General features: G+C 53.0%; 37 protein-coding genes, 2 tRNA genes, 2 rRNA genes and 2 pseudogenes (2 of these 43 cut by a window edge). 22 read left to right on the top strand and 21 right to left on the bottom strand.

All coding sequences use genetic code 11. The features are described from left to right. From QMG16_RS15340 to QMG16_RS15320, 5 genes are all read left to right on the top strand, one after another. Positions 1-727 carry the 3' portion of a phenylacetate--CoA ligase family protein gene (locus tag QMG16_RS15340; protein ID WP_281795666.1) on the top strand. Its footprint begins 593 nt before the window's first position, so the window shows 727 of its 1320 coding nt (coding positions 594-1320); its start codon lies off the left edge, out of view; its stop codon occupies positions 725-727. Between the two features lie 144 nt (positions 728-871). Further along, entirely contained in the window at positions 872-2755 is a 1884-nt protein-coding gene (gene iorA, locus QMG16_RS15335; protein WP_281795665.1) for an indolepyruvate ferredoxin oxidoreductase subunit alpha, read from the top strand. Beyond that, on the top strand, positions 2755-3375 hold the full coding sequence (locus QMG16_RS15330; RefSeq protein ID WP_281795663.1) for an indolepyruvate oxidoreductase subunit beta: 621 nt from the start codon (positions 2755-2757) through the stop codon (positions 3373-3375). Before iorA ends, QMG16_RS15330 begins: the two co-directional genes overlap by 1 nt. Positions 3376-3463: 88 nt before the next feature. Next, positions 3464-3622 carry a hypothetical protein gene (locus QMG16_RS15325; RefSeq protein ID WP_281795661.1) on the top strand — a complete coding sequence of 53 codons (159 nt, stop codon included), beginning with the start codon at positions 3464-3466 and terminating at the stop codon, positions 3620-3622. 712 nt (positions 3623-4334) lie between these two features. Further along, on the top strand, positions 4335-4868 hold the full coding sequence (locus tag QMG16_RS15320; RefSeq protein ID WP_281795660.1) for a hypothetical protein: 534 nt from the start codon (positions 4335-4337) through the stop codon (positions 4866-4868). Between the two features lie 232 nt (positions 4869-5100). Here QMG16_RS15320 and scpC (QMG16_RS15315) read toward each other — a convergent pair whose 3' ends face one another. The 5 genes and pseudogenes from scpC (QMG16_RS15315) to QMG16_RS15295 all read right to left on the bottom strand — a co-directional run bounded on the left by scpC (QMG16_RS15315) (position 5101) and on the right by QMG16_RS15295 (position 13317). Beyond that, entirely contained in the window at positions 5101-6609 is a 1509-nt protein-coding gene (scpC, locus tag QMG16_RS15315) for a succinyl-CoA:acetate CoA-transferase ScpC (protein ID WP_281795658.1), read from the bottom strand. Between the two features lie 97 nt (positions 6610-6706). After that, entirely contained in the window at positions 6707-8221 is a 1515-nt protein-coding gene (gene scpC, locus QMG16_RS15310; RefSeq protein WP_281795656.1) for a succinyl-CoA:acetate CoA-transferase ScpC, read from the bottom strand. Positions 8222-8503: 282 nt separating this feature from the next. Next, positions 8504-10669, bottom strand: a complete 2166-nt coding sequence (gene ldhH, locus QMG16_RS15305; RefSeq protein WP_281795655.1) for an L-lactate dehydrogenase (quinone) large subunit LdhH — start codon at positions 10667-10669, stop codon at positions 8504-8506. A 65-nt stretch (positions 10670-10734) separates the two neighbouring features. After that, positions 10735-11301 carry a lactate utilization protein gene (locus tag QMG16_RS15300; protein ID WP_281795654.1) on the bottom strand — a complete coding sequence of 189 codons (567 nt, stop codon included), beginning with the start codon at positions 11299-11301 and terminating at the stop codon, positions 10735-10737. A gap of 322 nt (positions 11302-11623) precedes the next feature. After that, positions 11624-13317: pseudogene (locus QMG16_RS15295) on the bottom strand (L-lactate permease). A 309-nt stretch (positions 13318-13626) separates the two neighbouring features. Here QMG16_RS15295 and QMG16_RS15290 point away from each other — a divergent pair. Genes QMG16_RS15290 through QMG16_RS15280 form a run of 3 tightly spaced genes read left to right on the top strand, consistent with a single transcriptional unit; the run spans position 13627 to position 17029 of the window. Continuing rightward, the gene (locus QMG16_RS15290; RefSeq protein WP_281795652.1) at positions 13627-15009 is read left to right on the top strand and encodes an FAD-binding oxidoreductase; all 1383 of its coding nucleotides are present in this window, start codon (positions 13627-13629) and stop codon (positions 15007-15009) included. A 2-nt stretch (positions 15010-15011) separates the two neighbouring features. Then, positions 15012-16313 carry a (Fe-S)-binding protein gene (locus QMG16_RS15285; protein ID WP_281795650.1) on the top strand — a complete coding sequence of 434 codons (1302 nt, stop codon included), beginning with the start codon at positions 15012-15014 and terminating at the stop codon, positions 16311-16313. Then, complete coding sequence (locus QMG16_RS15280; protein WP_281795648.1) at positions 16310-17029, top strand: FadR/GntR family transcriptional regulator; 720 nt, start codon at positions 16310-16312, stop codon at positions 17027-17029. Before QMG16_RS15285 ends, QMG16_RS15280 begins: the two co-directional genes overlap by 4 nt. Here the strand turns inward: QMG16_RS15280 and QMG16_RS15275 are convergent. Then, positions 17007-17171: a hypothetical protein gene (locus tag QMG16_RS15275; RefSeq protein ID WP_281795646.1), complete on the bottom strand. Its 165-nt coding sequence runs from the start codon at positions 17169-17171 to the stop codon at positions 17007-17009. The genes QMG16_RS15280 and QMG16_RS15275 overlap by 23 nt on opposite strands. 268 nt (positions 17172-17439) lie before the next feature. Between QMG16_RS15275 and QMG16_RS15270 the strand changes: the two genes are divergently transcribed. Genes QMG16_RS15270 through hutH form a run of 4 tightly spaced genes read left to right on the top strand, consistent with a single transcriptional unit; the run spans position 17440 to position 23031 of the window. Beyond that, positions 17440-20379 carry an ATP-binding protein gene (locus QMG16_RS15270; RefSeq protein ID WP_281795644.1) on the top strand — a complete coding sequence of 980 codons (2940 nt, stop codon included), beginning with the start codon at positions 17440-17442 and terminating at the stop codon, positions 20377-20379. A 3-nt stretch (positions 20380-20382) separates the two neighbouring features. Further along, a complete protein-coding gene (locus QMG16_RS15265) occupies positions 20383-21072 on the top strand; it encodes a response regulator (RefSeq protein ID WP_281795642.1) in 690 nt (229 codons plus the stop codon). A gap of 19 nt (positions 21073-21091) precedes the next feature. Continuing rightward, complete coding sequence (locus QMG16_RS15260; protein ID WP_281795640.1) at positions 21092-21487, top strand: response regulator; 396 nt, start codon at positions 21092-21094, stop codon at positions 21485-21487. Positions 21488-21501: 14 nt separating this feature from the next. Further along, positions 21502-23031: a histidine ammonia-lyase gene (gene hutH, locus QMG16_RS15255; protein WP_281795638.1), complete on the top strand. Its 1530-nt coding sequence runs from the start codon at positions 21502-21504 to the stop codon at positions 23029-23031. Positions 23032-23106: 75 nt separating this feature from the next. On the opposite strand, the gene QMG16_RS15250 is transcribed toward hutH, so the two are convergent. From QMG16_RS15250 to larC, 6 genes are all read right to left on the bottom strand, one after another. Continuing rightward, a complete protein-coding gene (locus QMG16_RS15250; RefSeq protein WP_281795636.1) occupies positions 23107-24870 on the bottom strand; it encodes a DVU_1551 family NTP transferase in 1764 nt (587 codons plus the stop codon). Between the two features lie 586 nt (positions 24871-25456). Continuing rightward, positions 25457-28117 (bottom strand): alanine--tRNA ligase, encoded by a 2661-nt coding sequence (alaS, locus tag QMG16_RS15245; protein ID WP_281795634.1) that lies wholly within the window; start codon positions 28115-28117, stop codon positions 25457-25459. A gap of 245 nt (positions 28118-28362) precedes the next feature. After that, positions 28363-29403 carry a recombinase RecA gene (recA, locus tag QMG16_RS15240; protein WP_281795633.1) on the bottom strand — a complete coding sequence of 347 codons (1041 nt, stop codon included), beginning with the start codon at positions 29401-29403 and terminating at the stop codon, positions 28363-28365. Positions 29404-29613: 210 nt separating this feature from the next. Then, on the bottom strand, positions 29614-30177 hold the full coding sequence (gene thpR, locus QMG16_RS15235; protein ID WP_281795631.1) for an RNA 2',3'-cyclic phosphodiesterase: 564 nt from the start codon (positions 30175-30177) through the stop codon (positions 29614-29616). Further along, positions 30174-31433 carry a CinA family nicotinamide mononucleotide deamidase-related protein gene (locus QMG16_RS15230; protein ID WP_281795630.1) on the bottom strand — a complete coding sequence of 420 codons (1260 nt, stop codon included), beginning with the start codon at positions 31431-31433 and terminating at the stop codon, positions 30174-30176. Before QMG16_RS15230 ends, thpR begins: the two co-directional genes overlap by 4 nt. Before the next feature lie 108 nt (positions 31434-31541). Continuing rightward, positions 31542-32714, bottom strand: coding sequence for a nickel pincer cofactor biosynthesis protein LarC (gene larC, locus QMG16_RS15225; protein WP_281795629.1), 1173 nt, complete (start codon positions 32712-32714; stop codon positions 31542-31544). A gap of 665 nt (positions 32715-33379) precedes the next feature. On the opposite strand from larC, the gene QMG16_RS15220 reads away from it, so the two are divergent. The 4 genes from QMG16_RS15220 (at position 33380) to QMG16_RS15205 (ending at position 36086) form a co-directional block, all read left to right on the top strand. Beyond that, positions 33380-33465 (top strand) — tRNA-Ser (locus tag QMG16_RS15220). Positions 33466-33487: 22 nt separating this feature from the next. After that, positions 33488-33581, top strand: a tRNA-Ser gene (locus QMG16_RS15215). Positions 33582-34341: 760 nt separating this feature from the next. Beyond that, positions 34342-34728, top strand: a complete 387-nt coding sequence (locus tag QMG16_RS15210) for a hypothetical protein (protein ID WP_281795628.1) — start codon at positions 34342-34344, stop codon at positions 34726-34728. A gap of 101 nt (positions 34729-34829) precedes the next feature. Next, complete coding sequence (locus QMG16_RS15205) at positions 34830-36086, top strand: transposase (RefSeq protein WP_281793868.1); 1257 nt, start codon at positions 34830-34832, stop codon at positions 36084-36086. Between the two features lie 463 nt (positions 36087-36549). Here QMG16_RS15205 and QMG16_RS15200 read toward each other — a convergent pair whose 3' ends face one another. Next, complete coding sequence (locus QMG16_RS15200; RefSeq protein WP_281795627.1) at positions 36550-37101, bottom strand: group II intron maturase-specific domain-containing protein; 552 nt, start codon at positions 37099-37101, stop codon at positions 36550-36552. Between the two features lie 671 nt (positions 37102-37772). On the opposite strand from QMG16_RS15200, the gene QMG16_RS15195 reads away from it, so the two are divergent. The 3 genes from QMG16_RS15195 (at position 37773) to QMG16_RS15185 (ending at position 39110) form a co-directional block, all read left to right on the top strand. Next, the gene (locus QMG16_RS15195) at positions 37773-38051 is read left to right on the top strand and encodes a type II toxin-antitoxin system RelE/ParE family toxin (protein WP_281795624.1); all 279 of its coding nucleotides are present in this window, start codon (positions 37773-37775) and stop codon (positions 38049-38051) included. A gap of 8 nt (positions 38052-38059) precedes the next feature. Continuing rightward, complete coding sequence (locus QMG16_RS15190) at positions 38060-38347, top strand: HigA family addiction module antitoxin (protein ID WP_281795622.1); 288 nt, start codon at positions 38060-38062, stop codon at positions 38345-38347. A 250-nt stretch (positions 38348-38597) separates the two neighbouring features. After that, positions 38598-39110, top strand: a complete 513-nt coding sequence (locus QMG16_RS15185; RefSeq protein WP_281795620.1) for a GNAT family N-acetyltransferase — start codon at positions 38598-38600, stop codon at positions 39108-39110. A 293-nt stretch (positions 39111-39403) separates the two neighbouring features. Here QMG16_RS15185 and QMG16_RS15180 read toward each other — a convergent pair whose 3' ends face one another. Next, entirely contained in the window at positions 39404-42253 is a 2850-nt protein-coding gene (locus tag QMG16_RS15180; RefSeq protein WP_281795618.1) for a PAS domain S-box protein, read from the bottom strand. 647 nt (positions 42254-42900) lie between these two features. Between QMG16_RS15180 and QMG16_RS15175 the strand changes: the two genes are divergently transcribed. After that, positions 42901-44826, top strand: coding sequence for a methyl-accepting chemotaxis protein (locus QMG16_RS15175; RefSeq protein ID WP_281795616.1), 1926 nt, complete (start codon positions 42901-42903; stop codon positions 44824-44826). A 294-nt stretch (positions 44827-45120) separates the two neighbouring features. Here the strand turns inward: QMG16_RS15175 and QMG16_RS15170 are convergent, their stop codons facing one another. From QMG16_RS15170 to QMG16_RS15155, 4 genes are read right to left on the bottom strand one after another with little or no spacing between them, the layout of a single operon-like run. Next, complete coding sequence (locus QMG16_RS15170; RefSeq protein ID WP_281795615.1) at positions 45121-45825, bottom strand: hypothetical protein; 705 nt, start codon at positions 45823-45825, stop codon at positions 45121-45123. Between the two features lie 38 nt (positions 45826-45863). Next, positions 45864-46196, bottom strand: coding sequence for a hypothetical protein (locus QMG16_RS15165; RefSeq protein ID WP_281795612.1), 333 nt, complete (start codon positions 46194-46196; stop codon positions 45864-45866). Further along, positions 46180-47166 carry a metallophosphoesterase gene (locus tag QMG16_RS15160; protein WP_281795610.1) on the bottom strand — a complete coding sequence of 329 codons (987 nt, stop codon included), beginning with the start codon at positions 47164-47166 and terminating at the stop codon, positions 46180-46182. Before QMG16_RS15160 ends, QMG16_RS15165 begins: the two co-directional genes overlap by 17 nt. Then, on the bottom strand, positions 47159-48976 hold the full coding sequence (locus tag QMG16_RS15155) for an AAA family ATPase (protein ID WP_281795609.1): 1818 nt from the start codon (positions 48974-48976) through the stop codon (positions 47159-47161). The genes QMG16_RS15160 and QMG16_RS15155 overlap by 8 nt, the downstream gene beginning before the upstream one ends. A gap of 586 nt (positions 48977-49562) precedes the next feature. Between QMG16_RS15155 and QMG16_RS15150 the strand changes: the two genes are divergently transcribed. Then, on the top strand, positions 49563-52178 hold the full coding sequence (locus QMG16_RS15150; RefSeq protein WP_281795608.1) for a DUF6600 domain-containing protein: 2616 nt from the start codon (positions 49563-49565) through the stop codon (positions 52176-52178). A gap of 427 nt (positions 52179-52605) precedes the next feature. On the opposite strand, the gene QMG16_RS15145 is transcribed toward QMG16_RS15150, so the two are convergent. Next, a complete protein-coding gene (locus QMG16_RS15145; protein WP_281795607.1) occupies positions 52606-53538 on the bottom strand; it encodes an AraC family transcriptional regulator in 933 nt (310 codons plus the stop codon). A 215-nt stretch (positions 53539-53753) separates the two neighbouring features. Between QMG16_RS15145 and QMG16_RS19665 the strand changes: the two are divergent. Then, a pseudogene (locus tag QMG16_RS19665) lies at positions 53754-54509 on the top strand (iron-containing alcohol dehydrogenase); the annotation flags it as partial. A 342-nt stretch (positions 54510-54851) separates the two neighbouring features. On the opposite strand, the gene rrf reads toward QMG16_RS19665, so the two are convergent. Together rrf and QMG16_RS15125 are read right to left on the bottom strand one after the other, a co-directional pair. Further along, a 5S ribosomal RNA gene (rrf, locus tag QMG16_RS15130) occupies positions 54852-54968 on the bottom strand. A 77-nt stretch (positions 54969-55045) separates the two neighbouring features. Continuing rightward, positions 55046-57671 (bottom strand): 23S ribosomal RNA (locus QMG16_RS15125) (it continues 319 nt past the right edge of the window).

The raw sequence follows: 57671 nt of genomic DNA, 5'->3' as shown, positions 1-57671 counted from the left end.
GATCGATCCCAAGCGTCTTTCCCTCAAGTACTGCATCTGCGCAGGCGAACCCTGGACAGAAAACATGCGGCGGGAAATCGAAGAGCGGCTCTTTGTCAAAGTCACGGACAACTACGGCATCAGCGAGGTCATGGGGCCCGGAGTCGCAGGCGAATGCCTGGAACAGCGGGGAATGCACATCCAGGAGGACCATTTCTACGCCGAGACCATCGATCCCGAAACGGGCGAAGTCCTGGAACCGGGAAAAGAAGGCGAGCTGGTCATCACGACTCTCACCAAAGAGGCTTTTCCCGTCATTCGCTACCGCACGGGAGACCTCTGCCGCATCATTCCCGATACATGCGGGTGTGGGCGGACTTTCCGGCGTATCGGACGCATCCTGCAACGCTGCGACAACGTGGTGGTGATCAAAGGCATCAATATCATCCCCGAGCGCATCGGAGATGTCCTGGAACAGATCAAGGGAGAGCGCCCGGTCTATCAGCTCGTTGCCACCCGCCACGGGCACCGGGACCAGTTGGAAATCCGGGTGGAAATCACGGAACAGTTTTTCTTCGATAAAATGAGGGAACAGCGGGCCCTGGTGGAAATCATGGGACAGAAGGTGGCCAACTTCATCGGCATCCACCCCAGCATCAAACTCGTGGAAAAAGGCTCCCTCGAAAGAGAAAATGGAAGGGTCAAGCTCTTCGTGGATCTCAGAAATTCCGCGACCGGCGAAGTCTGAGTGCCGGGGCTCCGTAAAGACGCGGCCACTTCCATTGACGACACGGTTCGGTTATTTCATCCGATGCTGTCGCTATTTTTGGACACGACAATTTACCACCGATCATTCATTTTACGGATCACTTCATAATTCAGGAGGTTTGGAATGCATGAACTACTGACGCCCAAAAGCGGGGAGAAACACCTGCTTCTGGGCAACGAAGCCATCGTTCGCGGAGCCCTGGAAGGCAATGTGCGTTTTGTAGCGGCTTACCCCGGGACCCCGTCTTCCGAAATCATTGACCGGTTCTACCAGATAGGACCCGATGCCGGGGTCTATGTGGAATATTCCGTCAATGAAAAGATTTCCGTGGAAACGGCCGGCGCCGCCGCCGTCTCCGGAGTGCGGAGCCTGTGCTCCATGAAACATGTGGGGTTGAATGTGGCCGCGGACGCCTTCATGACTCTCGCCTATGTGGGAGTGAAGGCCGGAATGGTGATGGTCGTCGCCGATGACCCTTCCCTCCATTCCAGCCAGAACGAACAGGACAACCGCTATTACGCCAAAATGGGGAATGTCCCCATGCTGGAACCCACCACTCCCGAAGAAGCCAGGAAGATGACCCTGGAAGCCCTGAAAATTTCGGAAACATTCCAGATCCCCTGCATGCTGCGAACGACCACGCGAGTCAACCACTGCCGCGGCCCCGTCACCCTGGGGGACCTCCCCACCGATGCGCCCAGTGGGGAATTCAAAAAAGACCCCTTCAACCTGGTGGTCATCCCCATGGTGGGACGCAAACTGAGGCTGGCTCTTTTGGAGAAGGTCGCAAAGCTCCAGGAGGAAGCGGACCGAAGCCCGTTCAACTTCACCGAGGGCCAGGGGAAATGGGGCATCATCACCAGCGGCGTATCCTACCTCTATGTGAAAGACGCGGTGCGCGATCTCGGCATCGAAGACAAGGTAAAGATCCTCAAGCTGGGATTCACCTTCCCTCATCCCAAGGGACTCATCCGCAACTTCCTGGAAGGGCTGGACAAGTTGCTCGTCGTGGAAGAGCTGGAACCCTTCCTGGAAGAGGCCGTTCGGATGACGGCCCAGGAAGCCGGATTGCCGGTTGAGGTCGCGGGCAAGGGAGCACAGCTGATCCCTCGCGCCTTCGAACTGGATGCCGTCAAAGTGAAGCGCGCACTGCAGTCCTTTTTCGGCGTCAGCTATGAGCCGCCCCAGGTTTTTGCCGTGCCTCAGCTTCCCATGCGCCCGCCCAACCTTTGCCCCGGCTGCCCTCACCGGGCCACCTACTATTCCGTGAAGAAGGTCTTCGGGGAAGATGCCATTTATCCTTCGGACATCGGGTGCTACACCCTCGGCGTTTTGCCTCCCCTGAAGATGGCCGATTTTCTCATCTGTATGGGATCGGGCGTTTCCTCTTCCGGTGGCTTCAGCAAGGTGCTGGATCAACCCGTCGTTTCCTTCATCGGGGATTCCACCTTCTTTCACAGCGGTATCACGGGCCTGGTGAATGCCGTTTCCCATGACCACCGCTTCCTGCTGGTCATCATGGACAATGGCACCACCGCCATGACGGGCCACCAGCCGCATCCGGGAATCGAACTGACCCCCCAGGGTAAAATCACTCCCAAGGTCAGCCTGGAAAACCTGGTGCGGGGATGCGGAGTGGAACGTGTCTTCACGGTGAATCCGTTGCAGGTCCAGAAAACCCAGGATGTGCTTCAAAACCTGCGTGAAAGCATGAAAGAACCCGGAGTATCGGTTCTCATCTCCAAGAGCCCCTGCCCTCTCTATGAAAACCGCATGCTGCACAAGAAAACCAAAGTCGTCTTCCAGGTGGATGCATCCTCCTGCGATCTGTGCAAAAGGTGTCTCACGGAACTGGGATGCCCGGCTTTCGTCTGGGAACGTTCCGCGTCGGGGCAAGAATGTATCCGGATCAATGAGTCCCTCTGCAGCGGATGCAGCGTTTGTTCTCAAATCTGTAAATCCATCAAGCCCAAGCGGGTCGGTGAGGGCAAGGGAGGAAACGAGTGATGACACAGGCAAAAGAGGCATTCAAAGCCATGCGGATATTTTTTACAGGGGTAGGCGGCCAGGGAACGCTTCTGGCCACGCGCCTGGTGGGCGAAGCGGCCCTTGAAGAGGGGCTTTCAGTCGCCATGAGCGAAATCCACGGAATGGCTCAGCGCGGTGGAGTCGTGGAATCTTCCGTGGTGGTGGGAGATGTTTTCAGCCCGACGATCCCCGATGGGGAAGCCGATATTCTCATGGCGTTCGAACCCCTGGAAGCGGTGCGGGCTCTCCCCAAATGCAATCCCAAAACAATGGTGATATCCAGCACGATTCCCCTCGTTCCCTTCACCGTGGCCACGGGGCAGAGCACCTACCCGGATGTGGAAGAGCTCCGCAAGATGACGGAAGAAAAGGTCGGCCGCCTCCTCTGGGTGGATGCCATGGCCCTGGCCAAACAGGCGGGATCGGACAGGGCTTCCAACATCGTGATGGTGGGAATTCTGGCAGGAACCGGATGCCTCCCCATCTCCAAACAGAGCTGGCAGGGTGCGCTGAAAAAGATCCTTCCCGGGCGCATCCTGGAAGTGAACCGGAAGGCTTTTGAGCTGGGCTTCAAAGCCGGGGAGGAATCCGGCAAGTAGGCAGTGATTTCTATTTTCCCGCCAGTTAGATTTTCTCACAGGGAGATGAGAAGAATTAGGCCAATTCCATCGAAGAAGGAGGACTCACATGCAGCAAGCACAACGCGTATCTATTGGGATTTTTATCTTGATCGTACTCTTGTCTCTCTTCTTGAGTCCTCCGGCAGCATATACCGCAACGCTCCATGTGGGAAACGGGGAGAAGTATCAGACCATCCAGGCCGGCCGATGCAGCGGTAGCCGGTGATATTGTCATCGTAAAGGACGGCAGGTACTCGGGCGAGGGAAACAGCGACATTAATTTCAAAGGGAAAGCCATCACGGTGCGCTCGGAGAATGGTCCATACCGGTGCATCATTGACGGGGGTGGAGATAGCCGATTTGGATTTATTTTCGAGAATGGGGAGGGGAGTGGCTCGTCCCTCAGACTTTGCGACCCCCCCTTGGTCCCCCCTCAAGGGGGGACCAAGGGGGGGTGTCTGCTGCCGAGGAAGGTTTTCGGATAGGCTCTTAATGATCTCAGCAACCAGATCGAGAGCATTTGTGAAGTCTTAGCGCAGCATGTGAATAATTCATTACCTACCTACGCAAGAAGCCATGCCGAGTTCCGATTGCTGAAGTTGCTGGAGTAACCAAAGTATCGGAGTATTTTCCTCCGACCTTTTGAAAACCGGATTGCCGATTCTTAGTTTTTTGAAAAATATTGATCTCTTCAACCTTGATGGATTCGTAAAAAGCCATTATCCTGGTGAAAACCCAGGGAGCAACAGTTTTGTAAGCCGCTGAAAATATTTGATTCCTACTTTCTCCAAAATGGCGACGCAGCTCTTTTCGGGACTTTTTGCGAAACCATCCACCCTGAAAAAACAAAAAGAATCAAAAACTCGATGTCTCAAGGGACAGGGAAAATGTAGGGGATTCAGATTCGACTGGACCGTAAGCCGAAAGGAGGATCATCCATGAAAAGAAGAATTCTGTATTGTGGGATCTCCGTTGTAATCATCGCAGGGCTTTTGATTTTTGCCGGCCAGGCATTGGCGAGCAATTACGTCAGGGGCTCCAATTCCAATGCCAATGTGGTCCTGGACAGCGCCAACAACTGGACCATTATACGGAGCGCGACCGTAACCATCGCTGCCGATGATAATGAGAATCACGCTTGCGTGGTTACCGCAAGTGCGGATATGGATTTTGCTGGGCCATCTGATACTGAAAATCAATATCTGTTTGTCCTGACCCGCAACAAGATAAATCCTGCTACGGATACCGGGTCGGAGCGCCGTGTGTCGCTCATAGATAATCCCGAAGTGAATGACCCGGATTCCAAGCCCGTCAGCACGACACGGCATTTCACCAACCTCAGAAACACCAATGGCACGGGGGGAACGGGTTTGCATACTTTCTATTTGCTGGGAAGAAAGGTTTCAGAGTCCGATTCCAACGCCGCTGTTCTGGATGCTTCGCTTTCCGTCATCTGTGTCGACGTCAGATAATCACACAACCATATGCAATCAGCAGGTTGATCGAGCATGTATATGGAAACTGCCGATTGCATGTCCCCAAGCAAAACCCAACGAGAAGACGGGCTTCATGTTGGGTTTTGCTCAGCTGTTTCCGGTTTGCAACGGAGAAAGACCTCCAAATGAAATCTCTGTGTTCTCCGTGTCTCCGTGGTTCAGATGAAATCCGACAATGTCAAGTTGAGATCTTCCGTATTTGGAGAGGCTACGAGACTTGGGAAAGGTCCAGGTCCGGCAGCATGGCGCCATGCTTCAGAAGATTGCGATGGAGTTCGAAGGCCGTACGAAGATCGTGCCGGATGTGACCGACTCTTCCCCGTTCGATATACCGGTAGAGATAATCCCGATAGGCCGGGTGGGCACAGTTTTCAATGATGGCCTGTGCCCGCTGCATGGGGCCAAGCCCTCGGAGATCCGCCAATCCCTGGTCGGTGGCGATAATCTGGACGGAATGTTCGTTGTTGTCGATATGAGGGCACATGGGCACCACTGCGGAAATCTTCCCTCCCTTGGCAATGGAGGGGCACATGAAAATGGAGAGGTAGCTGTTTCTCGTAAACTCTCCGCTGCCACCGATTCCGTTCATGATGTCCATTCCAAAAACATGGGACGAATTGACATTTCCATAAATGTCCACTTCAAGAGCTGTATTCATGGAAATCACCCCCAGACGTCGAACGGCTCCCGGATTGTTTGAAAGTTCCATGGGCCTGAGAACGATGCGCGAGACGAAAAAGTCCATATTGTCGTAGATGCGCTTCAAAACTTCCGGTGTCACCGTGAGACTGGTGGTGCTCGCCCCAAGAAGCTTCCCCTGTTCCATGAGATCCACAAGAGAATCCTGAAACACCTCCGTGTACATCTTAAAGGGGGGAATTTCGGGACTCCGCCCAAGAGCGGCCATCACTCCATTGGCCACGTTTCCCACTCCGGCCTGCAACGGCAGGAATTCCTTTGGAATACGCCCCTTACTCATCTCCTCGAGCAGGAAACGCAGAACATGTTCGGCAATCTTTTCGCTGCGTGCGTCCGCAGCGGCAAAAGTGGGAACGTGATCCGGTTCATCGTTCTCTATGACGCCGATGACTTTCCTGGTGTCCACTACAGCGTAGGGATAACCGACCTTGGTCATGGGCTCCCGAAGGGGAATGGGATTGCGATGAGGCGGCGGAGGCAGAATCATGATGTCGGACATCTCACGCAACCGTTTGGAATGATACCGGTTGACCTCGATGATGACCCGGTCGGCACACTGGAGGTAGCTCGGAGATGCCCCAATGGATGAGGTCAGGTAGACTCTACCGTCCGGCGTGATTTCCGTGGCTTCCACAACGGCAAAATCCAATTTTCCTTGAAAACCGGCCAGGACGGTCTGCGGCAAGTGCGACAGATGCATATCCACGTACTCGACTTCCTGCCGGTTGATTTGCTTGCGCAGTGTGGGACCGCTCTGGTAGGGAGCGCGGTATGAAATGGCCTCGGCTTCGGCCAATGGCTCATCGATACTTTCACCGCTCGACGCTCCGGTCAATACGCGTATTTTAAAGGGTTCTCCACGATCATGCAGTTGGTGAGCCTTGGCTGCAATAGCTCTCGGCACGGCCTTGGCCGCACCGGCGTTGGTGAACCCGCTGAAGGCGACGGTCGCTCCATTGAAAATCTCCGCGACGGCTTCCTCCGGACTCAGCCTGGGAAATGCACTCACAATGGACATTATTCTATCTCCTTATTTCAACAGCACTCAATCCCTCGTCAAGGGAGAGGTCGGAAACGGCAATATCGTGAGAGATATCCTCGACGAAAACCGCTGCTCAATTCTCGCTGATGGTTGAAAGGTCCAGATCCGGCAGCATGGCGCCATGTTCCATCAGGTTGATGTGCAGTTCGTAGCACGTATCCAGGTTGTGGCGGATATGGCCGGACCTTGATTGCTCAATATATTTAAACAGGTACTCACGGTAGGCCGGATGTGCACAGTTTTCGATGATGCGTTTGGCCCGCTGCATGGGGCCCAAGCCGCGGAGGTCCGCCAATCCCTGGTCTGTCACGATAATCTGCACCGAATGCTCGTTGCTGTCGATGTGAGGACACATGGGCACCACATTGGAGATCCTGCCTCCCCTTGCAATGGAGGGAACCATCATGACCGAAAGAAAGCTGTTGCGGGTGAATTCGCCGCTGCCGCCGATTCCATTGACCATGTCCGTCCCGAAAACATGGGACGAATTGACATTCCCGTAGATATCCACTTCAATGGCGGAATTCATGGCAATCACGCCCAGGCGCCGCACGACTCCCGGGTCGTTTGAAATTTCCTGGGGACGCAACACAATGCGCGACACAAAGTAATCCATGTTCTCATAGACCCGGTTCAACATGGCCGGGGTAAGGCTCAAACTGCTGGCGCTCGCTCCGAGCAGCTTCCCCTGTTCCATGAGACGGACAAGCCAGTCATGGATGGCCAGTGTATACATCTTGAAGGGTGGAATGTCCGGATGACTCCCGAGGGCTTCCATCACTCCATTGGCCGTTTTTCCCACTCCCGCCTGCAGGGGGAGGAATTCTTTGGGAATGTGCCCGGTTTCCATCTCCTTCAGAAAAAACTGCACCACGTGCTCCGCGATCTTATAGTTCACCGCACTGGGAACGCTGACAGACGGGATGTGGTCCGGTTCATCGGTTTCCACGATTCCGATGATTTTCTTGGGATCGACAACGGCATAGGGAAATCCCATCCTGGTCAAGGGATCATGGATGGGAGTCGGTTGACGTCGCGGGGGAGGATCCATGATGACGATATCATGCATTTCCGGAAGCCGCCGGGAATGGTAACTGTTGAGCTCGATCAACACGTGCTCCGCGCACCGCAGGAAAGTGGGGGAAACCCCAATGGAAGAAGAAAGATAGACCCGGCCGTCCGGCGTCACATCCGTCGCCTCGATGACGGCGACATCCAGCTTGCCGAAAAACCCCGAGAGCACCGTCCGCCCGACCCCCGAGAGGTGCATGTCCAGGTATTCGACTTTCTGCTGGTTGATCTGCTTGCGAAGAGTGGGCGCGCTCTGATACGGCGCGCGCCATGAAATGGCCTCGGACTGGGCGAGCAGTTCATCCACGCTCCCTCCGCAGGCCCCTCCCGTGAGGACTCGAATTTTGAAAGGCACCTCCGATTGGTGAAGGGTTCGGGCGCGCACGGCGAGGGCGCGGGGAATCGCTTTGGCTGTTCCTGCGTTGGAAAATCCGCTGAAGGCGACCGTTGCACCATCCGGAATTCTTTCGGCGGCCTCCTGAGCGGTCAGTTTGGGATATCCGTTGATTTTGGGCATGTATCCATCTCCTCATGGACCGATATGTTAAGAGCGTTGCATTTTTTTAAAATTCTTTTTCAAAGGTAAAAAAAGATGAACCTTTTGACCGTTTCCACGAAAGCAGCTGGACAGCTTCGTGGAAGACGTATTCCCCGCGCTCCGGCGACAAGAACTTCGAATTCAAATTAGCAGAAATTTAGAAACTGAAAAAGTCGCCCCTTCGCTCCATTTGGGTCGAAATCCAGTGCCGGGTGGGTATTGAAGAGCATGCCCACCCGGCTGAACCCGTTTCCCGGCGTTCTACTTCTTCAGGTTTTCGACAACCACTTCGGCAATGTGTTTTACCTTGATTTTTCCGGAGCCTCTCTTGTCCATTCCACCTCGAAGCTGCAGAACACAGCCCGGACAGTCCGTCACCAGGACTTCGGCCCCTGTCGCTTCCACGTTATCCAGCTTGCGTTTGAGAAGCTCCGCCGAGAGCTCGGGAAAGTCTATGGAAAAGGATCCACCGAAGCCACAGCAGACATCTTCGTCCTTGGCCGGAACATATTCCAGGCCCGCTGTCTTCATGAGGTCACGGGGTTCTTTCGTCACGTGCAATCCCCTGCACAGGTGGCACGGGGAATGGTATGCCACTTTTTTATGGCTTTCCACAAATTTTTCCGGACTCACTTTGAGGATGTTTTGCATGAATGAACTGAAATCGATGACTTTATCCCTCAACTGCCGCACCTTCACCTGCAAACCGGCGTCATCGGCCAGCAGCTTGGCGTAGTTTTCCTTCAGGTGCGACCCGCAGGAAGCACACAGGGTAAGAATGTAGTCGTAATCCGCCGGATCTATCGCCTTCAAATTCTGAATGGCCACCTCTCTTGCCGTTTCATTCTCTCCCATCATCTTGGCCGGGAGCCCGCAGCAGGTCTGTTCCATGGGATATTCGAGCTGCACGTTGTATTCCCCAGAAAGCTTCAGGAGCGCTTCGGCCTGTTCCGGATAGACGAAATCCACCAGACATCCGCCAAAGAGCGCCACACGGTAGCGGGGATTTTGCAGGCGCGGGTTGATGCGATCCCACGCGTCTCTCAAGGGCCTTTTGGCAACGACAGGGAGGCTGCGGAACCCGTGCTCTTTGGAGAAGAAGAGGGGCAGATGCCGAATGAGATCTCCCCCTCCCGCCAGAGGTTTCTGAGCCAGGTAGGCCCGGCGCAAAAGAAAATGAAAGAGGCGCCGGTCCTTGAGAACCCTGTTCAGAAGCACATTCTTCACCGGCTTCTTGCCTTCCACCTCGAGCACCGTACGATAGACTTCCTTGATGAGATGGGGAAGATCGATTCCTGTGGGGCAGACCGATTTGCATGCCTGGCAGTTGAGACAGTTTTTGATGATGGCACGGGCATTTTCGCGCCCATGATAGAAGTAAGTCAATATGAGCCCGATGGCTCCGATGTAGACATGGCCGTAATTGTGTCCGCCCACCAGCTTGTAGATGGGGCAGACGTTGGCGCAGGCGCCGCACCGGATGCAGCGCAGGGCCTGGGAAAAGACAGGGTCTTTGGCCAAGGCCAGCCGCCCGTTGTCCAGGAAGACAATATGCATTTCCTTGCGGCCATCGGGACCGGGAACACACTCGTTGGCGCCCGTGATCCAGGTCACATAAGTGGAAATGGCCTGCCCGGTGGCATTGCGGGGAAGGGCCCTCAAGATGCGCAGGGCCGATTTGAGGTCGGGAATGAGTTTGTCAAAACCCACCAGGGCCACGTGCACACGCGGCAGGGTTGTCACGAGCCGCCCATTTCCTTCGTTGGTCACCAGGCCGATGGTACCCGTTTCAGCGATGGCGAAGTTGGCTCCCGTGATGCCCATGTCCGCTTCCAAATAAGCCTGGCGCAGTTCACGGCGGGCTACTTTCACCATGCCGTCGATGTCGTCGGGATCCTGGTGTTTGCCCGTCACTTTGGTGAAGAGTTCCGCCACCTGCTGCCGTGAAAGATGAATGGCGGGCATCACCATGTGCGAAGGCCCTTCGTGGCGTAGCTGAATGATCCATTCCCCCAGGTCGGTTTCCGTGACCTGGTACCCCTCTTTTTCCAGGTGAGTATTGAGGAAGGTCTCCTCCGCCGTCATGGACTTTCCCTTGACGATCTTTCGGACTCCGTTGGCTCTGGCGATGGAGGAAATGATTTCATTGGCTTCAGTAGCCGTGTGAGCCACATGGACTTTTACGCCCGCCGCTTCCGCCCTGGTTTTGAAGAGAACAAAAAGCTCTTCGAGATAGGGAATGGAGGCATCCTTCCCCTGGGCGATTTCCTGAATGAGATTTTCCAGGTCTATCCCTTCAAACGCCTTGGCCCGGGAAGCTTTGTAAGCTGTTGCAAAGTTGTCCAGAGTGGTTCCCAGAAATTCGTTTTTCAGGGCCTTCTTGAGATGGCCTCTGTATTCCTTCACATTATGGGGGGTGGTGATCATGTTCTATTCTCCTTGAAGGTGGAAAGCACCGATGGCCGGGGCATCGAGCATGAAAAACGCCGGAATCAGGCTTCACGCTCATTGAGGATGAGGATGTGCAGTTCCTGAGGCCCGTGGACTCCAATGGTGAGCACACGCTCGATATCCGCCGTGCGGCTGGCTCCGCTGATGAAGGCCACATAGCTGGGGGGCGATTGCATGTAGCCCTTCAGTTCATTTTCAAGGGTCATGGCATCCGGTTTGATGCGCGAAACGGGCAGGACGGCCACGTGTATTTCGCTCAGCATGGTGGCGATGCGAAGATCTTCGGAACTCGAATCCTGGACGATGGTCGCCGTCTCGGCAATGCCATAATCCGCGACAGTGAAACCCGTGTGCAGTTTACCGATCTCTGCCCTGAGGCCCTCCTTGACCAGAGCCACCCCGTTTTGTTCACACAAAGCCCTAAACGCCGCAAAGGCGGAAGGATCCTGCCTCCCTAACCCCGGGGCGGCCAGAACGGTTCCGCCCTGTTTGCGTGTGATGTCGATTGCATATTGGAAGGCTTCCTCAATGGAGCCGATCTCGCAGACAATGCTCTGGACCGCTTGCGCCTTCTCCTTCATCATTTCTTTCAAATCTTGCTTTAGCATGGACTCTTTTCCTTCCCTTCAAAACCTTCCAAGCAGGGTGATGACTTCCGCCGCGGCATAATGACTGGACATTGTCATATCTCATCTGAACCACGGAGACACGGAGGGCACAGAGAAAGGACTTTCGAATGAAACCTTTGTGTTCTCCGTGTCTCTCTGGTCAATGTGACAACGCCACACTAAGAGGATGTCTGAAAATTCCCCCCTTGAGGGGGGTAGGGGGGCAAGATTTCGTGAACCAGAAAAACACCTCCCTTGGCCCCCCTCAAGGGGGGAATCGAAGCAGGTTCGGCTCCCAAGCAGAGGAATTTTCAGACAGCCTCTAAAAGATCCCCGGAAATAAAATATAAGTATAAATCAGCCCCATGACTCCAGCCACCGTTCCGTAGAGAAGCAGGGGAACCGAGTTGCGGCGGATGAGCATCCCCTCCATACCCGCCAGGCCGACCGTGGCCGAAGCAGCCACGATATTGTGAATACAGACCATGTTGCCCATGGCTCCGCCCACGACCTGCAGGGCCACAACAATCAGGTGGGGAATCTGTAACTGCGTGGCGATGCCGTACTGGAATTCGGCAAAAAGGAGGTCAGAAACGGTGTTGGATCCGGTAATGAAGGGCCCAGAGCTCCAACGAAGGAAGCGAAGAGGGGCCAGGACTGGCCGGCGATGGCTGCTGTGGCCTTGGCCATGGAAAGAGGCATGGAAGGAATTCCCAGGTCGTTATGGGCGGATTGCTTGAAAATTTCCACCAGGGCTACAGCGAAAAGCAGGGCGATGGTGGGGTTTTTCATCCGCTTGAAGGAATCCGTCCATGCGGCTTTCACTTTCTCGCCCTTCATGTTGTGAATGAAGATGGTCAGGATGGCCACCAGCATGAAGGGAATGGTGCCCGGAAGGTAAAGGGGCTTCATGGAGAAGCTGACCGATTCATAGCCGAGGATTTTGGGAATGCTGATCTCCCATGCGTTCACCCAGCCCTTGAAAGGCAGGTCGTTGAGTCGGGTGAGCACCAGGATGAGTCCGATGAGGATGTAAGGCATCCAGGCTCGCAACTGGCTCATATGGCTTGAAAAGTCGCACTTGTCCGTAGTGGGGATGTCTCCGGTCCACTCTTTTTCCCACCCGGACTGGGGGCCGAAGTCCCACGATTCTTTTGGCAGAAGAAAGCCCTTTTTGGCCGCTCCCACCACCAGGGCGGTGCCGATGAGCCCCCCTAGAAGAGTGGGAAATTCTTCGCCGAAGAGAAAAGCCGTGGCCACATAGGGAACTGCAAAACAGGCGGAGGCAAAAAGAGAGAACTTCCAGGCACCCAAACCTTCCTTCCAGGATTTGTTCTGGCCGAAAAAGCGGGTCATCATCATATTGACGAAGAGGGGGAGGATGAAAACCATGGGAAGATGCAGGATGGAAGCCCACTGGCCGATGGTTTTCAGGAACATGGCAAAAGAGGTGATGTCTCCAGCCTGGCTGGCGGCGATGGCCGCCTCCACTTGGGGTTTCAGGTTTTTGAGGCCGAACCAGATGGGGGTACCCACGGCGCCGAAAGAGACGGGAAACGAGTTAAGAATCAGACAGACCATGGCCGAAGCCAGGGCTGGAAATCCGAGGCTCAGGAGAAGGGGCGCCGCGATGGCTGCCGGTGTTCCAAAACCGGCCGCTCCTTCGAGAAAGGCGGAAAAGACGGTGGCGATAATGATCACCTGTACCCGCCTGTCCCGGCTGATCCCGTAAAATCCGCAGTTGATGGTCTCCATGCCGCCACTGTCCCTCAGGGTGTAGAGGATGAGGATGGCGCCGAAGACGATGATCAGCACGTTGACCGCTCCGCCGAATCCGTTGAGGGTGGAGGCAAGGACGAAACCGAGGGGCATTTTCCAGACGAGAACCCCCGCGAGAGCGGTGACGAGCCAGGCCAGGGGCATGGCCTTGGTGGCGGGCCAGCGCATGCCGACCATGAGCACCAGGGCCAGGGCGATGGGAAGTAACGCAATAAGGGCCAACAATCCGAGAGGCATCTTTGAACTCCTTTTTTCAAAAGGTTTCCTTAGGGGTAAGACCTGCTGCGCATCCTTATATTCAATATCCAACCTCAAAATATTGGTCAGACCTTATGCTGAGACTAATTAATCCAAAATGAATTTAAAAAGTCAAGCCAAAAAATACATGATCATTTTTCTTGAATATAATAAATAATATTGCTTTATATTAGGGAGCATAGAATGAAATGTTTCGAAACAAAAAATACTTGATAAAATAAATTATTGGTATTACCATTCACCAAAAAAAACAACAACCCCCATGATGTTTCACTGAAGGAGGCCTTTATGATCAGCCAGGCGGTAATCAAGGAATTCGAAAGGATATTGGGCAAGGAGAAGGTGTTTCTGGATGAAACGGACAGGCACACGTATTCCTATGATGCGGCGGTCTTGGAACCGGTGCTCCCCTCCGTGGTTCTGAGACCTACAAGCAGTGAAGAGCTCGGCAGGCTGGTTCGAATTTGCAATGAAAATTCCATTCCCCTCACCGTTCGCGGCGCCGGCACCAACCTCAGCGGCGGCACCATCCCCAAGAAAGGGGGCGCGGTCGTCCTCACCAATGCCCTCAACAAGATCCTCGAAATCAACACAGAAGACCTGTATGCGATCGTTCAACCTGGTGTGGTCACCGCAAAATTCGCTGCGGCAGTGGAAGCCAAAGGGCTTTTTTATCCTCCCGACCCGGGCAGCCAGGCCGTTTCGACGCTGGGCGGCAACGTGGCTGAAAATGCCGGCGGCCTTCGAGGCCTCAAATACGGGGTTACCCGCGATTATGTGATGGGGCTGGAATTCTTCGATGTGAATGGAGAGATCGTCAAAACGGGTTCAAGAACTGTCAAATGCGTGACAGGATATAACCTGGCAGCCCTCATGGTGGGATCTGAAGGAACGCTCGGCGTTTTCGACAAGATCATTTTAAAGCTCATTCCCATGCCGACAGGCAGAAAAGCCATGATGGCCATTTTCGATAACGTCATCAAAGCTTCGGAAACCGTTGCCGCCATCATCGCTCATCGCATCGTGCCCGCCACCCTGGAATTCATGGACAATTTCACTATTCGCACCGTGGAAGACTACAGCCGCGTGGGGCTTCCCACCGATGCCGCCGCACTTCTCCTCATAGAAGTGGACGGACACCCGGCCCAGGTGGAAGAAGACGCAGCCAAAGTCGAATCCATCTGCAGGGAAATGGGCGCCATGAAAATCCGTGTGGCCCAGGACGCGGCGGAAAGAGACAAGGTCTGGGAGGCCCGCCGCGCCGCCCTCTCCGCCCTGGCAAAGCTCAAACCCACCGTAGTGCTGGAAGACGCTACCGTACCCCGGAGCAAGATCCCGGCAATGATTCAAGCTCTGGAGGAGATCAGCAGGCGGTTCAATCTGACCATCGGCACCTTCGGGCACGCCGGCGACGGAAACCTTCATCCCACCATACTCACGGATAAGAGAAACAAGGAAGAGTGGCACCGGGTCGAAGCGGCCATCGATGCCATCTTCGACAAAGCCCTGGGATTGGGCGGGACACTTTCGGGCGAACATGGAATCGGCATGGCAAAATCACGCTACCTGGAAAAAGAAACCAGCAAAGGCACCATTCTCTTTTCCCGCCGCATCAAAGCCGCCCTGGACCCCAAGGGCATTCTGAACCCCGGGAAAATCATAGGAGAATAACGATGCAGGATATGAAAAAACTCGCTCAACTCCTCAAAGAGGTGGAAGACCAGCTGGTCGTCTGCATGCGCTGCGGAATGTGCCAGTCGGTATGCCCCGTTTTTGCTGAAACGGGCCGGGAATCGGATGTCGCCCGCGGGAAGCTCGCCCTTCTGGACGGACTTCTGCAGGAGATGTTCAAGGACCCCACGGGAGTGCAAGACCGCCTCTCCCGGTGTCTCCTCTGCGGCTCCTGCGCCGCCAACTGCCCGAGCGGAGTCAAGGTTCTCGATATCTTCATCAAGGCACGCGCCATCATCACGAATTATGTTGGGCTCAGCCCCTTGAAGAAGATCATCTTTCGCAAAATGCTCTCCCAGCCGGAGCTGTTCGACCGGCTTCTGGAATGGGGATCCAAATTTCAAGGCATTTTCGTAAAACCCGTGGACGACCTGCTGGGGACTTCGTGCGCCCGCTTCGTCTCCCCCCTCGGAGACCGCCACTTCAGCTCTCTCGCTCCCGAACCCTTTCACCGCATGGTCCCCTCTCTCGATACTCCCGCCGGTGCCTCGGGACTCAAAGTGGCCTTTTTCACGGGATGCGTCATCGACAAGGTTTTCCCGAGGATCGGTACTGCCGCACTGCGCACACTGAAACATCACGGAGTGGGAGTCTTCATTCCGAAGGAAGTGGGTTGTTGCGGCATTCCGGCCCTCTCCTCCGGAGATACGGATACCTTCAATAAACTCATTCTTCATAACCTCAAGGGCTTCGGTTCCCGGAATTTCGATTATCTCGTTACGGCCTGCGCGACCTGCACTTCCACCATCAAAAAGTTGTGGCCCACCATGGCCGAGGAACTCACACCCGGAGAACTCGACCGCGTAAAAGCCCTGGCGGAAAAGACCATGGACATCTCCCAGTTCCTGGTGGAAAAAGTGGGGGTGAAACCGGAGGCGGCAGGGGAAACCGGAGAAAAAACCTTGATCACCTACCATGATCCATGCCATTTAAAGAAGTCTCTGGGAATTGCGGTTCAACCCCGCACCGTCATTCAGGCCAATCCCTCTTACAGGTTCAAGGAAATGAAAGAGGCCGACAAGTGTTGTGGCTGCGGCGGAAGCTTCAATCTGCAGTACTACGATCTCTCATCGGCCATCGGCAAGCATAAGCGCGACAACATCGTGGATTCGGGATGTTCCGTGGTGGCCACGAGCTGCCCGGCCTGCATGCTGCAGATCTCCGACATGCTTTCGCAGGCGGGGGATCGAGTGGAAGTCAAACATGCCATCGAGATTTACGCGGAGTCACTGGATAAAAAATGATTACGTTAAAGCCCATTAAACCCAAGCGGGTATCCGACCAGGTTTTCGAGCAGTTGAAAGATCTCATCTTCAAGGGGCAGCTCAAACCGGGCGATCAGCTGATGACCGAACGAGAACTGGCTCAGAGCATGGGCGTAAGCCGTCCTACAGTGCGAGAGGCCATCAATAAGCTTGTGGCGATGGGACTGTTGGAACATCGGCAGGGACAGGGGACCTTCGTGAATTCCCCTGCCGATGACGCTCAGAGAAATCCGCTGGCAGCCGTCATCAACGGCCATGACGTCAGCCTCCAGGATTTGCTCGAAGTCCGGTTGGGACTGGAATGCAACGCCGTGGCCCTGGCGGCCCGGCGCGCTACCGAAGAGGATATCCTGGAACTGGAAAAATGCCTGGAACAGATGATCGCGGAAATAGAGAAACACGAGGAAGGCCTCGGGAGCGATGCAGATCTTTCCTTTCACATGGCCATTGCTTATGCCACAAAGAACACGGTCCAAATCCACATCATGAGAAGCTTTTACGATCTGCTTTTCTTTGGAATCAAAGAAAATCTGCAACACCTCTATACGGACCCCGCCAACTTGGACAGAGTCATTGAACAGCATGAAGCCATCGTAAACGCCATACGAAAGCGCGACCCCGAGGAAGCATACGAGGCCATGCGAAAACACATCACTTTTGTCATGGATTTCTTCAGGGAGCGAGAAAGGGAATAGGCCTTCTTTTTTGCGATGCCTCATCGCTCATGTAAAGATCCGCCTGCAAAAGCAGATTGGCGATGCAGGCGGCTTTTCCCCACTTTTCCACCGTCTCTTTCACTTCGGTAAATTCCGCCTTCCCGTTTTTGAGGCGCGACATCAGAAGTTCAGCAATAGATACGACATTTTTTCTTCAAAAACCGGCACACAATACCGCTATTCGCATAAACTTTGCTAACCCGTACCATCGGGATCAAAACGTGGGAATAGAAATGGTCCCCTTTTGTGGCGGAGTTGTTTAGAAAGTTCGCGCGACTAGAAGCCTTATGCATTAAGAGGTGCCGGCCGCAAGGGGCTGGCCGGCTTCATTCAGAAGCCCTACATCATGGATAACTTGCGGACGGTGCTGAAGCGGGTGATTTCGCACAATGAAACCGGATAGTCCTCCAGCCGGGAACGGCAAGCTCCCGGCTTACGCATCTTTCCTTGCCCTTCCAGCTTTGCTGGGCCTTATCATCCTGGGTGGCCTGGCTTCAGTGTCATTTTTGGGAAGGTGTTACTCCCTTGTGTGCATTGCCATGCCGCCTTTTTTTGCCGGCCATCCGCTCCGTATGCCATGGCTGATCCTGTTTGCCGGACTCGGCCTGACAGCCGCCCTCACAGGACTGGCATATGTTCTTCATAGCGGCAGGCAGCGAGCGGAGCAGCTCGTATGGCGCCGTACCTCCGAACTGCGGGAAAATGAAGCACGGTTTCGAGCCATTGCCTTCGCCGCCCTGGACGCCATCATCATGATAGACAGCGAGGGCAACATCACCTTCTGGAACCCTGCAGCCGCCGAGATGTTCGGTTACCCAACGGATGAAGTAATAGGAAGGAATCTTCATCAGCTGCTTGTTCCCAAGCAGAATCGCGAGATGCATGCCCGGAGATTCGCGCAGTTTCAACATTCCAGTGAAGGACCGCTCATAAACCGCGTGACGGAGCAGACCGCCCTGCACAGGGACGGAACGGAGTTTCCCGTGGAATTGTCCCTATCGGCCGTTCCGATCAACGGCCAATGGAACGCCGTCGGCATTGTGCGGAACATCACCGAGCGTAAGCGTGCCGAGGGGCAGTCCAGGACCAACGAAGCCAGGCTGCAAAGCCTTTTGAACATCTTTCAACACAAGTCCAGGGATATTCAGGAGCTATTGGACTATGCCCTTCATGAGGCCATCATCCTGACGGCAAGCAAGATCGGGTATATTTACTGGTACGATGAAGAAAGGAAGCTTTTCATCCTCAACACATGGTCAAAAGATGTGATGAGGGAATGCACTATCGCGGAGCCTCAAACCGTCTATACACTGGACAAGACGGGCCTCTGGGGGGAGGCCGTACGTCAGCGCAAACCCATCATAGTCAATGATTTCAAAGCGACAAATCCTCTAAAAAAGGGACTTCCCCCAGGGCATGTGGAACTCCTCAGGTATCTCACGATCCCCGTCTTTTCAGAGGACAACATCATCGCAGTGGTCGGGGTGGCCAACAAGGAGAGCGATTACGATGAAGCCGATGTTCAGCAATTGTCCCTGCTGATGGATTCCGTCTGGAGCATCGCTGAACGCAAGCGGGTAGAAGATGTCCTTTGGGAGACCAACCGGCAATTGCAGGAAGCTGCTGCGCGGGCGGAGGAAATGGCTGTACAGGCGGAGACGGCCAATGCCGCCAAAAGTGAGTTTCTGGCCAATATGAGCCACGAGATCCGCACCCCCATGAACAGCATCATCGGCATGACCGGATTGCTGTTGGACTCGGGGCTGAATCGTGAACAGCGTAAATATGCGGAGATCGTTCGGACCAGTAGTGAAGCTCTTTTGCGCATCCTGAACGATATCCTGGATTTTTCCAAGATCGAAGCCCGTAAGCTCGAAATGGAAACCCTCAACTTTGACCTGCGCACCACTCTGGCGGATACTGCGGAAATGCTTGCAGGCAGAGCCCATGAGAAAGGTCTGGAACTGACCTGCATGGTGGAACCCGACGTACCGTCGCGGCTGCGGGGAGATCCGGGGCGTTTGCGCCAGGTCATCATCAATCTTGTGGGGAATGGCCTGAAATTCACCCAACGAGGAGAAGTTTCCATTCGAGCGAGCCTCGAAAGCGAAGATGAACACAGCGTCACCGTGCGCTTTTCTGTCTCCGACACGGGGATCGGCATCCCGGAGGACCGCCTGGATATCCTCTTTTCGCCCTTCACACAGGTGGATGGTTCGACCACGCGCAAATACGGAGGCACCGGACTGGGGCTTGCCATCTCCAAGCAACTGGCGGAGCTGATGGGAGGGAGCATTGGCGTCACGAGCACGGAAGGTAAAGGCTCCACCTTCTGGTTCACCTCCGTGTTCGAAAAACAGCCCGAAGGAGATGCCGTCGCCCGCGAACGCTGTGTCGGCCTCCAGGAAACCCATCCACTCGCCGTGGACGACAACGAATCGAACCGGCTTCCGGCGGCCACGCTTCCACGATCATGGGGATGCCGCTTCGATGAGAGTCCTTCGGGCAGCATCGTCACGCGGCAGATAGACGTCGAATCAGTCAAACATCATAAACGCATCCTGCTGGCGGAAGACAACATCACCAATCAGCAGGTGGCTCTGAGCATCCTGAAAAAACTGGGTTACCGCGCCGATGCCGTAGCCAATGGCCGGGAGGCTCTTCATGCATTGCGGACGATTCCCTACGACCTGGTGCTGATGGACGGCCAGATGCCGGAGATGGATGGATATGAGGCGACCCGTCGCATCCGTGAAAAGGACTCGGGAGTCTTTGACCCCATGATTCCCATCATCGCCATGACGGCCCATGCCATGAAGGGAGACCGGGAGAAATGCCTGGAGGCGGGAATGAGCGATTACCTGGCCAAGCCGGTCCATCCCGAGGAACTGGCAGAGCTTCTGGAAAAATGGCTGCCGGCGGCGCATGACGCTTTCCTGAAGGGAGCACAAAATGAAGAAGGGGATGTTCTCCCGGATGTGTGCACGGTGCACGGCAGCGATGTTTTTGATGAGTCCCTACTTCGAAAACGCTTGATGGGGGATGAAGATTTGGTAAAAACCATTATCGAAGCCTTCCTTGCAGATATCACCGACCAGTTGGATGCTTTGCGCTCGTCCGTCGCAGCGGGAGACCTCCACATGGCGGAGCAGCTGGCACACAAGATCAAAGGGGCTGCGGGGAATGTGACGGGAGCGGCCCTCGCAAGTGTAGCGCATGCCATGGAGCAGGCCGCCCTTGCCGGGGATCTGGAGAGGCTGAAGGATGGATTCCCCCTACTGGACCGACAGTTTGACTTGCTCAAACAAGCCATGACCGGAGAGAAGTAATCCATGAAAATTTTCATTGCAGAGGATGATCTCACGTCACGCCTCATGCTGCAGGCGGTGTTGAGCAAGTGCGGCTATGAAGTGACGAGCGTTGCAGACGGTGAGGAGGCGTGGACGGTCCTGCAGCAGCTGGATGCCCCTCGGCTCATACTCCTCGACTGGATGATGCCGGGCATGGATGGACTCACTCTCTGCCGGAAGCTGCGCGCTCAAGGCCGGGATGATCCTCTTTATATTCTTCTTTTGACCTCCCGGGGAGAACAGCACAACATTGTGCAGGGGTTGGAAGCAGGCGCCGACGACTACATTGCCAAACCTTACGACAACGGGGAATTGCTTGCCAGGATCGGCGTGGGACGGCGCATCCTGGAATTGCTTGCTGAAGTGGCCCGGCGCCAGAAACTGCAGGGCGTTTTGGAGATGGCTGGAGCCGTCTGCCACGAATTGAACCAGCCTTTGCAGGCTGTGTCCGGGTATTCCGAGCTTCTACTGCTGGATTCCGACGAAAACGATCCTCACGCTGCAGTGCTGCGTGCAATCCATGCGGAGGTTCAAAAAATCGGGGAGCTCACGAGGAAAATCATGAATATCACACAATACCGAACCAAAGACTACCTGGGGGGACGGCACACTATCGTGGATATTGAAGGAGCATCCTCAGGGGCTATTGGAGTGGAAAAAACCAGAGGTTGAACAGAAAGAACAGGTCATAATGGAAAAAAGAATTTTGGTGGTGGATGATGAGGCGGCCATCCGCGACATAATGACGTGTGTCTTCACAAGAGCCGGTTATGAGGTGCAAACTGCCGCAAATGCCGAGGAAGCTCTTGCCCTTGCCAGACAGCAACGATATCCTGTGTTCTTTCTGGATTTGAGCCTTCCGGGAATGGACGGAATCGAACTATGCCGTCACATGAGGAAGGACAATCCCTGCAGCATTGCCTATGCGGTCACGGGATACGCAGATCCGGGTGAGGGAATGGGTGGGGAAGAATGGGGATTCGAAGACTGTTTCACCAAGCCGACGGACCTCAAGACGCTGCTGCGTGCCGCTGAAACGGCTTTTCAGAAGCTGGCGCACCGGGAAATAAACGAGGGATGTGTTTGAGGGGAAGTTTCCTGATGAAAGAAATTCTTCTGGGCATGGACGGCATGACCCTGGACGACCTGGTGTCCATTGCCAGAGATGGGGCACAGGTCCGGCTGACTCGAGAATCCGAGGAACGCATCCGCAATACCTGGAACCTGGTCCAGAAGTGGCTCAAGGAAGAGAAAATCATTTACGGCATCACGACCGGGTTTGGCGCCTTGAGCGATGTCATCATTTCCAGAGAGGACACTCGACGCCTGCAGGAAAATATTCTCATGAGCCACGCTGCAGGCGTGGGAAATTTCCTGGACGAGGAAACCGTTCGGGGCATCATGGCTCTTCGCATCAAGGACCTTGCCAGGGGACATGCGGCCATACGACTGGAGACCGTTCAAAGGTTGATGGAACTCCTCAACCGCAAGGTTTACCCCCTGGTTCCGGAAAAAGGGTCTGTCGGAGCGAGCGGCGATCTTGCGCCCCTGGCGCACTTGGCCCTTGTACTCATGGGGCAGGGTGAAGCCTTTCAGGAAGGACGCAGGATCCCCGGTGCGGAGGCCTTGAGACAATGCGGTCTGACTCCCTGGCAACTGGAGGCGGGTGAAGGGCTTTCACTCGTGAACGGCACCCAAATGACAAATGCCATCGGTGCTCTGGCGCTCTACGATGCTTTGCAGCTTTCCAAGATGGCCGACATCGCTGCCGCCATGAGCCTCGAAGTGCTCATGGGCAGCCGCATGGAATTTGATCCGAGGATTCATGCGGTGCGGCCCCATCCCGGACAGGCGGCATCCGCCGACAACATGCGCCGCATGACTCAAAACAGTGAAATCGTCTCCTCACACAGGGACTGTTCCCGCATCCAGGATGCCTATACCCTAAGGTGTTCCCCTCAGGTCCACGGGGCCACCAAAGACGCCCTCCATTATGCGAAAAGAGTGGTGGAAACAGAGATCAATTCCTCCACGAACAACCCCCTCATTTTTCACGAGACGGAGGAATTCCTTCTGGGCGGGAATTTCCATGGCCAGCCCCTGGCCCTGGCAATGGATTTTCTCTGTATGGCCATTTCCGAGCTGGCCAATATATCGGAACGCCGCATCGAACGCCTCGTAAATCCCAAACTCAGCGGACTCCCCGCTTTTCTCGTAAAAGACGGGGGGCTCAATTCCGGCTTCATGATAGCCCAGTACACTGCAGCTTCTCTGGTTTCAGAAAACAAAATCCTTTCACATCCCGCCTGCGTCGATTCCATTCCGACATCGGCCAACAAGGAAGACCACGTGCCCATGGCCCCCATTTCGGCGCGAAAGTTCCGTGAAATCACGAGGAATGCATATTACGTCATCGCCATCGAATTCCTGTGCGGAGCCCAGGGCATGGACCTTTTCACCAACCTGAAGGCGGGCAACGGTAGCCGCGTGGCCTATCAGATGATCCGTGATGCGGTACCTCACCTGGAAAACGATCGCATACTGTCCAAAGACATCGAAACCATGGTCAAATTGATGTATTCGGGAAAAATTCTCTCACAGGTGCAAAAAAATATAGGGAAATTATTGTAGAAAGAGATGCAAGGCGATAGGGAAAGCGCGAAACGCTCTTGAAAAGCGATGACGGGCTGAAAAGAGCAAAATCGCTCAAAGTGGGTCACGCATGACTGTCTCATTCAACGTTTTGACTTCAAACCCGAAATCCTTGCACTCGATAACGTTCAGGCACCCATAATCCTGATGGATTTCAAACAGGCTTTCAAGAGATTTGCCCATCGCCTGGCATAGGATAATGCGGTTCACACCCGCATGGCCAACGATGAGGATATTGCCGCGAGTCGATTGCAATGCTTCATAGAAAGACGAAATGACCCTGCAGGAGCAATCCAGGAAGCTCTCCCCATAGGGCGGGCGGTAGTGAACCACATCCCTTCCCCGTTTTTCGTATTCCTCAGGGTACTTACAGCAGACTTCATCAAAAGAGAGCCCCTCCCATTCTCCAAGGTATATTTCACGAAAATTCGACAGCTTGACAGGCTCGAGGCCATGAGGCTTTCCTATGATCTCCGCCGTTTTTACCGACCGCGCCAAGTCACTGCAGTAAATACCCGCAAGCTGGATATGGCTCAATCTTTCCGCGAGGTTTTGAGCCTGCCCAAAACCTTCTTCACTGAGGCATAGATCCAACTGGCCGATATATTGCTTTCCTCGTCCCGGCAATCGAATGGCCCCGTGCCGGACAAGGTAAATTTCTCTCCGCCCCCTCGCTGAAGCGGCCCGTATGCCTCGTTCGTACCTCTCGATGATGCGATCGAAAGAAATCCCCAGGAGATGTTCAATGCGCTTTCTGACGGCTTTTCCATCTTCCAGCCGTTTCATAACGGCCTTTCGAATTTCATCCCCTTCCACATAACGTGCCAGGGGCCGTTGGAACCGGTCTTCAAGACTGAGCAATCGATCGTTTTCCACACATTTATCAGCGAGATAAATAAGATCCGATTCATCCAGGAACTGTTTTGGGGAACCCAAATCCATATGCAAAGCTACAATTTCCCCTACCCGCCGATAGCCCATTTCTTTCAATATTTTTGCACCAGTCGCAGCATGGTCCTTCTGCCCTTTGGCGAGATCGTGGAGGAATCCCGCAGCAACGACCAGGTCAAGGTCCAGGTTGAGGCCCACCCGGTTCAAATACACGGCCAGAATCCGTGCCAGTTCAGCAACCACGCGGGAATGGGCCCTCACATTCTCGCAAACATCAAACCGCTCCCACAGAGCTTCGCATTCCTGGATCGTGGGAATATCCCCTCTAAGATAATGATCTTCCAGCATCCGGAAATCTTGGGGAGTATTGCAGTTCATGAGGATCGCCTCATCCCGGACCTCCACGTCTTGAGCCTCTTCGTCGAAGCGTTCCAGAAAGCTCTTCAGCCCCCCGGGATGGTCCCAGGCGAGTTCCCCTCTCATGCAGATAGTGGAGATGATGGGCGGATGGCCCCTCTTTTTTCGAAAACAGGGATAAATGACTTTTGCCTGACCGTTTCGATACGCGCTGACAAGTTCATTTATCGTTCTTGGTTTTACCAGAGGAATGTCTACCGGCAGCAGGCAAAAAGCCTCGACATGAGGATCGAAACTCTGCACTCCTGCTAGAATCGATGAGAGCATCCCCCTGTCATAATGTTCATTGAAAACCCATTTGACTTTCAGGCGATCCAGAAAAGGGATGATCTCTTCTGCCCTGTGTCCCACCACTACATGCACATCCTGAATGCCCGCCTTTCGGAACAAAGTCACAGCCATTTCCAATAACGTGGCAGGTCCGATCCGGAGCAGAGGCTTCAGCGCGCCCATTCGCGAGGAACACCCCGCAGCCAATATCAGAGCTCCTATTTTCCCATTTTTCATCATATGTTTTTCCGGTCTTCCCCAAAAATCACCGGTTTTGCAGGAGTTTAAAGCTCAAGGAGGGCCCTGCATCCATCCGATGGGACGGAGAAAGGCCTTCAAATGAAATCTCCGTGTCCTCCGTGATTCAGATGAAATCTGACAATGTCGAGTTACGTTTCGACCAGGAGGGACAGACTGCCGGTTGCCAAAAAATTTAAAAAACCTTATATGTGAGCATCGCTAAAGCGACTATGAATAAAGAACCTTTTTGTTGAGATTCAAAAAAGGAGAAATCCCTTTGGAATGTCCCAAATGCAAAAGCGATTTGGCTTTTATTCGCTCCTGACGCCGGGTTTTCTGGCGCTGCCGGGAATGCGGCGCTTCGTATGCTCTGGAAGAACTCCCTGAAAGCCTGACGGACGAATTGGAAGAGCAGCTGTCCCGATGCAGGATCGATCGCATTTGATGGGTTTTGAAAACACAGCCGTCGAATGAGATCCACTTGTTGGGATGTCTTTTTTCTTAACAGAAGATCATTTTGACACTCCGAGGGGAAGAGCTATATGAAGCCCTGCCCCCCGGAGTATTTTGAAAAGGAAGGGAGAGATTAGGCAAGTTTTTCTCGAATCAATTTTGCAGCGAGATCCAGAGCATCTTCTAATTTTTCAGGCTGATTACCGCCTGCCTGCGCCATGTCCGGCCGTCCGCCGCCGCTTCCTCCCACCACCTTGACGATTTCCTTGATCAAGTTTCCAGCATGAATACGGGATGTTGTATCCTGGGTCACTCCCACCAACAGAAAAACCTTTCCTCCCTGGGCTGCACCCAGAACAATCACGCCACTTTTCAAACGCTCTTTGAACCGATCGTTTAGATCCCGCAAGGCCTTGGGGTTGTCTGTTTCCACCCTCGTCACCAGCACCTTCACTCCACCGACATCTTCCGCCCGTTCCAGAAGATCCGCAGACCGTTTGCTCGCCAGAGACGCTTTGAAGGCTTCCAATTCCTTTTCCAGCTGTTTTTGTTGGGCAATGAGCTTTTCCACACGTTCTGCAACATCGGCAGGACTCGTCTTGAGCAACCCGGCCACATCCTGCAGGATGCCCCTATGCTTTCGCAGATACGCCAAGGCGTGCCGCCCCGCCAGGGCCTCGATCCTTCGGACTCCCGCCGCAATGCCCATTTCCTGTACAATGACGAAGAGTCCAATATCGCCCGTGCGATGGGTGTGCGTACCTCCACAGAGTTCCCGGCTGAAACCCGGAATTTCCACCATCCGCACACGATCTCCGTACTTCTCTTCAAAAAGAGCCATGGCTCCGGTCTTGAGTGCTTCCTCGAGATCCATCACATGGACCTGCAAGTCCTCATTGGTGCGAATTTCGTCGTTGACCCGCTTTTCGATTTCAGCCAGTTCTTCCGGAGTTACGGCGGTGAAGTGAGTGAAATCGAAGCGAAGCCGGTCAGGCCCCACCAAGGAACCCGCCTGCTTGACATGATCGCCGAGCACGGAACGCAACACGGCATGAAGAATATGTGTGGCGGTATGGTGCAAAGCCGTATCCTTGCGGGCGACACTGTCCACCTTGAGCCGGACCTGTTCCCCCACTTTCAAAGAGCCCCCTTCTACCTTCCCCACATGGACGATGAGGTCTCCGGGAAGCTTCAATGTATCTGAAACCACAACCCTCCCCGAGGGGAAGGCGATTTCCCCAACGTCTCCTACCTGGCCGCCGGCCGCACCGTAAAACGGCGTCTCCGCAACTACGACTTCAATCGTCGATCCCGCTTCGGCTTCCTGGATCGATTTGCCTTCCCGCACCAGGGCCAGGACCCGCGATTCCGCATCGAGGCTTTCGTACCCCAGAAAACGAACGGTGACCCCTTGAGCCGACAAGTGCCGATAGGCTTCGGAAACTTCCCGCTCCCCACTGCCCTTCCAGTGCATGCGCGATTGCTCTCTTTGCTTTTCCATGAGCTGCTGGAATTCCGCCTCATCCACTTCGAGGGAGAGGTCCCGCGCCATATCGGTGATGATATCTATGGGGAACCCAAAGGTATCATAGAGTTTAAAGATCAGGGCCCCGGGAATCGTCTTTTTCCCTTCCTGCTGTAACTGTTTGATCTCATTTTGCAGGAGTCCCAGACCGTGATCGAGGGTTTCATTGAACCGCTCTTCCTCATTGAGGATGACCCGGGTGATGTAGCTCTTGTTTTCCAGAAGCTCGGGATAGGCATCCCGCATCGCCTCCATCACGGACACAACGACATCATGGAGAAAAGGCTTATCCTGACCGAGGAAACGCCCGTGGCGCAGAGCGCGGCGAATGACCCGCCGGAGTACGTAGCCCCTCCCTTCGTTGCTCGGCAATATGCCGTCTCCGATTAAAAATGCCGCAGCCCGGCTATGGTCCGCAATGACCTTGACGGAAACATCCTTTTCGGCTTTCGTTCCATAGTGGTAGCCGCTCAATTCCGCGATTCGGGTTCTCATGGGAGCGAAAAGGTCCGTATCGTAATTGGAAGGCACCTTCTGGATAACGGCCGCAATCCGTTCCAACCCCATGCCCGTATCGATGCTCGGCTTGGGCAGGGGTTCCAGCGTTCCATCCTCTTTACGGTTGAACTGCATGAAAACCAGGTTCCAGAGTTCGAGATAGCGGTCGCAGTCACATCCGGGCCGGCAATCGGCTCTCCCGCATCCCATGGCTTCGCCCTGATCGATGAGTATTTCCGAACAGGGACCGCAAGGCCCCGTATCTCCCATGGACCAGAAGTTGTCCTTGGTGGGGAAAGTGAGGATACGCTCCGCCGGCAGATAACGTTTCCAATATTCCCGCGCATCTTCGTCGGGACCCAGATTCATGAGGCTGTCCCCCTCATGGATGGTCGCGTACAGTTTGTCTTTGGGAAGCCCCATGACTTCCGTCAGGAAAATCCAGGCATACTCTATGGCTTCCCTCTTGAAATAATCCCCAAAAGAGAAGTTCCCCAGCATCTCAAAAAAAGTATGATGCCTGGCTGTGCGACCCACGTTTTCTAGGTCGTTGTGCTTACCCCCGGCACGCATGCATTTTTGACTCGTGGTCGCCCGCGAATAAGGACGCCGTTCCTCTCCCAGAAATGCGCGTTTGAACTGGACCATTCCGGCATTGGTAAAAAGGAGGGTCGGATCGTCGTGAGGGATGAGCGACGAACTCTTAACGGTAGTGTGGCCTCTTTCTTGAAAGAAATCTAAAAACGCCTTGCGGATTTCGCTGGCTTTCATCAAGTAAGGTCTCCTCGGGTTAGGTGCTTCATTATTTTTTTTGGATATCTGACATTCAGATACACATTTGTCAGGCTTTCTCTAAGGGAACTGGCGGATTTCACAATATCCCGTTATGCACCACGGAGACACGGAGAAGATTTTTGGAGTTCTTAAGGAATTCCTCTGTGATCTTTGTGCCTCCATGGAAAATGGGGATTTCAAGAACGACTCACTCCCCAGGTGCCCTATCCAAAAACTTCTTTTTATGCTTCTGCAACGGCAGCCGCTTCCTCTGCGGTCAGCGGAAATTTCAGATCGTGAATCTCCCGTATCTTGTTTTCGATCTCGACGAGCAGGTCGGGATGCTCTCTCAGAAAAGTCTTGGCGTTTTCACGACCTTGCCCCAGCCTCTCCCCGTTGTAGGAATACCATGTGCCCGCCTTATCCACCAGATTGGCATTCACCGCGAGATCCAGCACGTCTCCTTCTTTGGATATTCCACGACCGTAGACCACATCGAATTCGACTTCCTTGAATGGAGGAGCGATCTTGTTTTTGACCACTTTCACGCGGGTCCGGTTGCCGATGATTTCCTGGCCCTCCTTGATGGGACCGAGGCGCCGGATATCCAACCGCATAGTGGCGTAAAACTTGAGAGCATTTCCACCCGTGGTCGTTTCGGGCGAACCGTACATCACTCCGATCTTCATTCGAATCTGATTGATAAAAATGACGCAGGTCCTGGATTTGCTGATGGAGGAAACGAGTTTTCTGAGAGCCTGGCTCATGAGTCTCGCCTGCAGCCCTACATGAGGGTCTCCCATTTCCCCTTCGATTTCCGCTTTGGGCACCAGCGCCGCGACCGAATCGATCACGACGACATCGATGGCGTTGCTTCGCACCAGGATTTCGGCAATCTCGAGAGCCTGCTCCCCGTAATCGGGCTGGCTGATCAGCAGGTCCTCCACCTGGACCCCCAACTTGCGTGCATAACCGACGTCCAGAGCGTGCTCGGCATCGATGAAAGCCGCCAATCCTCCCATTTTCTGAGCCTCTGCAATGACGTGCAGCGCCAGAGTGGTCTTTCCCGAGGACTCGGGGCCGAAAATTTCAATGATGCGCCCGCGGGCAACCCCTCCAATTCCCAAAGCCAGGTCGAGAGAGAGACATCCTGTGGGAATAACTTGAATTTCAGCATGCGGAGCCCCCTCTCCCAGGCGCATGATCGCACCCTTTCCACACATGCGTTCAATCTGAGACATGGCCGCATCCACGGCCTTCTGCCGGTCGTCTGTGGCTCCCATAAAAAGGGCCTCCTTCAATAAATAATAGTCCGTGATAATAGAGGGCAGTGGTCAGAGGGGAGTGAAGAGGACAGATACGAGTCACTCGTTGCAGGAAAATACCCAGCGAACAATCTACCTCCAAAAGAACATTGCCGAAAGCCGGTCAGTGATCACGGAATTTTCTCTCCAGTCACTGCCAACTGAACACCGCTATATGAAACAACCAGTTCACTGTTTGAATGATGATCGAAATAACGGAGTATAACGGGCCCCTTCCGGCCTCAACTCGCTCTTATACAATACAAGCTCCGTAACGTCAAAATCTTCCGCCTCAAAGGCATGATATGTCATCAGGGCATCCTGGAGCGATCTCAAACGCTGCCGCCCCTTCACGCGCCCCAATGTCAGGTGAGCCTTGAAAGGGCGATCCTCCGCTTTGAAGCCCAAGGGAACCATCGCCTGCTCCACCTGGCCCTGCAGTTCCTTCAGGGGGGCTTCATCCCCTCGAATCCCTACCCAAACGACCCGCATTTGCTTGATCGTCGGGAATGCGCCGCACCCGGCCACCTTCAGCCTGAAGGATCGCGTGGAGGCCGCAATGACCTCAAGCGCCGATTGAATGGCGGGAATCTGCTCGGGCGAAACATCGCCAAGAAATTTTAACGTCAGGTGAATCCGCTCCGGCTTCACCCAACTCACATGAGCCTCTGTTTTCTTGAGTTCGCTCTGCAATCTTTGCAGCGACTCCTGAACATTAACGGGGAGATCGAAGGCTATGAATGTACGGATCATTTGCTCAATGTCCTCCAAAGCAATACCAGAGCGGTCTGGGCCGCACTCTCCTGGATGACTTCCCGGCTTCCCCTGAAAAAATGTTTCTCCACCAGCGTTTCCTCAGGGGTGGCGCAGGAGATGAAGACCGTTCCCACCGGCTTTTCAGGGGTTCCACCCGTGGGGCCGGCGATACCCGTGATGGCCAGAGCGACATTCACTCCCGCCTGGAGACGGGCTCCTTCAGCCATGGCGCGGGCAACAGGCTCACTCACGGCCCCGTGGCTTTCCAGGAGATCCCCCGGCACTTTCAAAAGCTCCATCTTGGCCCGGTTGCTGTAAGTGATGAAACCTCGATCGAAATAATCGGAAGCTCCGGCGACGGCCGTGATTCTTTTTGCAACCCATCCCCCGGTGCAGGATTCAGCCACAGCCAGTTTCCATTTTTTTGCAAGCAGTTGCCGTCCGATAACCTTTTCGATCGTCTCCTCATTGCGACCACTGATCCGCTCCGCGCCCAACCGGGCGACGACCTTCGCTTCCGCGGCATCGATTCGCTCGAGACAATCCTTTTCACTTTCCCCCGTGCTGAAAAGGGTGACCCAATTCTCACGCCCCTGAGGATAATACCCTATCTCGACGGCCATTTCCCGTGCATCCAGGTCATTCAATCTCTGGTTGATTTCGGATTCCAAAAGTCCCTGAACTCGAATCACCCGTTTCATACACCGGGTACGGAGGGGAAACCGTTTCTCCAGATCCGGGATCACCAGTTCGGCGAGAAGCGTTTTCATCTCATGTGGGACACCCGGAAGAAAGTAGCAGGGAATTCCCTGGTGCTCGATGAAAAATCCCGCCATCCCCTGTCCCAACTTAACAGCGCCTTCCGGCAGATCCGCCATCCTGGCCACTTCCGGAGAAAGGTCCCGGCCCCGTTGAGCGAGGCGCTCTTCCAGCCATTTCCTGTAATCGAGATGGGTCACCAGAGGCACCCCCAGAGCGATTGCAGAGGCCGCACTGGTTTTGTCGTCATCGGTCGGTCCCAGCCCTCCGGTCACAATGAGAAAACGGGATTTCAGCAGGCAGTGGGAAATCATTTCGACGATCTCTTCCACCTGATCCCCCACCGTGATGATCCGTCCCAGTCGAAACCCCCTGGCGCGCAATTCCCATGCGATATAATGCGAATTGCTGTCGGCAATGTCTCCCAAAAGGATCTCGTCTCCAATGGTGAGCAGGGAACCGACGATCTCCGATGTTTTTTGTGTATTCGACATGGCAGGCCTACCCCTTTTCACTACAACGCTCAACACCCGATCGCATCAAATCTTCTTTCCACTCACAGCCATCCCATTAAATTTGTTATTATAACGAATTATCCTGCATCAGCCATCCCTTGCCGACCGGGATGCGTGAAAAATTTCTTCGTATACTTTCCGAAGGGGCAATCCGTGAACCTCGGCAATCCGTTTGCATTCTTCATATTCCGGGAGGATTTGCCGCTCTCCTCCCGGCAGAATCACGGATTTGACGCGGCACAAGCCATAATGTGTCCCAATCTCCTTGATTTCACGGACCAGTTCAACGCGCTTCACCTCTTGCACCCGCACCCCAAGGGTGGTTGTCTCCCTGAAGAGAAGTTCCAGGACGCGAGGCTCGAGGGCTGGTTCGAGCAACACGCGGAGCAAAGTCCCTGGACGGTTTTTCTTCATCTGTATGGGTACCAGGGCGACATCGAGCACTCCCAGCGCAAACAATTGATCCAAAACATATCCGTAAAACTCGGGATTCATATCATCGATATGGGTTTCTACCATGAGAAGCTGCCGCTGGAGATATGAAACCGGGGCCGTCCCGCAAAGGATTCTGAGGAGATTCGGGGGATCGGAGGCGGGGTGGCTTCCCACACCATAACCCGTCGCCTGCAATGTCATGTCCGGCATCGGGCCGTAGGATTGCGCCAAAGCGGCGAGGATGGCCGCTCCGGTGGGGGTCACCAACTCCCTCTTGATGCCGCTGTCATAAACGGAAGCCCCTTTCAGGAGCAAAACTGTCGCCGGGCAAGGCACCGGCAAAACCCCGTGGTGAGTGTGAACAAAACCACCTCCGAGCGGAATGCGCGAGGCATAGACTTTGTCAATGCTTAGAACATGCAACCCGATGGCCGTCCCCACCACGTCCAAAATGGAATCCAGGGCCCCCACTTCGTGAAAATGGACCTGATCCATGGGCATTTGATGCACCCGGGCCTCCGCCTCGGCCAGACGCCTGAATATATCCAGGCTCATTTCCTTTACGGGATCGTCCAGGTCGCTCTTGAGAATGAGGCTTTCAATGTCTGAAAAAGTCCGCGAAGGCTGATGATCGATCTCTATGCGGACTCTTGTCCCGGCGATGGCGCCACGTTTTTCTTGAGTGACATGAAAGGAGTATCCTTTGACGGGAAGACGCTCCAACGCTTCAAGAAGCACTTTTTCAGGGACCCCCAAATCCAGGAGGGCTCCCAGGACCATATCGCCACTGATTCCGGAAAAACAATCAAAATACGCTATTTTCATTCTACGCTTTCATAGAAAAGGAGCCATCATCCCCCGCCTGACCGGCTCTTAAAAAAAATCCAAAACGATTCACTCATACAACCGTTTTCATTAACTCCCATGACCGGAACGGTCACAACGAAAAATGAAAAAGGCAAAGAGATGCAAGCCAATATGGAAAGCGGGAAACGCTCTTGAAAAGCGATGTTATCATGAGCCATGAGCCATGAGCCTTTTTTCATACTAACATTCCATACGACTTGCATTGTAATTTTGCAGTCGCTAAAGGGTCAAGAGCTTTAAAAAAATTAAATTTTACTTTTGTTCGATTGCACGGAGCAAGCAATATTTAGCCTCATGCTCCGAAGCTCGCCCGCGATCACTGTCACTTTGTAGCCTATAACAGCAATTCTCATTTTGGATGCCTCTCATGATATTGGCATTTCCGACATTCCCCCTGATCTCCCCTTCAAAAGAGGATTTTATCCTAAGAATTCCCCCCTCGAGGGGGGACAGGGGTCTCTCGGGAAATAAGATACCGGTACGACACCGAATTCCCCCCTCGAGGGAGGGGCAGGGGGGTGTAGGTTTTTCAAAATGAGAATTGCTGGCCTGTAACAGAAACTCTTGACAGGATAAAGGGCGGATGCTAGATTCACTCACTCCATCGCGGGGAACAAATAGATGGAGGGATGGCCGAGTGGTTTAAGGCGGCGGTCTTGAAAACCGTTGAACGAAAGTTCCGTGGGTTCGAATCCTACTCCCTCCGCCATCAACAAAGAAATGAACACACTGGAGAGATGGCCGAGTCGGCTTAAGGCGCTCGCCTGCTAAGCGAGTGTACTCTGTAAAGGGGTACCGAGGGTTCGAATCCCTCTCTCTCCGCCATATCCGGTAAGTCAGCCTATGAAATTATCTTCATGGGCTTTTTTATTTGCTTCAATCCGGACCAATTTTCGGACCAATCTATTTTTTCGAATATCAAACAACCCACTCTCCCCCCTCTCTGATCACTCCTTAAAAAATCCCGTTTCAGAAAAACGTTAAAAAATCAGGAAGCTCCTGATTGACAAGGATTATATTGCGGGAGCATAAAATCAGATGGTCTTTTTGACCTGTGAACGCTTTCGTCTGCTCGGGCACCCATTATTCGATTCTTCCGTTCTTGTGTTCCGGCTAGGCACCATGAAGGATTTTGTGTTTAAGCTTTCTGTATATAGTGATATGCGGAAACTATTCAATCACTTGTTCCCCCGGACGCGCTTCGCGCCTCCGGGGGAATCGCGGCGCTCACTTCGTTCGTCAAGCCTTCGGCTTGCCGTCCGCTCCGCAGGTGAACGCCGCGATTATGAGGTTGAAAGGAAGAGTGGAGAATGATATCGGAAATTGGTTTGATGTTCGGTGTTTACGTAATCACGAGAATGGCTTCCTTCTTGACGAGAAAGGGGGACCAAGCCGAGTCCTTTGCATGAAAATTCTTGCTACAATGAAAATTCTTGCTACAATTACTGTGTTTGTCACAGTGATCTGTGTGTTGGACTTACTAATGCGCGGACAGCCTACTCCCAGATAACTTCTCAGATAACAAACCATCCAAACGAACAGTGAAGTCGAAGAAAATTATAATCACCTTACTCAAGGAGCAACTATGTCGAGGACACCATTCGGTACCGTTAAGGATTCAGGGGCATCTGCTGGCGACTTTCTCATCGGCGTAAAAGAGCAAGAACTTAATCGAGGACTCAGGATCAAAGTACATAAGAACCAAGAAAAGGGACATGGCGGACGTGTCAAAGGCAGCTTTGATTTGGTTGAGGCTGGCACAGGAACATATGCTGAATACTTGCTGGAGTTCGTCGGGGATAGTTTCATAGAAGCCAAGGAGTTGATCGAAAAGATACAAGAAAAAGGTGGTAAGGCATTAAAATGCTTGCATCTCTTGAACTGCAATAAATTACTTAAACATTGCGCCAAATCTTCCCGTCTGCCCACAAAGCCGCAGTGGGTAAGCTTTTGGAGGCGAGCGAGAGTGTAAGAACCATAGATTGTTAGTTTTTTTGCAGAACTGTTTGTAGAGCGGATTCCTCCGCCATATTTTAAAGGTATGCCCATCTTTATTACAGCGGAGGAAAGGAAATGCGGTTCTACATTTTTAGAAACTGGTTGCTCAAAAAACTCAACGTGAGCAAACGCCTGCAGAGGATCTGCCTGTGGTACATCATCTCCCTTATGATAACCACTCGAAAGCACTCTCTGGAGCATGCCTCTGCAATTTCTGGAAAGAACAGTTCTCAGTTCAGTCGGTTGCTCAAGGAGCATCCGGATACGACCATCTACACACTCAAGGATCTTTCCAGGCGGCAAGGAAAGAAATACTCCAAGGCTATGAAGACATTGGGAAAACTCCCATGGAAGGTGGCCATGCTGGTTGATCTGACCGGCCAGGGCAGATCCAGCCTGCACTCTGAAAATGTCCAGAGGCACAATCACGGCAAGGGATACTTTGTTGGCCATCAATGGACCAACATCGTGCTGCTGATAAATGACATGATCATTCCTCTGCTTCCGATTGCCTTCCTGAGCAGGAATTACTGCAGACAGAAGAATCTGGAGTACAAGAGCGAGCACAAAAGGGTCATAGACTACCTCCAGTCGCTGGATCTTTCGGAATACATCGAAAACTACAAACCCGAGGAAGTGGTTGTGCTTGCTGACTCCGGCTACGATGATAAGCGAATTCAAAAAGTCATCCTCTCCAGAGGATGGGATTTCATCATGGCTGTAAAGAAAAGAAGATCCGTTAAATCCAATGCTCAGTACCTCAAGACCAGTTCCAAAGAGGGCTGGGGCCAAATCCAGGATTTTTTCAGGGCTCAGCGCAGGCTTGGATGGGAAACTGTTCGTCTCACTGCGAACGGACCAGGAAAAAGGCGGAAGGAGTTCCGCATCAGACATACCATCGTTTGGCTCAAAAATGTTGCACCGGTTCAACTGGTATGCTCGGAAAGAAAGCGTGCTCCCAGAGGAGAGCGCAAATACTTTGCCTGCTCGCACCTTACACTCCAGCCCAGACAGATCCTGATTGGGTACTCTCTGAGGTGGGCGGTGGAACTTTTTCACAAATCCGTAAAGATGCATCTGGGGTTTGAGGATATCGCCGCCACATCCTTTGATTCCGTGATCTCTCATGTACATTGGGTCTACTGTGCCTACATCCTGCTCCATGCACAGCTTCCCGGTGTGCCATCCTCGGCAAGAACCCTGCACGAAAGGCAGAGCTATGTTATGAGAGTTGTTGAGCATAAGGAAAAAGCCAATCTTCTTCAGCGGTTGACTCAGATCAACGGGGTAGAGAAACAGAAAAACCAGTTAAAAGAGGCTCTTGCAGCATGAGTGTCTGATAACTTATTAATTTATAAGGACATATGGCTTATATACCCAATTATAAGCAAGGTTTAAGAATTACGTGTCGAAAAGAAGTAAGGTAAGTGTAAGAAAATGAGTCAATTAAAACCTTTATGCCGGGCACCATTCAGGCAGTAAACAGGTTTCTCCCGAACTTATCACGGAGCAGTGGTGCGACCCCGCTTTTGATGCCATCGTCATGCTTTCGACACGTCCTCAGTGGTTCGTTTTCACTCGCCTTCTTATCCCACACCTGACATAATCATGTTACGCCTTTTCCGTAATGCTCACCACCCCGGTTCTTAACCGACGCAGCTTACGGTGGTTTGATGCCTGCTCCTGCAAGCCGACATCGGGGGACCATCCCCCATCTCCTGTACAGTTACGTGCTAATCTTGCACTCATGGCGCACCACCCCGCTTGCGGGTCCGCACGGGGCGGTTCATAGAGTCTACCGGGCCGGAGCCGGGTAGTGGATGTTCACCCACAGCTCTTTGACAGCCAGAAGCCCCTGAGCCTTGAGCCACTTGTTGGTCATGCCGGTCTGGGTAGCGAGAGTGCGAGCCAGGTGCCAGGGTCCTTTACGGCTCATTGCCACAGGAATGGACGCTGAAAGCGAGGTGCCGAGCCTGAAAAGTTCGCGCACTTTCGTGCGGGGCCGGCGCCACTGCTTCCAGTAACACATACGCACGCGACGTCTGATCCAGTGGTCGATCTCGGGGATCGGCCGATAGTAGTCGGCGATCCCGAAGTAGTTCACCCAGCCGCGCAGATACTGTGCGAGCTTCTGGAACCGGTAGTCCATTGAGACGAACCAGCTTCGGCATGTGAGCTCCTTGACACGACGCTTGAATTCCCGGAAGGCTTTGTCGGTCCAGCGGATGCTGACCCCTCGGAAGGTGAAGCCAAGGAAGGTAGCTTGATCGGTAGGCGCCACCCGGCTCTTTTCCTGGTTGACCCGGAGCTTGAGGGTACGCTTGAGAAAGCGTTGAACGCTTCGCATTACCCGCTCTCCCGCCCGTCGCTTTTGGAATCTCCACCCTGTGGACCGGTGAGGGTTGGTAGGTACCTGCAAATAGCGAGTCACGGATTTCTTCCCAGTGGTCACGGGTGTAATCGGGGAAGGCCTTGATGGACATGCCGTCCACTCCGTCCGCTCCCTTGTTCGCTTTGACCCGTTTCCACGCCTGCAGCAGGTTTTCCCGGGAGGGAATCCGCTCCAGCAGGTTTTCATCCGGGTTGGCTGATTCCACACTGTGCCCCACGGTCACTCCTCCGGTCGGACTCAACGTGTCATGGGAACTCATGGAGACTCCAACTCCTTTCTCTGTGTTCGGTCCTTCACCGTGTCCTCCCCATTACGGGAGGCGTTTGGCTAGTATGACCTCGGCTGACTTTTGCCCGGTCACCTCTTTGTACTCCGGCTTCCTCCGGACGGTCCCTCGCGGTTCCGCCCTTACCTTCAGCTAGTACTTGTGCCAGCGTGAAACACACTTGCAGGATTCACGTACAGGGGGCTTGCACCCCATGAGTTCACGCCCATGCCGGGCGTACACAAAATGCACCGGACGGGCGGGGAAGCGTGTTGCTGTATTCTCAAGTCCGTGACCGCCCGCCGTTGATTTTGGGCGTTAGCGCCTTGTAACCCGTAACCACCCATGTTACATTGCAGACATGATCATAGGATTCAAACACAAGGGATTGGAGCGTTTTTTTACAACTGGTAGCAAAGCTGGTATACAGCCAAAGCATGCTGAACGATTGCGCCTCATCTTGGGCCGCCTTCAGGCGTCCACCTGCCCTCAGGATATGAGTCTCCCTGGTTTGGATCTTCATGAGTTAAGCGGTGACCGCCAAGATGATTGGGCAGTGAAAGTGAGCGGCAACTGGCGTGTCACCTTTCGTTTCGTCGGCAAAGATGCCGACGTGGTTGATTACGAAGACTATCACTGAGGTGAGAAATGCAGATGTATAATCCTCCCCATCCAGGAGAAATCATAAAGAGGCTTTGCCTTGAGCCACTCGATCTATCAGTAACGGAAGCGGCTAAGGCTTTGGGGGTAAGCCGCAAAACATTATCGAGCATTCTCAATGGCCATACCGGGATAAGTCCTGAGATGGCTATCAGGCTTTCGATTGCCTTTGATACCACCCCAGAAAGCTGGCTAAACCAGCAAGTGCAGTACGATCTTTGGCAGGCTGAACAGCGCAGGGGCGAACTGCGAGTCAAACGACTCTCTGCAGCATAGGGACCACACGCTCAGTGACTTGCATGCCAGAGTTGATTTGCCCTGCAGGCGGGCGGCTCTTTGGATCGCAACAGGCCCTAACGAGGCCATGCACCCGAACCCGAACCACGCAGGACGCATTTGGTTGGTATTGTCCACAGCTCATCGACGGCGTTGTTAGGGCCGGTGATGGCCCGTGTTCGGCTGGCTGCGCTTCGCTCCGCCAGGTGAGCGCCGCGATTGGCCAGCAAGAAAGAGAAAGAAGAAACCCATGGATCTGAAGATCGTAATCAGAAGCGAAACCGATGCCGATGTGGGCGCAATAACCGAGGTGACTGCCGCCGCATTTAAGACTCTGGAGATCAGCAATCACACTGAGCAATTTATCATAGCAGCACTACGCGCCGCCAAGGCTCTCACGATATCGCTTGTCGCAGAAGTGGATGGCCGTGTGGTAGGGCATATTGCCTTCTCTCCCCTGACCCTTTCGGACGGCACCCGGAACTGGTACGGCCTTGGGCCTGTTTCGGTATTGCCATCGTACCAGCGCCGAGGCATCGGCAAAACCCTGATACGGGAAGGGCTATCACGACTGAAAGATATGAAGGCTCAAGGATGTTGTCTCGTGGGGCATCCGGATTACTACAGGAAGTTCGGGTTCCAAAATGTACCCGGCCTTGTGCATGAGGGAGTACCACAAGAGGTCTTCTTCGCTCTGTCTTTCGACGGGCATACTCCGCAGGGCACCGTCACTTTTCACGATGGATTCAAGGCGGATGGCTAATCGGGTAACGGGGGGTTTTCTCCCACCCTCCAGTCGAATAACCCAGGGGAATCTCACCCTCACGATCTCACAGATCCGTACGTGAACCTCTCGATTCACACGGCTCTTCATGTCCATCCACCAAAGAAACAAGTTCCGTATCTCTTCAAAAAAGCCTGGATCTCAGCGAAAGCCGGAATCCAAGAAAAACCGGGAAACAGTTTTTTTACAAATCTTTATTGCAACACCAGGCGAACCGTGGAATCTCATTGCGGCGGCCCCCCCTTGAGTTTTCCCTGCAAATACCACCTGCCTTAATCACACAGGGTTTCACTGATCACTCGATCGAGCTCGCTCATGCTGAACGGCTTCTGTATGAAATGCATTCCGTCCTCCAACACCCCGCGGTGAGCAATAACATTCGATGTGTATCCGGACATGAAAAGCACCCTGGTTTCAGGCAGCATAGATCTGACCCTATCCGCCAATTCCTTGCCGCTCAATCCGGGCATAATCACATCGGTCAAAAGAAGGTCAACGTGCACTTCCCCCTTCTCGAAAAGGGAGAGAGCCTCTTGAGGAGTTTTTGTGCTCAGCACTTTGTAGCCGATCGTTTTGAGCATGGCCGTAACCATTCCACGCATCATTTCATCATCCTCCACCACCAGAATCGTCCCGGCCCTGGAAGGGATTTCAACGGCTTCGGGCTGCTCTTCCCCTTGCAGGTCTTCCTTCATGCGAGGGATATAAATTTTAAACATCGTCCCCTGGCCCGGTTCACTATAAACGTTGATCCATCCGTCGTTCTGCTTGACGATGCCATAAAGCGTGGCAAGCCCGAGCCCGGTGCCTTTGCCCAGTTCCTTGGTGGTGAAAAAGGGCTCGAAGATATGGGACCGGGTATGTTCATCCATCCCCACGCCGGTATCGCTCACCGACAACATGACAAACTGTCCGGGCTTCATTCCGAGATGCTCCCCGCAATAAAAATCATCGAGGTGGACATTGCGGGTTTCGATGGAAAGCACTCCTCCGTCGGGCATGGCATCCCGGGCATTGACCGCCAGGTTGACGAGGATCTGGTCAATCTGGGAAGGATCGATCCGGACTTTCCAGAGATTCTTTTCAAGAGTAAAACGCAGCTCGATATCCTCGCGAATGAGCCTGGAGAGAGCTTTTCGCATCTCATCGATCATTGAATTGAGATCAACCACCCTGGGAGCGATCACCTGTTTCCGGGAAAAAGCCAGGAGCTGGCGTGTGATATCCCGGGAACGAATGGCCGCCTTCTCGATCTCCAGGACATCGTTATACATGGAATTTCCGACGGGCAGTGAAGACTTGAGCAATTGTGCGTACCCAAGAATGACACCAAGCATATTATTGAAATCATGCGCCACTCCACCGGCCAGACGACCGATGGCCTCCAGCTTCCGCATCTGATGCAACTGCTCCACCAGCAGCCTCTTTTCCTCTTCCGCCCGCCTCCGTTCGCTGATATCTCTCAAAATGGCCTGGATATATTTCCTGCCATTGAGAGCAAGGTTATTCAACGAAACTTCGGCTTCAAAAAGAGCCCCATCTTTGCGTTTGTGCAGCCAGTTGAATTTCCGGGTATCGCCATGTAAACCGGTATCCAACCATTTCTGTGCATTTTCCTCCGAACTCAAGCCATCAGACTGCCTCGGAGCAGAAAATTCCATCAGGCTACGGCCGAGAATTTCATTTCTGTGGTTCACACCGAACATCACCAGTGCCTGCGAATTGCACTCGACGAAGATTTCTCCATCCATAAGAAATATGGCGTCGTTGGCAGATTCAAAAAGGGCATGATACCTTCGCTCATTTTCCCGCAGCGCCTCCTCCATCTGCTTTTTTTCCGTAATGTCGATTGTAAAGCCGGCCAGAAACGTCGGTTTGCCATTCCTCATAATCGGGAACTTTATGGTCGTATACGTGCGCCCATCCAACTCCTCCACTATTTCGATCGGCCGGCCCGTCCTCATGACCCTCAAGTCATCTTCAATCATGCTCCTGGCCAGTTCGGAAGGAAAAAGCTCATCCATGGTTTTGCCGAGGATTTCATCTATCGGCATTCCGAGCATTTTTTCATAATTCTCACTCAATTGTATGGACCTGATTTGCTCATCCTTGAAAAAGACATAAATGGGACTGTACTTCATGAACAACCTGAATATTTCTTCACTTTCGTGAAGAGCCTCTTCCGCTTGCTTACGCTCCAGCAGTTCCCTTTGCAGCTCTTCTGTTTTTTGTGCGACTTTTTTCTTGAGAGACCAGGACCATATGAGCGAACCGACAAAGAGCAACAGCAGAGGAGCCAAAATGATGGCGGCATACTGAGCCAGCACATGCACAGGAATCCCGGGAGAATCGACGACTCCAAACCATTTGTCGTAAATCTCTCCATAACGTTTGGTGGCATTCAAAAGACTCAGGCCTTCGTTGAGTGTGGCCAAAAGATCCGCATTGCCTTCGGTGACGGCGAAACAGTAATGGGTTGAAAGCAGCGGAGGTTCCACAATCGAGATGTTGGAGAGTTTGAGCTTGTGTACTAGGAAAAGGCCTTGCAAATTACCCAGCAGGGCACAGTCATGTTTGCCGGAAGCAAGCAACTGAAGGGCATCCGCCGGAGTTTCCACCTCTACGATATGATCCGTCAGAGCATTGGCTTTCAAGTAATCATGCATGATATCACTACGTTGGACGATAATCTCTTTGCCGCGAATATCTTCTTTTGATTTTATCGGCGAGCCCTGCCGTACAAAGATCAAATGATGCACGGTGAGGTGAGGCATGGAAAAATCGACTAAACGGTCTCTTTCCTCTGAACGATACATCCCCAGGAGAACGTCTATTTCCCCCATCTCGAGAGATTTCCGCACCTGTTCCCAGGGTCCGAGCTTGATTTCAAAATCAAGCCCCATGACTTCGGCCACAGCTTTGAAAATGTCCACATTCCATCCGGTGGGAATACCCTTCTCGTCGAGGAACTCATAAGGCGGATAATGATAATCTCCCGAGACGGTGAGCTTGAGTTTTTTGTATGATTCGGGCCGGCGGGCGTCGAGAGAAGTTTCGAAAGCCGGTATGAACCCTATGTTCACGATCATGAATAAAGACAACATCATTGTTTTGATTGTCATAAAAACAACTTTCCTATTGGCATGATCCAATACCCACCGACATTCTTTCAATCAAGTGACATCGCCCCACATACTCCAAAGGAACACAACGGAACATGAACCTGGCGCATCCTCATTACGACACGCTCAGGACATATCCTCAATACCCCCCTCAGGGCGAACGAGCGTTTTTATATTACAGCATGGAGAACATATGGGATGCTTGAAATAAAACAAAATTTTTCTTAGGGCTTCATAGGCAAATATCGGCTTTCCCGTAAAGATACTTGAGCAAGAGATTGTTTTAAAATAAGCGCAGGCGGAACAGAGTGGACCATGTGCTTTTGCAATTTCTCAAATTGCATTCACAAAAGTAACCGTTCACCGCAGAGGATACAGAGAACAAGGAAGTTCAACTATGAATCAAATGAAATCATAAACTTACACACAGATTACATAAGAACACTCATTCGGTTTCATCTTTTTTTACGACCATGCCGATATAGAATTTGCGTAACCGTTCACCGCAGAGAGCACAGAGAACAAGGAAGTTCAAAAACCGGCTGCGTTCCCCTCATCTGCGACATCTGTGTATAGAGTTTTCACGTAATCGAACAACCGATCCAATTTTGAAACGCAAGGCATGTGAAAGGAAAGAGATGAAAAATATGACACTGACAAAAAAACTGGTTTTGGGAGGAATACTTCTTTCATTGGTTCCATTTTTGACCATGGGAATTCTTTCCACGTCGAGAACATCCGATGCATTGAAGGCCATTGCCGAGAATAGAGCGCTTGTCACCGCCCAGGGGCTCTCGGAGATGGTTCATGTGGCGATCATGGAAGAACTCAATATGCTTAAAGAAATCACCGTAGGAAATACAACGATCGACGTGGGAACTACGGTCGCCAGGGAAGGAACGGCAAGCGTCCAGGACGAGGTTCAAAAGCTCTCACGCAAACTGATAAGCGCCAAGAAAAACGTCGGCCACAATTATGAAGTGATTTTCGTGACGGACAATAGCGGAACCATCTACGCAGACAGCGAAGGAGGAACTTGCAGGGGCATGTCCATAGGCGAGCGCCCCTACTTCAAATCCGCCAAAAACGGAAAACCAACCATCGGAAATGTGATTCTATCCCAAAAAACGGGAAAACCCGTCGTGCCCCTTTGCGGCCCCATTTTCTCCGAATCGGGAGAGGTCGTCGGAACGGTCACCGTCGTTCTCAAAACGGATTTTTTTGTTGAACAGATCAAAAAAATCAAGATAGGCGAAACCGGATACGCATTCATGGCGGACGAGGATGGCAACATCACGGCCCATCCCAAACAGGAGTTGATCCTCAAGCTCAACATCAAAACCCTTCAAGGGATGAAATCCATCGCCGAAGCAATGAGCGCCAAGCAAACGGGGGTTCAGAATTATCTGTACGAAGGAATGGACAAAATAGCCGGCTATGCTCCGGTTGAAGCAACCGGCTGGAGCATTGCGGTAACTCAGCCGGTAAAAGAGTTCATGTCCCCCGTTTACGCTATTCAAAACATGATGATCCTTTCCGGCTCCATCTTCCTTGTGATCATAACCGCCCTGATCATTCTCTTCGGCAGGAGCATCTCCAAACCCATCACAAATGCTATTTCCGGCCTCAACGAAGGATCCGAGCAGGTGGCTGCGGCCTCATCACAAGTCTCGGCAGCAAGCCAGCAACTGGCTGAAGGATCTTCGCAACAAGCGGCATCCATTGAAGAAACCTCTTCGGCTCTGGAAGAGATGTCTTCCATGACGAAACAAAACGCGGAGAACGCTGTACGGGCCCAGCAGCTTGTAGCCATTTCCAGTGAAGACATAGGAGAGGCGAATCACTCCATGAAGACCCTCACTCACTCCATGATGGAAATCAGTAAAACAAGCGAAGAGACACAAAAAATCATTAGAACCATTGATGAAATTGCTTTTCAGACCAACCTCCTGGCTCTGAATGCAGCGGTTGAAGCCGCCCGGGCGGGAGAAGCAGGGGCGGGGTTTGCCGTCGTTGCCGACGAAGTCCGCAATCTGGCCATGAGGGCTGCCGAAGCTGCAAAAAGCACTTCCGGCATCATCGAAGATACGATCAAGCGAGTGAAGGAAGGCAGCCAGCTCCTCGTAAAAGCAAACGACGCATTCGCCAAAGTCGAGACAGGCGCTCAAAAAATTGGCGAGCTCATAGGGGAAATCTCGGCGGCTTCAACGGAACAGGCTCAAGGAATCGAACAGGTCAACCGCGCCGTAGGCGAGATGGATAAAGTCATACAACAGAATGCGGCAAACGCGGAAGAATCGGCGTCAGCATCGGAAGAATTGAACGCTCAGGCCGAGCAGATGCGGGAATTCGTGAAAGGGCTCGCTGCACTCGTGGGCGCAACCCATGACAATGGGCGTCGCTCCGAGAAGAGCAGCCTCCAAAAACACTCACAAAAAATACCTTCACTCTCCAAGGTGAAATCCATCGTTCCTGGAGAAAAGAACGCTGGGAAACAGAAATATTCCAATATTTCCCCATTGCGGTCACAGCAAATCATCCCCTTGGATGAAAAGAGCTTCGAGGAATTTTAGGGCCCCGCGAAGGTCCTGGCGAGGCAAAAAACCTTTCACTTTCGGAAAATGCCGCAGAGGCACGTCACACCACGCCTCTGCGGCTCGGCATGCATCAATTCCTCAATTTCAAGCAGATTGCGCAGATTTTCGCAGATCGAGAAACCTTTTATCTGGAGCCGGACATTTTGCCTGTTTTGTTCAAATATCTGCGGAATCTTTATTTTTCAGCAAAATAACTCCTGCGCTTCTCAAAAACACCAGGAAAGGGGCTCATGATTCGTTACATGAAAAACTGCCGGCTCAAAACTCGTTTCACCCGGGATCTTCCCGCTTCGTGGGAACCTGCTCCAACATTTCGAGGCTCACCCCCTTCCCTTTTCCGGTTTCTGGAAGAATCCGGTAAATGCGGTCGGCATATTCTCTAAAATAATTGATATCGTGGTGACTGATGACCAGAATCTGAAAGTCCATACGATGAGCGATCGTGTAAATGATGAACATGAGACGCGAAACGAGGTCCGGTCTCAGCCAACAGTCCTGCTCATCCAGAATAAGAAAGCGTCGGTGCTCCTTTTCATCCAATTGGGACATGGCAATGAGCCTCAGCCCCACAGAAATGATATTACAAACGGAGCCTCCCTGGCCGGTGAGGATATCTTCGGGTTGCCCGTCCCTTTCGATACCGAAAGTGATGGCCACTTTGCCTCTCTGAACTTCCCGTGTGGAAGTGACCTTGAGATCCTGCGCAAGGACTTCCCTCAAGGCATAAGTCAGATTGCGCTGCACTTCATCCAGGATTTCACCGAAAAGACTCTGGCAGAGAAACTCAAGGCGAGCCGCTACCTTGGGCTGATTCTCCAGAAAAGCGTCTAAATGGGAAATGACCTTCCGGTTTTCTTCAAGACGCTCGCGAACCATTTTTTCTTCCCAGCGGAGCGCATCAAAACGCTTCCGCATTTCCGATGGTTCGGGGAGGTTGTGCAAGGCATCGGTTTCAGTCGTCCCAGGCTCGTTCATGCAGATTCTTCCACCTTCCTCAGAGTTATCGAAGCAAGTCAAACTTCTTTCGTTTCGCCTTTCTCCACCGCAGCAAGTCCTTGTTTGATTCCTTCAATGTGCTTTTCATATTCTTCCACCATCCGGTCATTTTCGAGGCGGCGCTGCTCGAGAAGGGCCTTGAGCTGCTCGATATCGCTGGTTCCATATTCCCTTTCAGCTTTCTCCCTCAAAATTCGAAGCTGCTCTTCGAGATTTTTTCTATCCCGATCCGTGGCAATTTTCTGTTCATGGAGCTTGCCGTATTCAATCCGCAACCGCTCCAGCTTTTGCTGAACCAGCATATCTCTTTGAGAAAAAGTTTCGTCAGACACATTATTCTTCTTTTCCATCCTCGATCACTTCCTCATAAAGTTCCCAAATGATTCCATCCAGAGGATCATCCGGATTCAGGTTGGCTTCCAAAAAGGCTTTAAGCCCCACTCCTTCCGTCGTTCTGCGGAGAGCGAGATTTTCCAGTCCCTTGATGAAGAGAGATTCGTCAAGGACCTCTTCCTGGAGATCGTCCATTTCTTCAAGAGGTGGAAATACCTCATCAAAGGCATTGTGAGGGATTTCCAAAATCTCGAGATCTTCCCTTTCCGGGGTCCAAAGGGCAACCGCAGGCTTGATTGCCTTTGTATAATGGCTTCGAGTGATACGCACGATGCTGCCGGGATTGGTCCAGAGGGTCCGGCCGCAACGCTGCGAGGGTTTGGGGGTATGGATGTGGCCGTTCACGACGAGATCCACACCGGGAATTTCCTTCAGTTGATAGCGCCCGCTTTCATATCCGGGAAAAACAAGGTCATGATGCGTCACCCAGATCACGAAATCATGGCCTTCACGGACCACTTCTCCGGGAATCGGAGTCCAGTCGGGGGAAGCGCCCACCAGGACTTTGGCGCCTTTGACGCAAATGGAATCGACTTTTCCCGGCTGGTCTATGAGCCGCATCACTCCTGCGGCATTCAGAACCGACAGGGAAACATCACGCGTAAGGCGTGCCTCGTATTTGTCGTGATTTCCCACAAGCACCCAGGGACGCGTCTCCCTGAAAAGTTCAATGAGATCCACCAGGAGGAAATTGGGATTGTTTCTCGGCACATGAAAGAGGTCTCCCAGAATGATGGGCAGGCAACCCCTTTCTTTTGCCAGATTCAGGCAAAACCCGAGCTTGCCCAGGATGGTTCGTGGGTAATCGTCCAGCCGATGGCCTGGAGGGAAAGCAGACACATGAGGGTCACCCACAAAGAGAATCCCATTGTATTCCCGGTCTTCTATGGAATGGAATTCCGATGCGCTCGAAAGCATTTCAGGCATGCATTCCTCCAAGGAAATGATCTATATCCATGGGATGCCCACACAGCGGGCACGCTCCAGCCTGAAGAAGGGTCTCTTCCAGTTCCTGTCGCTTTTTCATCAATCGATCTTGCTGAGTGGCCCGAATTTTTTCGTTTTCGCTGATCCCTCTTTCCAGTTGATGTATTTGCTCAACGATATCTCTCATATCCTGAACATCATTCAGAAGGGGCGGAACAATCAGTGCGCCGAAAAGTCTGCTCCCCCTTTCCACTTTCTCCATTTGCACCGCCAGAGAGGCGAAAACATCCAAAAGCGCATCCAAATCCCCCAACTTCTGAAGGGCCGGGAGAACACGCAGATCCTGGAGAATTCCTTCCTGCTCAATGCTCTGTTTCAATTTGATGCCGCAGTTCTCCAGTTCGGCTATAATATTTTTCAACCCTTCAAGGCTCTTCAAATCGGGCGGGAAGTCAATTCCTTGGAGTACATGATCTTTTTTAGCTGCCAGGCGGTGATGTTCGAGATGAGTTTCGAAAACTCGAATGACGGATTCCAGGTCCAGAACTTCCTCGAGTACCGGAGGAGGCGTCAAAGGCTCTAAAAGGTCTGCTACCTCCTGGCGGGCGCTCAAGAATTTTACATCCTTTTCGATACTGTCCGTGATGCGCTCCAAAATTCCAATGTCCAGCAAGGCGGGAGGCGGTGATAGGGGTTGCAGAACGAATGCCGTACCCAGAACGGCATCCCTTGCGTTCGCTGTCCTTTGGAGCTTACCGACGATCTCTTTCAAAAATGCTGCATCTTGAAGCTGCGGGGGAGAAAGAATGCGCTGGAGCACTTCTACCTGTTTGAAAGCCGCTTCATGTCTGATGCAAGCATTCTCGATGCGGTGCACAAGCTCTTCAAGCGCAGGGACCTCATGAGCAACTGGAGGCGTTTTCAAAGAAAAAAAGATTTCGAGCCTGCTGTGACAGGTTTCAAGCAAATGAACGGCTGCTGCGATTTCCCGGCAAAGGGACTCCATGGGTAAAAGTGCGTACGGTTTCGGCGGTACGGTCAAAGATTCAAGGACTTCGGCGTCAACCGACTTCAGCCGATAGCCAGCGAGAATCCCTTCGAACGCATCGAGAAAATCCTGCATGGCGGGAAGATCTTTTCGAGCCTTTCCGATTTTCTCATAGAGGCTTTCAGCCTCACACAACAAGGATGCGATTTCTCCCAACGGAGCGAAACGCTCCAGTTTCTTCTCGTCCCGTTCGCACTCTTGAAGCAGCTCCTTGCGCCGTGACCTGGTTCGGTCGGTCCGTCGCTTCAGGGCTTGCTGCATGCGCAACAGATATTCCGCTTCCGTGGAAGCGGCAAAAAAACTTGCCGCCTGGGAACCCGCCTGATCAAGCAGAAAGATGGGATATCTCTGGTTGCCGATGTGAATGTCCACGGCACCTGTTTCAGTTTCCACGGGATCGAGGCGCAACAGTTGCCGAATGGCTTCAGGCGGAGTCCTTCCAAACTTAGCAAAAGTTTCCGTTTGGGGAGTTCCTTCGTTACCGGTGGGATCGGTTCGGGTGAGATTGTAGAGGGCGCTTTTGTCCGTGCGCACCCATTCAATGGTTTCTCCTGTATCGAGTTCCATGCGGACCAGTGCGCTTTTGGCGCCATGGCGAATGGAATTCTTGGTGGGAGGATTCTGGGCAATCGACCGGATCGCCTCTACGATGGCGCTTTTTCCCGTATTGTTGGGACCCGTGATTACGGTCACTCCCTGAGCCAGATCCAGCGTGGTGGATTTGTGAGCCATATAGTTTTCTATGGTGATGCGCCTGATCATTCCCGCTTTCCTTTGAAAACGTACTTCCCAAGGCACTTGCCCCCAATAAAAATTAAAGGGAGCGGCTCGGAGAATACTCGAATGCCCATTTCTTGGCCTACCGCCAAATTGGACTGAGCCTCTTTGCTCCTGCCCGATCAATATGCTTTTATAACACATCTGTTTCGTGAGCGGCACAGGATGTTCCTCGAGAAGACAAGAGCTATTCATCCGACTTTCTCTATTTCACCGAGTTTCAGGTCGGTTCTCAAGCCCCTTGTCGAGGGGTAGGAATCGTAATCGTCTGTGCAAAAAATGTAACTCTCACGTTCGGACTTCTTTTAAATGAAAAGGTGAGGTTTAATTTTTGGTCGGCATTTCAAAATATTAATCATTTGGCGCAATTATTGCTAAAATTTGCAATCCAAGCATTTCGATCAGCATCTTGCGGATTACATCGCAATGAGGTGGCCAAATGTCAATCACCACTCGAGTTGCAGGGGAAGAATCATTGTATTCAAAACTCATTCAAGATTTGTAATGCTATTTAAAAAGTTATAAGAATTTGATCTCTATTATGCAGTCCCCCCTAGAAAAGGAGAAAAGAATGGGAAAAATGAGTAGGCTGCTTTTGCTCACGTTCATACTGTGCATCATGGCGGCACCTTTGGCTTCAGCCCGTTCCCAGGAGCCAGCGAACGATGGGGACGAGAATGATACCGTCCTTGTAGGACGCATATCGCATGTGGAGGGAGAATTGATGCGGTATGTTCCTGAGGAAAAAGACTGGGTTGCAACGGTAAAAGATGCCCCTTTCGGCCTGAATGATGCTTTGTATTCGGATGAGAATGCAAAGGCGGAATTCATTATGCCTAATGGCACATGGATAAGAATAGACGGCGATACTCAGATCCAACTGATCGCCCTCCAGGAGGAAGTCACCGAGATTGATGTGGCAACAGGTATCGCACGCTTTTACAACAAGAGTCCCAATAGCATCATCAAAGTAACGACTCCCTTTGGATATGTTGCTGCACCGGTAGGCAGCACTTTCGATCTCTATGTCGGAGACAATTCGGTAGAAGTCATCCCGCTCAAAGGAACCGTGGATTTTATCCACGAAGGGGATGAAGCACGTTATGACGTTAGCGCAGGTGCCCCCTCTCTCATCGCCGACAGTCGCGACGTGTCCTCCGGAGAGGGAACCGTAGATGGGGATTGGGATGACTGGAATCAGCAGCGTGATGACATTTGGAACAAACGGATTGCAGTAAAAGGCGACTCCGTCCGTTATCTTCCAGAAGGTCTCAGAGATGAGGCTTATGAATTGGAGGACAATGGTACCTGGGAGAAAGTCTACTACGACGGGGGATATCACACCTTTTGGCGTCCCACACGAGTAGCGGTAGGATGGACACCTTTCAGCGCCGGAAGGTGGACCGTTTATTATGGTGACAATTGCTGGATCCCCGATGAGCCATTCGGTTATGTGACCCACCATTATGGGAACTGGGTCTATGCTGGCACAGGCTGGTATTGGGCCCCTCCCGTCAGCCGGGTTAGAGTAGTGAACGTGGCTCCGGCGGTTGGCATCGGCTTTTCATGGTATCCCGGGCGAGTAGGCTGGATCCATGCGGATACTCACATCGGCTGGGTTCCTCTCGCTCCCACCGAAGTCTACTATGGTCACAGGCGCTGGGGACCTCGTTCGATAGTCGTCAACGATATCAACATCACCACAGTGAACATCAACCGTTTTAGATACATCGACCGGGCGGTCGTGGTGAATCATCGCGATTTTTACCGCGTTAACGACTATCGAAATGTGAGGATCACAAACATCAACAAGACCACGATCATCAACAATTATCGTCCAGCCCCTGTTGTGAACCAAAGGATCATAAACAATTACACAAGTATCAAGGAAAGATACAACTTTACCAACACCCAGGTCACCAGAAAACCTCACCAGACCGTCATCGGAAGAATCGAACGCAATCAAAGGATTGCGCAACAGGCCACCAGAGTAAATGCACGTGCAATAGAAAGAGATGTAGAAAGAATTCGTCCAAGGAAAGTGCAACAGTCAGGGCAGATTCAACCACCCAGAGTTTCAAATCGCTTTGTCAATGTCGACTCGGTCAATAAACCGAGCTCTGAAGTGCGATTCGAGCAGAGAGAGTTGAAAAGGAAACAGGGATTACAAAGGCAAGGCACTGACAGTCAGCCCCAGGATCTGGAAGGAATGCGGAGAAGGCCCGCCAGGGAACTTCACCCTGGGGACAACGAACAGATCAATCCCTCGACCGCAGAAGGCAGGAGGATCAGACCTACAAAGCCGGGAAGAGAACTCCAGCAAGGGGATAACGAACAGATCAATCCCTCGACCGCAGAAGGCAGGAGGATCAGACCTACAAAGCCGGGAAGAGAACTCCAGCAGGGGGACAACGAACAGATCAATCCCTCGACCGCAGAAGGTAGGAGGATCAGACCTACAAAGCCGGGAAGAGAACTCCAGCAAGGGGATAACGAACAGATCAATCCCTCGACCGCAGAAGGCAGGAGGATCAGACCTACAAAGCCGGGAAGAGAACTCCAGCAAGGGGATAACGAACAGATCAATTCCTCCAACACCGAAGGCAGGAGGATCAGACCTACAAAGCCGGGAAGAGAACTCCAGCAGGGGGATAACGAACAGATCAATTCCTCCAACACCGAAGGCAGGAGGATCAGACCTACAAAGCCGGGAAGAGAACTCCAGCAGGAGGACAACGAACAGATCAATCCCTCGACCGCAGAAGGCAGGAGGATCAGACCTACAAAGCCGGGAAGAGAACTCCAGCAGGGAAATACAGGCTCTGAAGACTCATCGTTGAATGATTTACGCACTTTCAAGAAGCAGCGGGACAGACAGCAAGCCACCTTGACCGACGAATTGGATCGACAAAACTCCACCGTTCAAGCGGAACGGCAAAACCGGAGACTTGAAAGGATGAACAGACAGTCGCCTGATTCGGTTCAGTCGTTCCAAAGCAATCAGGAGCGCCGCAATCAGAGAAGAATCCAAGAGCAAAACGGCAACTCCGGCAACCAGGCACTATCCGATATGCAGCAACGACGGTATCAAAGAAACACGGAGGAGATACAGGAACGCAAGAGAAATAAACAAAAAACACAGCAGGAACAATTGGACGCACAAGGAAATCCCTTTACTTCTCGCTAAAATGTATTGCAAGAGAATAAGGTTTCCTCCTTCACCTGCAAAAAAGGGCAAGGAGGAAACCTTCAACAGGATCTTGCCTCACACCTGCCTCTCGCTTTGCCCTTGCATTGCATCAGAACCTCCACCCATCAAGTCCCATGTGGTAATAAAAAAGAATGTGATTTCTGGGTCAATTTTCGTCCCCTTCGGCCAATTCCGGCATTGGTTCAGAAGTGAAGATCCAGTAGAACTAACCAGCTCAAAAAGTGCTCTCATGGCGTTCAATGCAGTTGATCCCGGCTTGAAGATACGGCTATCCCATGTGCACTCATTCTGGTGCCGACTATAAGGATTTATGGATGTGAGGATGGTAGCTTTCAGGCCCCCTTGCCACGTTGAAGTCTTCTCAGTATCCATCGCATGAATTGGCAGGGAACCATACCCTTTCTCATGCAGAGACTTGATGCAAATTCTTGATGTCGCGAAGCGGCGGCGCACCGAACAAGTGGTGGTACTCGCGGCTGAACTGTGAGGGGCTCTCGTAGCCGACTTGGAACGAGGCAGTCGCCGCATCCAGACGCTTCGTGAGCATCAACCGCCTTGCTTCATTCAGTCTCAGTCTCTTCTGAAATTGGAGAGGGCTCATGGCTGTCAACGACCGGAAGTGATGATAAAAGCTCGAAGTGCTCATCCCGCTGTAAGCCGCCAGGTCATCCACACGCAGCGGCTGGTTGAAGTTGTCCTTTAGCCAGTCGATTGCCCGCGCTATTTGATGGCTGTGGCTCCCCACAGTTGTAATCTGTCGCAGGCGTGCCCCCTGTTCGCCCACGAGCAGGCGATAAAAGATTTCCCGCAGGACCAGCGGGACGAGTATCGGGATGTCCTCCGGCGCGTCGAGCAAATCGATCAACCGTTGGAAGGCGTTGAGCAACGGCAACGGCACCTCGCTGACTGCCATGGCCCGTCCTGTTTCCGGTTTGCGGGGCAATGGCTGGCGGCTGTCCACCAACAACTGCGCGATTGTTCGCTGATCGAGCTCCAACGTTAATCCCAGGTAAGGCTTCTCCCTGCTCGCCTCGATGATTTGCGCCACGACCGGCAGGTCGACAGAGGTTATGAGAAAATGGTTCGCATCATACAAGTATGCGTCCTCTCCCAGCATCACACGCTTGGACCCTTGGGCGATCAGGCAAATACTTGGCGGGTGCATGTAGCTGGTGGGTTCCGTGGTCGTTTCCCACCGGCAAAGAGTCAGTGACAGGATCGCAGTGGTCAGCTGGTTATTCTCCCCGATCCATCTGGCGATACTTCCCGCCAGTTCTGCCTGCGCAACCGTCAGGCTATCGGCCCTTCGCGTTGGAACCGCGTACTGTCGATTCATTGAAGTTCTCCTCGTCGCCATTCTAAGTTTTCACGATTTTAGCGGAATCATGTCTCGGTGGACAACTCATTTGTCCTCATCTTTGGAGAATCAGGCAAGAATCTCGCAGGATCGGTCTACCGGGCGGGGTCCTGCCGGAATTATGATCCGGTCGTCAAACGGTTGAAAACGAAAACAAAGTTCAGGAAGAAGGACCCACAACAAAGGAGGAAATCATGAATTTCGAATTCCACAATCCAACACGCATCATCTTTGGCGCCGGAACGCTTTCTCGCCTCGGCGAGGTCGTGCGTACGCACGGAACGCGCGCCCTGCTTGTCACGGGCGGCGGCAGCGTCAAGAAAAGCGGTGTGTTCGACCGCACGGTCACCAGTCTGAAGGCGGCCGGCGTTTCGGTGGTTGAGTGCTCCGGCGTCGAGCCCAACCCACGCATCACGACGGTCAGAGGCGTGGCGCCCAGCTCGCACGGGACGAGCGCTGCGACGTGATCATCGCGCTGGGAGGCGGCAGCACCATGGATGCATCGAAGGTCATGGCCGCCGCCTTTTACTATGACGGCGATCCCTGGGACATGATCTACCACGGTCAGCCCCATCCATACATCCCGGCCCGCGCACTGCCCATCATCACCGTACCGACCCTGGCTGCCACCGGTTCTGAAATGAACATGGGAGCGGTTATTTCAAACCAGGAGACCAAGGAAAAATCCTTTGTCCAAGGCCGAATGTCTATATCCCAAGGTTGCCATGGTGGACCCCGAACTCACGGTGAGCGTACCAAAGAATCAGACCGCCTATGGGGTTTGCGACCTGCTCACTCACGTGACCGAAGCCTACTTCAACGGCGTTGACGGCACCCCCATTCAGGACCGGTTCGCCGAGAGCGTCATCCTCACTGCCATAGAATGGGGCCCCAAAGCCATTGCCGATGGAAATGATCTGGAGGCGCGGACCCAGGTTCAATGGGCATCTTCTGGAAACTAACGAAGAAATGTTCCACCGTCTTGATGAAAATTCCGATCAGAGCCTGCTGCTCCTGCTCGTTACTATCCGTGGTAGGATTCATAAGTTCGGGAATCAAGAATGAGATCGTTTTTCAATGCGGCCTCCTTGACCCAACGGGAACTCCAATTGAGCGAGAAGAAATCATTTTCTCTCTAAGGGGACGGCTTCCAGCTACGACAGAATTTTACTACAACCAAAAAACGCTTGCCTGAGCGCCGGCTGTTTTTTGGGGAAAAGAAGACATTTGCAAAGAAACCATAGAGGTGAGGGAACAAAAGAGAAAGGAATGGAGGGGTAAAAAAGGGGATGGGGCGGCAGCGCCCTACTCTCCCACGCAGTCACCCACGCAGTACCATCGGCGCAGAGGAGCTTAACGACCGTGTTCGGGATGGGAACGGGTGTATCCTCCTCGCTCTAGCCACCGCCCCAATATGGGGAAGCTTACAACTGAACAGGGGTTTTATTTAAGAAGCTCTTCCTGGTTTCAATCGGTTGCCTTGAGGATGGTCAAGCCGCACGGCCAATTAGTATCGGTTAGCTCAACACATTGCTGTGCTTACACACCCGACCTATCAACCTCGTAGTCTACGAGGGGCCTTCAGCCCGGGATCGCTCCCGGAGGGGAACTCTCATCTTGGGGTGGGCTTCCCGCTTAGATGCTTTCAGCGGTTATCCCTTCCGAACTTAGCTACCCAGCTATGCCCCTGGCGGAACAACTGGTACACCAGTGGTTCGTCCATCCCGGTCCTCTCGTACTAGGGACAGATCCCCTCAAAATTCCTGCGCCCACGGTAGATAGGGACCAAACTGTCTCACGACGTTTTAAACCCAGCTCACGTACCGCTTTAATCGGCGAACAGCCGAACCCTTGGGACCTGCTCCAGCCCCAGGATGCGATGAGCCGACATCGAGGTGCCAAACAACCCCGTCGATGTGAACTCTTGGGGGTTATCAGCCTGTTATCCCCGGCGTACCTTTTATCCGTTGAGCGACGGCCCTTCCATGCGGAACCGCCGGATCACTAAGACCGACTTTCGTCCCTGATCGAGATGTCTCTCTCACAGTCAGGCTCCCTTCTGCCTTTACACTCTACGGCTGGTTTCCAATCAGCCTGAGGGAACCTTCGCGCGCCTCCGTTACTCTTTGGGAGGCGACCGCCCCAGTCAAACTACCCACCAGGCACTGTCCCCGAAGAGGATAACTCTTCCGGGTTAGAACTCTAAACGCATAAGGGTGGTATTTCAAGGTTGGCTCCGCGAGAGCTGGCGCTCCCGTTTCTCCGCCTCCCACCTATCCTACACATACACGCCCAAAATCCAATGCCAAGCTATAGTAAAGGTGCACGGGGTCTTTCCGTCTAGCCGCGGGTACTCGGTATCTGCACCGAGACTGCAATTTCACTGAGTCCCTGTTTGAGACAGTGCGGAAGTCGTTACGCCATTCGTGCAGGTCGGAACTTACCCGACAAGGAATTTCGCTACCTTAGGACCGTTATAGTTACGGCCGCCGTTTACTGGGGCTTCGGTTCAACGCTTCTCTTGCGATGACATCTCCCCTTAACCTTCCAGCACCGGGCAGGCGTCAGACCCTATACGTCGTCTTGCGACTTTGCAGAGTCCTATGTTTTTAGTAAACAGTCGCTACCGCCATTTCTCTGCAACCCCCTTCGGCTCCAAGAGCCAGTCTCTTCACCTAATGAGGGCACACCTTCTCCCGAAGTTACGGTGTTATTTTGCCGAGTTCCTTAAACAGGGTTCTCTCACGCGCCTGAGGATTCTCTCCTCGCCTACCTGTGTCGGTTTGCGGTACGGTCACCTGGTCAGCTCGCTAGAGGCTTTTCTTGGTAGCCTGGGATCAACCAGTTTATGGGCTTTCGCCCTCCTCATCACCTCTCGGCGTTACCAAGGCTCCGGATTTGCCTGGAACCTCCGCCTACTGGCTTGAACCGGGACTTCCATCACCCGGCCGGCCTACCCTTCTACGTCCCCCCTTCACTCGAACGCTAACCCGGTGGTACAGGACTATTAACCTGTTTCCCATCACCTACGCCTTTCGGCCTCAGCTTAGGGACCGACTAACCCTGGGCAGACGACCTTTACCCAGGAAACCTTAGGCTTACGGCGAGCGGGATTCTCACCCGCTTTATCGTTACTCATGTCAGCATAATCTCTTGCAGCTCCTCCAGCGCTCCTCTCGGTACACCTTCAACGGTCACTGCAATGCTCCCCTACCCAAGATCCGAAGACCTTGCCGCAGCTTCGGTAGAATGCTTAGCCCCGTTAAATTTTCGGCGCAGGCACACTGGACCAGTGAGCTGTTACGCTTTCTTTAAAGGATGGCTGCTTCTAAGCCAACCTCCTGGTTGTCTGTGCGTATCCACATCCTTTCCCACTTAGCATCCATTTCGGGACCTTAGCTGACGGTCTGGGCTCTTTCCCTCTCGACCACGGAACTTATCTCCCGTAGTCTCACTCCCGAGGATGATATAACGGCATTCGCAGTTTGATTGGGTTTGGTAATCCGGTAAGACCCCTAGCCCATTCAGTGCTCTACCTCCGTTATTCTCGCCTCGAGGCTGCACCTCAATGCATTTCGGGGAGAACCAGCTATTTCCAGGTTTGATTAGCCTTTCACTCCTATCCACAGCTCATCCCCTAAGTTTTCAACCTTAGTGGGTTCGGGCCTCCATCTCGTGTTACCGAGACTTCACCCTGGCCATGGATAGATCACCTGGTTTCGGGTCTACTCCCTGCAACTCAATCGCCCTATTCGGACTCGCTTTCGCTTCGGCTCCACCTAGCGGCTTAACCTTGCCACAGAAAGTAACTCGCTGACTCATTATGCAAAAGGCACGCGGTCAGACAGATTCCGAAGAATCATCGTCCTCCCACTGCTTGTAGGCAAACGGTTTCAGGTACTATTTCACTCCCCTCCCGGGGTGCTTTTCACCTTTCCCTCACGGTACTTGTTCACTATCGGTCGCTGAGGAGTATTTAGCCTTGGAAGATGGTCCTCCCAGCTTCCCACGGGGTTCCACGTGCCCCGCGGTACTCAGGGGTTCCCTAAGGTGTGAATAAAATTTCGCATACGGGCCTCTCACCCTCTATGGAAGACCTTTCCAGGTCCTTC

Source organism: Desulforhabdus amnigena, assembly GCF_027925305.1.
Taxonomy (GTDB): Bacteria; Desulfobacterota; Syntrophobacteria; order Syntrophobacterales; family Syntrophobacteraceae; genus Desulforhabdus; species Desulforhabdus amnigena.
Note: the sequence above shows the minus strand (reverse complement) of the source record. Positions and strands in the feature narration are given on the sequence as shown.

Excerpts from the sequence above, each read along its gene's own strand:
- iorA (WP_281795665.1), top strand. The coding sequence starts at position 872 with ATGCATGAACTACTGACGCCCAAAAGCGGGGAGAAACACCTGCTTCTG.
- QMG16_RS15330 (WP_281795663.1), top strand. The coding sequence starts at position 2,755 with ATGACACAGGCAAAAGAGGCATTCAAAGCCATGCGGATATTTTTTACA.
- QMG16_RS15325 (WP_281795661.1), top strand. The coding sequence starts at position 3,464 with ATGCAGCAAGCACAACGCGTATCTATTGGGATTTTTATCTTGATCGTA.
- QMG16_RS15320 (WP_281795660.1), top strand. The coding sequence starts at position 4,335 with ATGAAAAGAAGAATTCTGTATTGTGGGATCTCCGTTGTAATCATCGCA.
- scpC (WP_281795658.1), bottom strand. The coding sequence starts at position 6,609 with ATGTCCATTGTGAGTGCATTTCCCAGGCTGAGTCCGGAGGAAGCCGTC.
- scpC (WP_281795656.1), bottom strand. The coding sequence starts at position 8,221 with ATGCCCAAAATCAACGGATATCCCAAACTGACCGCTCAGGAGGCCGCC.
- ldhH (WP_281795655.1), bottom strand. The coding sequence starts at position 10,669 with ATGATCACCACCCCCCATAATGTGAAGGAATACAGAGGCCATCTCAAG.
- QMG16_RS15300 (WP_281795654.1), bottom strand. The coding sequence starts at position 11,301 with ATGCTAAAGCAAGATTTGAAAGAAATGATGAAGGAGAAGGCGCAAGCG.
- QMG16_RS15290 (WP_281795652.1), top strand. The coding sequence starts at position 13,627 with ATGATCAGCCAGGCGGTAATCAAGGAATTCGAAAGGATATTGGGCAAG.
- QMG16_RS15285 (WP_281795650.1), top strand. The coding sequence starts at position 15,012 with ATGCAGGATATGAAAAAACTCGCTCAACTCCTCAAAGAGGTGGAAGAC.
- QMG16_RS15280 (WP_281795648.1), top strand. The coding sequence starts at position 16,310 with ATGATTACGTTAAAGCCCATTAAACCCAAGCGGGTATCCGACCAGGTT.
- QMG16_RS15275 (WP_281795646.1), bottom strand. The coding sequence starts at position 17,171 with ATGTCGCGCCTCAAAAACGGGAAGGCGGAATTTACCGAAGTGAAAGAG.
- QMG16_RS15270 (WP_281795644.1), top strand. The coding sequence starts at position 17,440 with ATGAAACCGGATAGTCCTCCAGCCGGGAACGGCAAGCTCCCGGCTTAC.
- QMG16_RS15265 (WP_281795642.1), top strand. The coding sequence starts at position 20,383 with ATGAAAATTTTCATTGCAGAGGATGATCTCACGTCACGCCTCATGCTG.
- QMG16_RS15260 (WP_281795640.1), top strand. The coding sequence starts at position 21,092 with ATGGAAAAAAGAATTTTGGTGGTGGATGATGAGGCGGCCATCCGCGAC.
- hutH (WP_281795638.1), top strand. The coding sequence starts at position 21,502 with ATGAAAGAAATTCTTCTGGGCATGGACGGCATGACCCTGGACGACCTG.
- QMG16_RS15250 (WP_281795636.1), bottom strand. The coding sequence starts at position 24,870 with ATGATGAAAAATGGGAAAATAGGAGCTCTGATATTGGCTGCGGGGTGT.
- alaS (WP_281795634.1), bottom strand. The coding sequence starts at position 28,117 with ATGAAAGCCAGCGAAATCCGCAAGGCGTTTTTAGATTTCTTTCAAGAA.
- recA (WP_281795633.1), bottom strand. The coding sequence starts at position 29,403 with ATGGGAGCCACAGACGACCGGCAGAAGGCCGTGGATGCGGCCATGTCT.
- thpR (WP_281795631.1), bottom strand. The coding sequence starts at position 30,177 with ATGATCCGTACATTCATAGCCTTCGATCTCCCCGTTAATGTTCAGGAG.
- QMG16_RS15230 (WP_281795630.1), bottom strand. The coding sequence starts at position 31,433 with ATGTCGAATACACAAAAAACATCGGAGATCGTCGGTTCCCTGCTCACC.
- larC (WP_281795629.1), bottom strand. The coding sequence starts at position 32,714 with ATGAAAATAGCGTATTTTGATTGTTTTTCCGGAATCAGTGGCGATATG.
- QMG16_RS15210 (WP_281795628.1), top strand. The coding sequence starts at position 34,342 with ATGTCGAGGACACCATTCGGTACCGTTAAGGATTCAGGGGCATCTGCT.
- QMG16_RS15205 (WP_281793868.1), top strand. The coding sequence starts at position 34,830 with ATGCGGTTCTACATTTTTAGAAACTGGTTGCTCAAAAAACTCAACGTG.
- QMG16_RS15200 (WP_281795627.1), bottom strand. The coding sequence starts at position 37,101 with ATGCGAAGCGTTCAACGCTTTCTCAAGCGTACCCTCAAGCTCCGGGTC.
- QMG16_RS15195 (WP_281795624.1), top strand. The coding sequence starts at position 37,773 with ATGATCATAGGATTCAAACACAAGGGATTGGAGCGTTTTTTTACAACT.
- QMG16_RS15190 (WP_281795622.1), top strand. The coding sequence starts at position 38,060 with ATGCAGATGTATAATCCTCCCCATCCAGGAGAAATCATAAAGAGGCTT.
- QMG16_RS15185 (WP_281795620.1), top strand. The coding sequence starts at position 38,598 with ATGGATCTGAAGATCGTAATCAGAAGCGAAACCGATGCCGATGTGGGC.
- QMG16_RS15180 (WP_281795618.1), bottom strand. The coding sequence starts at position 42,253 with ATGACAATCAAAACAATGATGTTGTCTTTATTCATGATCGTGAACATA.
- QMG16_RS15175 (WP_281795616.1), top strand. The coding sequence starts at position 42,901 with ATGACACTGACAAAAAAACTGGTTTTGGGAGGAATACTTCTTTCATTG.
- QMG16_RS15170 (WP_281795615.1), bottom strand. The coding sequence starts at position 45,825 with ATGAACGAGCCTGGGACGACTGAAACCGATGCCTTGCACAACCTCCCC.
- QMG16_RS15165 (WP_281795612.1), bottom strand. The coding sequence starts at position 46,196 with ATGGAAAAGAAGAATAATGTGTCTGACGAAACTTTTTCTCAAAGAGAT.
- QMG16_RS15160 (WP_281795610.1), bottom strand. The coding sequence starts at position 47,166 with ATGCCTGAAATGCTTTCGAGCGCATCGGAATTCCATTCCATAGAAGAC.
- QMG16_RS15155 (WP_281795609.1), bottom strand. The coding sequence starts at position 48,976 with ATGATCAGGCGCATCACCATAGAAAACTATATGGCTCACAAATCCACC.
- QMG16_RS15150 (WP_281795608.1), top strand. The coding sequence starts at position 49,563 with ATGGGAAAAATGAGTAGGCTGCTTTTGCTCACGTTCATACTGTGCATC.
- QMG16_RS15145 (WP_281795607.1), bottom strand. The coding sequence starts at position 53,538 with ATGAATCGACAGTACGCGGTTCCAACGCGAAGGGCCGATAGCCTGACG.